General features: G+C 46.1%; 41 protein-coding genes and 1 riboswitch (1 of these 42 running past the window's edge). Of the genes, 30 read left to right on the plus strand and 11 right to left on the minus strand.

Annotated elements, in window-relative coordinates; translation table 11 throughout:
* The first annotated feature begins 273 nt into the window (after positions 1-273).
* The 3 genes from CA598_RS13700 (at position 274) to dnaI (ending at position 3,376) form a co-directional block, all read left to right on the plus strand.
* On the plus strand, positions 274-570 hold the full coding sequence (locus CA598_RS13700; RefSeq protein ID WP_042130887.1) for a YuiB family protein: 297 nt from the start codon (positions 274-276) through the stop codon (positions 568-570).
* A 292-nt stretch (positions 571-862) separates the two neighbouring features.
* Positions 863-2,401, plus strand: a complete 1,539-nt coding sequence (locus CA598_RS13705; protein WP_094871645.1) for a replication initiation and membrane attachment family protein — start codon at positions 863-865, stop codon at positions 2,399-2,401.
* 18 nt (positions 2,402-2,419) lie between these two features.
* Entirely contained in the window at positions 2,420-3,376 is a 957-nt protein-coding gene (dnaI, locus tag CA598_RS13710; protein WP_094871647.1) for a primosomal protein DnaI, read from the plus strand.
* Positions 3,377-3,755: 379 nt separating this feature from the next.
* Here dnaI and CA598_RS13715 read toward each other — a convergent pair whose 3' ends face one another.
* Positions 3,756-3,911 (minus strand): YqzM family protein, encoded by a 156-nt coding sequence (locus tag CA598_RS13715; protein ID WP_094871648.1) that lies wholly within the window; start codon positions 3,909-3,911, stop codon positions 3,756-3,758.
* 356 nt (positions 3,912-4,267) lie between these two features.
* Here CA598_RS13715 and trxA point away from each other — a divergent pair, with 356 nt between their 5' ends.
* The gene (gene trxA, locus CA598_RS13720; RefSeq protein WP_042130884.1) at positions 4,268-4,585 is read left to right on the plus strand and encodes a thioredoxin; all 318 of its coding nucleotides are present in this window, start codon (positions 4,268-4,270) and stop codon (positions 4,583-4,585) included.
* 178 nt (positions 4,586-4,763) lie between these two features.
* Entirely contained in the window at positions 4,764-6,659 is a 1,896-nt protein-coding gene (gene uvrC, locus CA598_RS13725) for an excinuclease ABC subunit UvrC (protein WP_218832599.1), read from the plus strand.
* Positions 6,660-6,765: 106 nt separating this feature from the next.
* Here the strand turns inward: uvrC and CA598_RS13730 are convergent, their stop codons facing one another.
* Positions 6,766-8,451, minus strand: a complete 1,686-nt coding sequence (locus CA598_RS13730; RefSeq protein WP_094876871.1) for a CPBP family intramembrane glutamic endopeptidase — start codon at positions 8,449-8,451, stop codon at positions 6,766-6,768.
* 314 nt (positions 8,452-8,765) lie between these two features.
* A riboswitch (cyclic di-AMP (ydaO/yuaA leader) is annotated at positions 8,766-8,947 on the plus strand.
* 133 nt (positions 8,948-9,080) lie between these two features.
* Between CA598_RS13730 and CA598_RS13735 the strand changes: the two genes are divergently transcribed.
* Entirely contained in the window at positions 9,081-10,376 is a 1,296-nt protein-coding gene (locus CA598_RS13735; RefSeq protein ID WP_094871711.1) for a TrkH family potassium uptake protein, read from the plus strand.
* Positions 10,377-10,389: 13 nt separating this feature from the next.
* Positions 10,390-11,058 (plus strand): potassium channel family protein, encoded by a 669-nt coding sequence (locus CA598_RS13740; RefSeq protein ID WP_094871653.1) that lies wholly within the window; start codon positions 10,390-10,392, stop codon positions 11,056-11,058.
* A gap of 71 nt (positions 11,059-11,129) precedes the next feature.
* Here CA598_RS13740 and CA598_RS13745 read toward each other — a convergent pair whose 3' ends face one another.
* On the minus strand, positions 11,130-12,032 hold the full coding sequence (locus CA598_RS13745) for a LysR family transcriptional regulator (protein ID WP_094871655.1): 903 nt from the start codon (positions 12,030-12,032) through the stop codon (positions 11,130-11,132).
* A 402-nt stretch (positions 12,033-12,434) separates the two neighbouring features.
* Between CA598_RS13745 and CA598_RS13750 the strand changes: the two genes are divergently transcribed.
* The 7 genes from CA598_RS13750 to CA598_RS13780 all read left to right on the plus strand — a co-directional run bounded on the left by CA598_RS13750 (position 12,435) and on the right by CA598_RS13780 (position 19,174).
* Entirely contained in the window at positions 12,435-13,100 is a 666-nt protein-coding gene (locus tag CA598_RS13750) for a succinate dehydrogenase cytochrome b558 subunit (protein ID WP_094871656.1), read from the plus strand.
* Positions 13,101-13,168: 68 nt separating this feature from the next.
* Positions 13,169-14,911 carry a succinate dehydrogenase flavoprotein subunit gene (gene sdhA, locus CA598_RS13755; protein ID WP_094871658.1) on the plus strand — a complete coding sequence of 581 codons (1,743 nt, stop codon included), beginning with the start codon at positions 13,169-13,171 and terminating at the stop codon, positions 14,909-14,911.
* Positions 14,912-14,986: 75 nt separating this feature from the next.
* Entirely contained in the window at positions 14,987-15,751 is a 765-nt protein-coding gene (gene sdhB / locus CA598_RS13760) for a succinate dehydrogenase iron-sulfur subunit (RefSeq protein WP_042130877.1), read from the plus strand.
* A 187-nt stretch (positions 15,752-15,938) separates the two neighbouring features.
* Entirely contained in the window at positions 15,939-16,730 is a 792-nt protein-coding gene (locus CA598_RS13765) for a DUF3891 family protein (protein ID WP_094876872.1), read from the plus strand.
* A gap of 19 nt (positions 16,731-16,749) precedes the next feature.
* On the plus strand, positions 16,750-17,682 hold the full coding sequence (locus CA598_RS13770; RefSeq protein ID WP_094876873.1) for a metallophosphoesterase: 933 nt from the start codon (positions 16,750-16,752) through the stop codon (positions 17,680-17,682).
* Between the two features lie 34 nt (positions 17,683-17,716).
* Positions 17,717-18,259, plus strand: coding sequence for a GNAT family N-acetyltransferase (locus CA598_RS13775; RefSeq protein ID WP_094876874.1), 543 nt, complete (start codon positions 17,717-17,719; stop codon positions 18,257-18,259).
* Positions 18,260-18,433: 174 nt separating this feature from the next.
* Positions 18,434-19,174 (plus strand): NADPH-dependent oxidoreductase, encoded by a 741-nt coding sequence (locus CA598_RS13780; RefSeq protein ID WP_094871664.1) that lies wholly within the window; start codon positions 18,434-18,436, stop codon positions 19,172-19,174.
* Between the two features lie 98 nt (positions 19,175-19,272).
* Here the strand turns inward: CA598_RS13780 and CA598_RS13785 are convergent, their stop codons facing one another.
* Positions 19,273-20,082 carry a histidinol-phosphatase gene (locus tag CA598_RS13785; protein WP_094871666.1) on the minus strand — a complete coding sequence of 270 codons (810 nt, stop codon included), beginning with the start codon at positions 20,080-20,082 and terminating at the stop codon, positions 19,273-19,275.
* Between the two features lie 69 nt (positions 20,083-20,151).
* Positions 20,152-21,054 carry a LysR family transcriptional regulator gene (locus CA598_RS13790; protein WP_094871667.1) on the minus strand — a complete coding sequence of 301 codons (903 nt, stop codon included), beginning with the start codon at positions 21,052-21,054 and terminating at the stop codon, positions 20,152-20,154.
* 253 nt (positions 21,055-21,307) lie between these two features.
* Between CA598_RS13790 and CA598_RS13795 the strand changes: the two genes are divergently transcribed.
* The 5 genes from CA598_RS13795 to CA598_RS13815 all read left to right on the plus strand — a co-directional run bounded on the left by CA598_RS13795 (position 21,308) and on the right by CA598_RS13815 (position 26,133).
* Positions 21,308-21,763: a chemotaxis protein CheX gene (locus CA598_RS13795; RefSeq protein ID WP_094876875.1), complete on the plus strand. Its 456-nt coding sequence runs from the start codon at positions 21,308-21,310 to the stop codon at positions 21,761-21,763.
* A gap of 28 nt (positions 21,764-21,791) precedes the next feature.
* Positions 21,792-22,568, plus strand: a complete 777-nt coding sequence (locus CA598_RS13800; RefSeq protein ID WP_076300333.1) for an SDR family NAD(P)-dependent oxidoreductase — start codon at positions 21,792-21,794, stop codon at positions 22,566-22,568.
* A gap of 97 nt (positions 22,569-22,665) precedes the next feature.
* Positions 22,666-24,168: a DEAD/DEAH box helicase gene (locus tag CA598_RS13805; RefSeq protein WP_094876876.1), complete on the plus strand. Its 1,503-nt coding sequence runs from the start codon at positions 22,666-22,668 to the stop codon at positions 24,166-24,168.
* Positions 24,165-24,911 carry an ABC transporter ATP-binding protein gene (locus CA598_RS13810; RefSeq protein ID WP_094871670.1) on the plus strand — a complete coding sequence of 249 codons (747 nt, stop codon included), beginning with the start codon at positions 24,165-24,167 and terminating at the stop codon, positions 24,909-24,911. The genes CA598_RS13805 and CA598_RS13810 overlap by 4 nt, the downstream gene beginning before the upstream one ends.
* Position 24,912: 1 nt before the next feature.
* Entirely contained in the window at positions 24,913-26,133 is a 1,221-nt protein-coding gene (locus tag CA598_RS13815) for an ABC transporter permease (protein ID WP_094876877.1), read from the plus strand.
* 141 nt (positions 26,134-26,274) lie between these two features.
* Here the strand turns inward: CA598_RS13815 and CA598_RS32715 are convergent, their stop codons facing one another.
* The 3 genes from CA598_RS32715 to CA598_RS13825 form a co-directional block, all read right to left on the minus strand.
* Positions 26,275-26,397 carry a YjcZ family sporulation protein gene (locus tag CA598_RS32715; protein ID WP_218641867.1) on the minus strand — a complete coding sequence of 41 codons (123 nt, stop codon included), beginning with the start codon at positions 26,395-26,397 and terminating at the stop codon, positions 26,275-26,277.
* Positions 26,398-26,546: 149 nt separating this feature from the next.
* On the minus strand, positions 26,547-27,848 hold the full coding sequence (locus tag CA598_RS13820) for an aminotransferase class I/II-fold pyridoxal phosphate-dependent enzyme (protein ID WP_094871713.1): 1,302 nt from the start codon (positions 27,846-27,848) through the stop codon (positions 26,547-26,549).
* A gap of 179 nt (positions 27,849-28,027) precedes the next feature.
* Positions 28,028-28,645: a pyridoxamine 5'-phosphate oxidase family protein gene (locus CA598_RS13825; RefSeq protein WP_094871674.1), complete on the minus strand. Its 618-nt coding sequence runs from the start codon at positions 28,643-28,645 to the stop codon at positions 28,028-28,030.
* Between the two features lie 143 nt (positions 28,646-28,788).
* On the opposite strand from CA598_RS13825, the gene pdxR reads away from it, so the two are divergent.
* The 5 genes from pdxR (at position 28,789) to CA598_RS13850 (ending at position 41,241) form a co-directional block, all read left to right on the plus strand.
* Complete coding sequence (gene pdxR, locus CA598_RS13830; RefSeq protein WP_094876878.1) at positions 28,789-30,294, plus strand: MocR-like pyridoxine biosynthesis transcription factor PdxR; 1,506 nt, start codon at positions 28,789-28,791, stop codon at positions 30,292-30,294.
* 214 nt (positions 30,295-30,508) lie between these two features.
* Positions 30,509-31,294 carry a helix-turn-helix domain-containing protein gene (locus CA598_RS13835; RefSeq protein ID WP_094871677.1) on the plus strand — a complete coding sequence of 262 codons (786 nt, stop codon included), beginning with the start codon at positions 30,509-30,511 and terminating at the stop codon, positions 31,292-31,294.
* Positions 31,295-31,844: 550 nt separating this feature from the next.
* On the plus strand, positions 31,845-32,588 hold the full coding sequence (gene gpmA / locus CA598_RS13840) for a 2,3-diphosphoglycerate-dependent phosphoglycerate mutase (RefSeq protein ID WP_094876879.1): 744 nt from the start codon (positions 31,845-31,847) through the stop codon (positions 32,586-32,588).
* 222 nt (positions 32,589-32,810) lie between these two features.
* Entirely contained in the window at positions 32,811-33,803 is a 993-nt protein-coding gene (locus CA598_RS13845) for an ABC transporter substrate-binding protein (protein WP_094876880.1), read from the plus strand.
* Positions 33,804-34,377: 574 nt separating this feature from the next.
* The gene (locus CA598_RS13850) at positions 34,378-41,241 is read left to right on the plus strand and encodes a glycoside hydrolase family 3 N-terminal domain-containing protein (protein ID WP_094876881.1); all 6,864 of its coding nucleotides are present in this window, start codon (positions 34,378-34,380) and stop codon (positions 41,239-41,241) included.
* Between the two features lie 73 nt (positions 41,242-41,314).
* Here the strand turns inward: CA598_RS13850 and asd are convergent, their stop codons facing one another.
* Positions 41,315-42,106: an archaetidylserine decarboxylase gene (gene asd, locus CA598_RS13855; RefSeq protein ID WP_094871683.1), complete on the minus strand. Its 792-nt coding sequence runs from the start codon at positions 42,104-42,106 to the stop codon at positions 41,315-41,317.
* 86 nt (positions 42,107-42,192) lie between these two features.
* Positions 42,193-43,287, minus strand: coding sequence for a YheC/YheD family endospore coat-associated protein (locus tag CA598_RS13860; protein WP_094876882.1), 1,095 nt, complete (start codon positions 43,285-43,287; stop codon positions 42,193-42,195).
* 238 nt (positions 43,288-43,525) lie between these two features.
* On the opposite strand from CA598_RS13860, the gene CA598_RS13865 reads away from it, so the two are divergent.
* The 5 genes from CA598_RS13865 (at position 43,526) to CA598_RS13885 (ending at position 52,035) form a co-directional block, all read left to right on the plus strand.
* Positions 43,526-48,391: a WIAG-tail domain gene (locus tag CA598_RS13865; RefSeq protein ID WP_094876883.1), complete on the plus strand. Its 4,866-nt coding sequence runs from the start codon at positions 43,526-43,528 to the stop codon at positions 48,389-48,391.
* Between the two features lie 308 nt (positions 48,392-48,699).
* Positions 48,700-49,542, plus strand: coding sequence for a glycosyltransferase family 2 protein (locus CA598_RS13870; RefSeq protein ID WP_306440404.1), 843 nt, complete (start codon positions 48,700-48,702; stop codon positions 49,540-49,542).
* Positions 49,539-50,522 (plus strand): glycosyltransferase family 2 protein, encoded by a 984-nt coding sequence (locus tag CA598_RS13875; protein WP_094871690.1) that lies wholly within the window; start codon positions 49,539-49,541, stop codon positions 50,520-50,522. The genes CA598_RS13870 and CA598_RS13875 overlap by 4 nt, the downstream gene beginning before the upstream one ends.
* Positions 50,519-51,256: a glycosyltransferase family 2 protein gene (locus CA598_RS13880; RefSeq protein WP_094871692.1), complete on the plus strand. Its 738-nt coding sequence runs from the start codon at positions 50,519-50,521 to the stop codon at positions 51,254-51,256. The genes CA598_RS13875 and CA598_RS13880 overlap by 4 nt, the downstream gene beginning before the upstream one ends.
* Before the next feature lie 47 nt (positions 51,257-51,303).
* The gene (locus tag CA598_RS13885) at positions 51,304-52,035 is read left to right on the plus strand and encodes a sugar phosphate nucleotidyltransferase (protein ID WP_094876884.1); all 732 of its coding nucleotides are present in this window, start codon (positions 51,304-51,306) and stop codon (positions 52,033-52,035) included.
* Between the two features lie 97 nt (positions 52,036-52,132).
* Here the strand turns inward: CA598_RS13885 and CA598_RS13890 are convergent, their stop codons facing one another.
* Positions 52,133-53,011 carry an AraC family transcriptional regulator gene (locus CA598_RS13890; protein ID WP_094876892.1) on the minus strand — a complete coding sequence of 293 codons (879 nt, stop codon included), beginning with the start codon at positions 53,009-53,011 and terminating at the stop codon, positions 52,133-52,135.
* Between the two features lie 276 nt (positions 53,012-53,287).
* On the opposite strand from CA598_RS13890, the gene CA598_RS13895 reads away from it, so the two are divergent.
* Positions 53,288-57,671, plus strand: the 5' portion of a protein-coding gene (locus CA598_RS13895; RefSeq protein ID WP_094876885.1) for a glycosyl hydrolase family 8. 776 nt of this gene lie beyond the right edge of the window; only the first 4,384 of its 5,160 coding nucleotides appear in the window; it begins with the start codon at positions 53,288-53,290; its stop codon lies off the right edge, out of view.

Raw genomic sequence — 57,671 nt, forward strand, 5'->3', positions numbered from 1 at the left:
TACGCTTTGTTTTACGAAGCATAAGCTTCGCTTGATACAACGTCGCGTAAAACTAGCTACGAAGCTCCTGCATCATAGACTATGTATGATTTATTAATCTATATGCATTGTATCGCAATCAAGTTGCTTAGAGCAAATGATGACATTCCGTTGTAAGAGTATTAGACCTAATTTTGAATAAAGTTCATTGCTTCGTGACATTTTTTCTAGTAAACTTACTACTAGCTCGTATAAGATGTGCGCTTCTTTATAGAAAGGGGTAGTGACGGTAAGATGGGGTTTATTCCAGTGTTTATCCTAACCGTTTTATTCTTTGTGATGATGTTTGGTATTGGATTTATTCTTAACATGTTAATGAAGACAACCTGGTTTCCCGCTTATCTATTCGTACTTATTATTCTACCCGTCGTAGTCTATTCCATTTGGGATAGAAGCGCGATGTCGCTCTGGGAGCATCTCTCCAGTTTCCACTTTGTTGATTACTTAACTGGTGTCGCTGGTCTTGCAGGTGCTATATTGAGTGGATGGACCATTCAAAAACTGCGCTTTGGCGGTTACAAGATGTTTTAAAGATTTAATCGGAAGACCTGCGGCTCTGATGTGAGAGTCGTTTTTTTGAACATATAAGCTTTTAGTTCTACGCTAAGAATCAATTTTGAAATTCAGCGAGAAACGGAACCTTCCTCTTCCAGAGGACAGCGAAGCCGTTTCTTCTTGTTTAATAGAGGCAGATAATCGTATGAAAAAGCTGATTATATAGCGAAAAGAGTCGGAATTGGTAGTTTATTTACATTTCCGGCGACGTTTTTTATGATAGAATAGAATCCTGTATGAATTCGTGAAAACAAGGGGGTATCCGTAGATGCGCATGAGTAACTTACATCATTTCACCGAACATCATCGGTACTGCGTTTCCCGCGAATTTGGTCTTAGTGTTATAGATGGACGTATGCTTAGCTCTGTGTATCAGCCTATGGTAGGAGCTTTTGCAATCAGTTTCTATCGCTTGCTGGTTGAACATGTGCCAGCAGATAGCATTGGCTATTCTGGAGTGGAGCAGCAGCGCAGATTATTTATGACGCTAGGCGTTGAACCGAATGAGAAAGGCCGCAAATATTTAATAGATCAGGCTTCCCGGTTAGAAGCGGTAGGTCTGCTACAGACCTGTCGAATCTATGTACCGGAAACTGATGATTACTTATATGAATATGAGCTTATGCCGCCGCTATCGCCAGCTGACTTTTTTGCCACTCAGCATTTGACGTTGCTGTTACGCGATAAAATCGGCAAATTTGCTGTGCTGTCATTACGGGAACAATTCTGGAACCGAGAGCCAGAAGAGTGGAGTCGCAGATCCATAGGCAAAGAGAATATCTCCGTGCCTTTTTATGATATTTTTCAACTTAATACACATGTCATTGATTATGAGCTGGAGCAGGCACTTGCAGAAGTAGCCACTGTGCGTCAGCCTGGCATGCGTGAATCTGGAGAACAAGCGATTGGATATAGTGATATTATTTTGCGTTTTCCGCGGGAGTCTGTAAACCGGGCTCATGTAGAAAAATTGCGTTTTGACCATACTCAAATGGGTGTTATTAACTATGTAGCTCATAAGTATGAACTCAGTCCGCAGGATTTATGTCGTCTGCTGGATGAAGATGGCGTGTTCTCACCGGAAGGTGAGGTTATACTGGATGCACTGCAATATAAAGCGAGCCAGCATTTCAGGCAGGATATGAAACGACAAGAAAAGCGTGAAATTGCTGCTGCTAAGGTTGTTTCCATCCGTTCCAGTGCCTCCGAAGAGAATGATGATTCTATAGCGCCTCCGGAGCAGTCTGTAGAGATGGAGTATTATGTAGAAGTACCACCACAATTTTTGTCCAAATGTGACATTCACCAATATAATATGATGCTGCGGAACGAACCATATACGCGGCTGCTTCAAACTTTTTTCCCAGGTGCAGTGCCCAGTCATTTGATGGATATGTTCGAGAAAATAGATTTGAATTATAAGCTAAGCGGTGAAGTAATTAATGTACTTATTCATTATTTAATGACTATGGTAGCCTCAGGTGGAGAACAGCGAATGAATCGCAATTTTGTGGAGGCTATCGCTTCCAATATGCTGGTTAAACAGGTGAACACCTACGAAAAGGCTGTAAAATATATCAGGGATCAGTCCAAAGTGAAAGGCAAGGGAGCTACAACTAACACGGCGGGAGGATCTCGATCACGTTCATATGCCAAAAATACAGGCCGATCTGCTAAACCGGAAATTCCGATTGTGCTGGACGATGGAAGTGCCGGAACGGTATCGGAAGAAGAATTCGCGGCGATGATGAAGAAAGCGGCAGAAATTAAAGCCAGTAAGAAAAAAGGCGTTTCCCAAGCGCCGTAATGAAAGAGAGGTGGAACTATGGAGTCTATGGGCGATGTGCTTCGTTCGATCAACAATCCAACTCTACGGCAGCGTCAACGCGATCTTGAACAGGAGTTATTCAATCATCCACTTGTGAAGGCATTACAGTCTGAACATCCTGAGTTAGACGATTCACGACTGCGGCTTCATATGAGCCGCCTGTATCAATATGTAGAGGAGAGCCGCCACTGTGCGAACTGTCCGGGTCTAGAGAAATGTCCGAATGATTTCCCTGGCCACTTTAGCAAACTTACGGTAGAGAGTGTGAATGGTTCGGCGGACTTATATGAACGCAAGACGGCATGCCGGCTTAAAGTCGCACAGGATAATCAGGATAGCATCCGCAAACGTATCCGTAGCTTTTATGTGGATGAACGTGTGCTTAATGGCGGTTATGACGAGATAGATATTATGGGCAAGGATCCACGCCGTGTCTCGGCGGTTAATAAAATATTTGATTATATTACGAGCGTGAAAGAGGAAGGTCTGACTTCACGCGGGATTTATGTACATGGAACCTTCGGAACGGGTAAAACGTTTCTGATGTGTTACTTGCTTCATGAGCTTGCTGTTGCCGGCTATACTGGAGTTATCGTATATATGCCGGATTTTATCGAGGATTTAAAATCGATTATGATGGACGGCCAGAAGATGAAGGAAACCGTTGATACGCTGAAAAACTGCGATTTACTTATTTTTGATGACATCGGTGCGGAGAATTTGAATCCATGGGCGCGCGATCATGTGCTTGGTGCGATTCTGAATTATCGGATGAACCGTAAACCAACGTTCTATACCTCGAATTATCCACTCGACGGTTTGGAGAAACATCTTAGCTTCACAAGTAAGGATGGCGAGGAAATTTATAAAGGTCAACGTCTGATGGATCGTATTGCTCCTTTTGTGGATGTTATTCCACTGCATGGAGAGAATCAGCGGGGGACGATTAGATAAACTTTAAATATTCATAACCGTAACATTCAAAAGAAAAGCGATTCTCCTTTTATTGGAGGATCGCTTTTCTGCTTGCAGCCTCTGGCTGCCATGGCATACTGACTCTGATGAATAATAAGGGAAATCTTCCCTAAAATGCAGAGATTTTTGCTCATCAGAATACTAATAAGGGAATATCTCCCTAAAATTCAACTGATTCATCAACGAAAACGGATATTCTCCCGATTATTAGGGACAAATTCCCTGATTCCATTCAATTATAGTAATTATCGGCTATTATCAGGGGGATTTTCCCTAATCACCCTTAAAAACAGAAGCCGCCCGATAAGTAGCATTTACTACTTTTGAGACGGCCTCTGTTTATATTGTGATGATTCCCTTACTCCGAAATGAACTTAATGATAACCATGCCGAAAAAGACAACGGTCATAAATGCAGTCATTCCGAAAAATCCGTTCATTAAATCGCCTAGATCATTGCGGGGTTCTTCGTTGATATGTTCTCGTGGGTCCCGTACTTGCGCGTTGACATCCATAGCTTCTGCCTCCTTACAGGGACAATGCCTGTATTGTTAAGATGCAAATTGAGTTGACCATTATGAAATAAGTCATTGACATTTAATGCGCTTTCTTAGAGTATACCGAAAGGCTGGGGAGATTGTAAAGAAAAGAGTAACGTAAATAAAATTAGTTTGAGGGCAATATAATTGTATGTGATATATAACATATCCCTTAAAGATATGTTATACTGGAATTGTGTCGGTAAGTGGTAATTTGGTTATCATATTACATGAACAACTTATTAACTTATATTTTCGGAGTAACTTCCATAAACTAAGCTTTGGTTTAGAATGGAGTAAAGCTTCGTAAAACTTAGAGGAGGAACAATATCATGGCTATCGTGAATGTGTCTGACCAAACCTTCAGTAACGAAGTGGAAGGTCAAGGTACTGTAGTAGTAGACTTCTGGGCTCCTTGGTGTGGTCCTTGTAAGATGATTGCTCCAATCTTGGACGAATTGTCCGCAGAACTGGGAGACAGCGTGAAGATTGCTAAATTGAATGTGGATGAGAATCCGGAAACGGCTTCCCGTTTTGGCGTGATGAGTATCCCAACCCTGATCTTCTTCAAAGACGGTCAACCGGTAGATAAAGTTGTGGGATTGAACTCCAAAGAATCCCTGAAAAATATCGTAGCTAAACATCAATAATTGTTAAATGCTACTGTTCGGGCCTCGGCCCTGCCGCTCAGCGCCTTCGGTTCATTCCGGAGGCGTTTTGTGTGCTGAATGCCAACTAATCATGGGTCCAATTTAGCTGGAGGGGATCATTTTGGACAACATCCGCAATAAACTGGCTCTATTACCCGATCTGCCCGGGTGCTATCTGATGAAGAATGAAGAAGGCACCATTATTTATGTGGGGAAGGCGAAGGTACTTAAGAACCGGGTTCGTTCTTATTTTACAGGCAGTCATAATGGTAAAACGCAGCGGCTTGTCGCTAACATTGCTGATTTCGAATATATTGTTACGTCCAGCAACATGGAAGCGCTCATTCTCGAGTGCAATCTGATTAAGAAGCATATGCCGCGTTATAACGTGCTTCTGAAGGACGATAAGACATTTCCTTATATTAAAATAACGAATGAAACTCACCCTCGGCTTGAAGTCACACGCCGGGTGATTAAAGATAAAGCAAAATATTTCGGCCCTTATCCTAACGGTTATGCTGCACAGCAAACGAAAAAGCTCCTTGATCGTATGTATCCGCTCCGTAAATGTGGCGTAATGCCAAAGGAAGTCTGTCTTTACTATCACATGGGCCAATGCTTGGCGCCGTGCGAGAAGGAAGTGCAGAAATCCGAGTATGAGCAGATTACGCAAGATATCGCTGCTTTTCTGAGCGGAGGTCATGATGCGGTTAAGAAGGATCTACAGCAGAAGATGCAGGAAGCTGCTGAGGAATTATATTTTGAACGGGCAAAGGAACTGCGGGATCAAATTATCCATATTGATGCATTGATGGAGAAACAGAAGATTAACACCACAGATACTAAGGATCGGGACGTATTTGGTTATGCGGTAGACAAGGGATGGATGTGTGTACAGATTCTGTACATGAGACAAGGGAAGATGATTCAGCGCCACTCCTCTGTCTTTCCATTTTATGGGGAAGCCTATAGTGACTTTATGTCTTATGTGACGCAGTATTACAGTGATAATCCTGCTCTGCCGCAGGAGATTCTTCTGCCGGATGTGCTTGATGAGGAAGCAGTGGCTGATAAAGAAGCTAAACCGGCGATTGTCATTGCCGCTCCAGCCGAAGAAGATCTGCTAAAGGGGGAAGATACCCCTGAATCGCCTGAAGAAGTTGAGGCCCGTGAAATGGCCGCTGCTGAAGCATCAGCAGCAGGTGTTGTTGATGCTGCAGGTGGCGCCTCTATTCTCCAGGAGTGGCTCGGCACCAAAGTACTAGTGCCGCAGCGTGGCCTCAAGAAGCAGATGGTCGGTATGGCCTGCCAAAATGCAACAGTCGCAATCGACGAGAAGTTCCGGCTTATTGAACGAGATGAAGTACGTACCTCTGGTGCTGCAATGAGCTTGGGCGAGAGCTTGGGGCTCGAACGCTTAAGCCGGATCGAGGCGTTCGATAACTCGAATATTCAAGGGACTAATCCGGTCTCTGCGATGGTTGTCTTCATTGATGGCAAGCCCGCACGAAAAGAGTATCGTAAATATAAGGTTCGTACGGTTGTGGGTGCGGATGATTATGGAACGATGCGCGAGGTCATCAGGCGTCGGTACGAACGGGTGCTGAAAGAGAACCTGCCGATACCGGATCTTATTGTAGTCGATGGTGGTAAAGGGCAGATATCTTCAGCGATTGATATTCTGGAGAATGAGCTGGGGTTATTCATTCCGGTCTGTGGTCTCGTTAAGGATGATAAGCATAAGACGGCTCAGCTTTTGGTTGGAGATCCGCCGGAACCCGTCGCTTTGGCTCGTGATAGTCAGGAATTTTATCTGTTGCAACGGATTCAGGATGAGGTCCATAGATTCGCCATCACCTTCCACCGTGAACAACGTGGGAAGTCCATGGTTACTTCTAAACTGGATTCCATACCAGGTATAGGCGAGAAGCGGCGCAAGGCGCTGCTTAAGCATTTCGGATCGCTAAAGAAAATTAAAGAAGCCTCCATAGAGGATTTCAAATCACTTTCTATTGGCGAAAAGCTGGCTAGTCAAATTCTTGAGGCACTCAAGGATGAAGAGCCATCATCATAGGCATCAGAAACGCAGGAAAGATGTATACGTAAATATAAAAAGATGTCATAGCAGATTTTCTGCTATGACATCTTTTTTCATGATCGGGTGTCTCACCGTTACTTCTTTAACCTACAGATGTAGGTTCAACCGGCTTAGGTTCTGATTTTTGCGGCGGGTTAAACCGATAGACGATGTAGGCCACTATGAACGGCATGATAATCGCGAAGATACCAGCCCCTACATTCACGCTTTCCTTCATAAAGATCAGCGTAGCGCCCATCAGAATGCTGTCAAACACGACGTGACTGAACATGACGGCAATAAAGCCGTAACGAAGGAAAATATAGCTAAAGAGCAAACCGATCACGGTCAGCTCAATGGGACGGGAACTGATGGGATAGATCGGATACAAAGTATGGCCAAACGCCCAAACCAGCGTGGTGATCAGGCTAGCAATGAACGTGCTACGGAATACTTTTTTCAACATAGGGATTCCAAAAAAACGATAAATAGCTTCCTCGGATAAACCTGCGAGCCATGCAACGATGGGCAGCAGCCAAGCATATCTCATGTTGTAAGGAGATTGAGTGGCGTCAGTAGTGGACCAGTTCTGCAAGGTAAATGATAATACGATGAACATAAGGGTCTGCACCCCTAGCAGCACGAATGCCCAGACGTATCCAGCCCGGATACTATCCAGCACATATTTTCCATAGCCAGGCTCTTTAGCGCGAGGCCATGGGTTCATCCCCTCTTCTTTTTTCCATAGGCCGTCCCCTCCAACTAAAGAAAAATATAGCAAGGAGGACATTAGGAGGCTATATAAGGCATAAATGATGAACATAATGACGGAAGTTATCTGAGCCTCGAGTCCTTCGCCGGAGGATTCAGGAAGCATATTATAGGTGCTGATCATCATGATTACAAAATAAGCTGAGCTTAGGAATATTCCGCGCTTAAAGGAAGTATGTTCTCTTCTAAGTATGCTGTAGATGAGTGCCAGAATTCCTAAAGCTAAAGTAGGCAGACCGTAGCCGAATAAAGTAAGCTTTTCTGCGAGAGAGGTCTGATCCTTTACATATGAGGTATGCCAGGCTGGAGCGGTGAATCCTGCTTTAAAGCTGGATACCTGTTCGCCAGTGAAATCGAAATAATAGTGTAGTAAGGATTCGCCAACCTGAACGGAACGATCTGTATACACAAGCCCATAGTTTCCCGTATTTGATTCAATTTGCAATTTGGCGGGATTCACCCCCCATTCCTGAAGCCAAGGTCGGGCAAGATTTTCTTTTTGGGCTAGAGACAAGTCAGTTCCCTTGTCCTCTTCTTTTGCACTAGTGGATACATTGCTTGGTGACCCTGCAGATGATCCTTCTACTCCTTGTTTGAAGGCGACAATCACGCCAGTATACATATTGAGGTCAACGGTGATTAGCGGCTCTTGTTCCGCTGAAGGACTAAGTGTTACACGGAAAATGTCAAAAGGATATCGTTGATCCAGCTTCTTCTTTGTATAGTCCTCCAAAAGCTTCTCGCGGGACATATAACCATAAAAGGAAGAATCCGTATCATAGAGTACATTCCACTGATCATTTGGTGCTTTGGTGTAGTTTAGCTTTTGTTCTGCAAATGATATCGCTTTGTCGCGGGCTTCCGCCTTGCTGATGACAGTAGTATCTTCCCCCACGGGGCTATTTAGCACTGAGGGAGCAATCTGAAACATAATAAATAGAATAAGACCGATAATGCCCGAGATGATGAGCCTCTTGGAGAGGGCACGTTGCTGTAAGGGCTGGCCGACGGGATTCATGTAACGCCTCCTTGTAAATTGACAATGTTATGTTCCATTATAGTATTAGTGCCATGATAGTTACAAAAATCATCGTACATTCTTTTTATGGGTAATAGAGATATTATAGAATAGGTATCTGAATATATACCATGAATTTAAAGTGATCATTTCTTCATTTTTCATGAAAATCGATGCAATTGCAGGGAAAACACGGAAAAGTGATGAGAAAAGGTACTCCTACTGGTACATCCTCTCCAAACCGCATTTTTCATATGAATCACCATTAATAGTGTCTTTGTGATTTATCGAAATAACATATATAATTTGTATGCAATTGTATATAGCCGAATTTCAGGTGAAAACGGGGGAACCACAGGAAGTAATGAAAAGATGAGTATACACCATAGGCGGTGTCTTTATTCATCAGGGGTGAATTTCGTTCTAGGAACGAATAGGGCAGCCTGCACAGTCCGAATCCGTCAGCTAACCTCGTAGGCTAATTTACTGCAGGAACCAAGGGTAGCATTGGTTTTCCAGTGCTTTTTTTGTTGGAATTCTTTAAATTTAGATAAGAGGGTGACGTAGTGGCTTCACAGTTTCGCAGGGTTTCTGAATCAAAGTTTCTGAAGCTTTCTCCGCCTCAGATTATGGTGCTTGGTTTTGCATCGATCATTCTGATTGGAGCCTTGCTGCTTATGCTTCCCATTTCGAGTACCAGCGGGAATGCTGTGAGTTTTATTGATGCGTTGTTTACTGCAACATCGGCCACCTGTGTGACAGGACTTGTGGTGCTGGACACCGGGACGACATTCACCATTTTTGGGAAAACCGTAATTATGGTGCTTATCCAGGTTGGTGGCTTAGGGTTTATGACAATGGCGACCTTATTTGCCATGATGATGAAACGCAAAATTTCCTTGCGGGACAGACTGATCCTTCAGGAAGCCATGAACCAAGGCTCTATGGAGGGGATTGTTCGACTGATCCGTAGAGTACTTATTTATTCTTTGGTCATCGAAGGCTGTGCAGCGGTGCTTCTGTCCTTACGCTGGGCGTTTGATATGCCACTGGGAAAGGCCATTTATTTTGGAATATTTCATGCGGTGTCTATGTTTAATAATGCTGGATTTGATATTTTCGGGGATTTCCGGAGTTTAACCGATTATGTATATGACCCGCTTGTGAACATCGTGGTGATGTTTCTGATTGTCTCTGGCGGGATTGGTTTTATTGTCATGTCGGATCTGGTGGAGTTTCGTGTCAAACGTAAATTATCTTTGCATAGCAAAGTTGTACTCTCCACCACGGCAGGGCTTATTCTTATCGGCGCTTTGGTTATTTTTATATTCGAATTTACAAATCAGCGCACTCTGGGTAATCTGAATTTTGGCGGCAAAATATTATCGGCATTCTTTCAGTCTGTATCGCCCCGAACCGCTGGCGCCAACACGGTGGATATTGCCGGACTGCGGCAAGCCTCACAGTTCTTTATGGTTATCCTTATGTTTATTGGTGCATCACCGGGCTCAACGGGTGGCGGGGTCAAGACTACGACCTTTACCATTATGATTGGTGCAGTAATCGCGATGCTGCGCGGGCGTGAAGATGTTGTGCTGTTCCGTTACCGATTGGCGCAGGAGCGTATCTATAAAGCGTTGACGTTAACTTTACTGGCTTTACTATTGGTCCTTTCTGTATCAATGTTACTGTCCACAACAGAGGATAGTAATTTCTTAGCAATATTATTTGAGACGACCTCAGCCTTTGCTACGGTGGGACTAAGTATGGGGCTTACACCTGAACTGTCTGTTATCGGCAAGATTCTGATTTGTCTGACGATGTTTGCGGGTCGCCTAGGTCCATTAACATTAGTGTATGCGCTAGGACCAAAACAGGGTAAACCATTGTATAAGCACCCAGAAGGTAAAATAATTATTGGATAGGAGTTAATCCGAAATGAAAGCACAGCAATTTGTAGTAATCGGCTTAGGCCGCTTCGGTTCAAGTCTTGCGCTTGAACTGATGGAAATGGGCTACGAGGTGCTCGGCATCGATCACCAAGAGGAGCGCGTGGAGGATATGAGCGATCATCTGACGCATGCGGTAGTGGCTGATGCTACAGATGAAGGAATTATGCGCTCGCTTGGCGTACGGAACTTTGACTGTGGGATTGTTGCGATTGGTGACAATATGGAACGAAGCATTCTGGCGGCGATATTGTTAAAAGAGATCGGAGTCAAGCAAGTAGTAGCCAAGGCGATCTCGATCCTTCATGGTCGTGCGTTGTCTAGGCTGGGTGTGGACAGGGTTATTTTTCCAGAGCGGGATATGGGCATTCGTGTAGCGCATCAGCTCGTGACACCCAATTTGCTGGATTATATTGAACTTTCCAAGGATTATAAAATCGTCGAGCTAACCGTTCCGTCTTGCATGAACGGGAAAAGCTTATCAGATTTAAATACAAGAGCAAAATATGGCTGCAGTATTGTTGCCCTGAACCGGGAAAGTGGAATAATAGTGGCTCCAACGGCACATGATCATCTGAGTGAGGGAGACGTTATGGTACTCATTGGTTCTAATGAAAGTATTGATCGATTTGAGGATGAAGTTGTAAACCAGGATTAAATAGATAATTCCTCCGTCCTTTACATAGGACGGAGGGATTTTTTTAATTAAGATTGCACGCAGAGTATGTACTATACCTCTCGTTCCGTCAGAAACATCTCTTCTGTGACCTGCACGAGGCTGCGGGCCGCTGTGCTCAGGCTTCCATCGTCACGGTAAATCAGACAGGTAGTTCGCTGAGTCTGCTCCAGCTCCTTAATATGCAGAGATACCAGCCCACCGCCGTTTAACAGCTGCGGACGCAGATAAGACTTGGGCAGTAAGGCTGCCACATTGACTGTCGGCAGCAGCCGCACGATGGCTTCGAAGGAGTCAATCTCCATACGTACGTCCGGATCAATCCCGCAGCGCTGGAACAGATCGTCTGTTAGACGGCGGTACCAGGTGCCTTTGGAGAAGAGGATCATCGGCAGTCGGGACAGATCATTCATGGTTAGCTTAGAAGCATAATTCAGAGGATGATGCTCAGAGACAACCAGTCGAAGCTGATCCTCAAACAAAGAAATACAGCGCAGTCCAGGCTCTTGAATAGAGGATGCGATCAGACCTATATCTGACTTTCCTTCACTGACAGAGGAGACAATCTCATGCGTTCGGCCGGTGATTAGCTTTAACTCCGAAGTCGGGTATTTCTCCATATATGCGTTAACTAGTGGAGGCAGAGTGGTCTGCAGTGAGGTAAGTGAAGCCCCTAAGGTGACCAGCTTAGGCTCGCCTTCTTTGTATTTAGACAAAGCCTCCAGAAATTTAGAGCGCTGCTGCCGTTGTTCAAGTGCGTAGGAATAAGTAAGACGCCCAACCTCGGTTAACTCCAGGCGCTTGCCGTAACGATTAAATAGCGCGACACCCAGCCGTTCTTCCAGCTTGGAGATTTTACGAGATAAGGCAGGTTGGGACAGATTGAGCTGGCGGGAGGCCCGATTCAAGCTGGAGTGCTCCACAACCGCTGCAAAAACATCTAAATCGTCAAACATATTTAGGTTCCTCTCGTAGTGCAATCTATAAACAGTAGTGACGAAATTCATAGCCATGAAGATAATACTTCTTGCTCCATAAGGAAATAAAAGATTTGTCGGAAAATGTTGTCTTTCTAAATGAGAATTATTATCATATAAAATCTATTCTTATGCGTTTATTGTATAACGTTTAATAATTAGATTGCAATTCCCTTATAAGGGAAAAAGGAGTAACATGAAAAGTGACACAAGATATTCACATTTTGTGAAAAAGAAAACAAAGTCCGGGAACCCAAGGATAGCGGTAAAATATAGACGTTCTGTCATTACATAGTCTACGTTATCCTGTGTCAAATGTAGTTCCGGCGGTGAATACACAATAATGAAAACGCTGTTTTAATCGGAAAGGGGTTACTTTGTATGAAAGGATTTTATTCCAGAAAGATTCATTCCTTGCTAGGCGTTATCCCGCTTGGAGCTTTCTTCATTGAGCACATGATGACGAATTTTGCGGCTGTAGAGGGTGGCGCTTCCGGTTTCACTGACAGCGTGATATGGCTGAATAGCCTGCCGCTTGTCTTCTTCCTGGAATTGTTCGGTATATGGCTTCCTCTGCTGTACCATGGCGTATACGGACTGTATATTGCGTATCAATCCAAGCCGAACTTGAACCGTTTCAACATTGAAAGAAACTGGCGTTATACGCTGCAACGCATTACAGGAATTATTACCTTTATCTTTATAGTCTGGCATTTGTTCCAAACCCGGGTTCAGGTGGCAGTCGGTAGTGTGGAGCATGAAGAATTAGGGGGTCTGATGCATGATATCGTGACTCAACCACTGATGTTGACACTGTACATTATCGGTATCGTTGCAGCATGCTTTCACTTCTCCAATGGTATATGGTCTTTCTTGATCAGCTGGGGAATCACGGTAGGACCTCGTTCACAGCGGGTATCCTCTTACCTTTGTCTCGGTATATTTGTTCTTGTAACGTTTATGTTCCTCATTTCGCTAGTCACTTTCCGTGATGCTGAATTTCAAAGTGCAGCTTCCATAGCTCAGTCCATAAAGACTTTCATCTAAGTAATTGCCCTCTCAGGACTACATTCCAGAATCCTTTCTGATATTTTCGATAAAGGGAGTGAACTATCATGGCAACAGCAAATATCATTATTGTGGGCGGCGGTCTGGCCGGCCTGATGGCTACCATCAAGGCAGCGGAGTCCGGTGCACATGTTCATTTATTCTCATTAGTTCCTGTAAAAAGATCACACTCCGTTTGTGCGCAAGGCGGCATCAACGGTGCAGTAAATACGAAAGGGGAGGGCGACTCCCCTTGGGAGCATTTCGACGATACCGTTTATGGCGGTGACTTCCTGGCGAATCAGCCACCAGTCAAGGCGATGTGTGAAGCAGCACCGGGTATCATTCACCTTATGGACCGGATGGGTGTAATGTTTAACCGTACACCTGAAGGGTTACTCGACTTCCGTCGTTTCGGCGGAACGAAACGTCACCGCACTGCATTTGCTGGCGCAACGACAGGCCAACAGCTTTTGTATGCACTGGATGAGCAAGTGCGCCGCTGGGAGTCTGAAGGTCTTGTAACGAAACGTGAGAACTGGGAATTTCTCTCGGCCATCATCGACGACGAAGGTGTATGCCGCGGCATAAGTGCCCAGAATCTCAAGACGATGGAGATTGAGACTTTTCCCGCAGACGCAGTTATTTTAGCTAGCGGAGGTCCGGGTATTATTTTTGGTAAAACAACGAACTCCGTAATTAATACGGGCACAGCCGCAAGTGCGGTGTACCAACAGGGCGTACATTATGCCAACGGAGAATTTATACAGATTCACCCAACGGCTATTCCAGGAGATGACAAGCTCCGCTTAATGTCGGAATCAGCACGTGGTGAAGGCGGCCGTATCTGGACTTATAAAGATGGAAAGCCGTGGTATTTCCTTGAAGAGAAATATCCGGCCTATGGTAACTTGGTGCCGCGCGATATTGCTACACGTGAGATTTTTAATGTGTGTGTGGATCAAGGGCTGGGTATTAATGGTGAGAATATGGTGTATTTGGACCTCTCTCACAAGGACCCGAAAGAACTGGACGTAAAGCTTGGCGGGATTATTGAAATTTACGAAAAATTCATGGGAGATGATCCCCGTAAAATACCGATGAAAATCTTCCCGGCTGTGCACTATTCTATGGGCGGTATGTGGGTTGATTACAACCAAATGACAAACATTCCTGGTCTGTTTGCGGCAGGCGAATGTGAATATCAATATCATGGAGCGAATCGCTTAGGCGCTAACTCTCTGGTATCTGCTATTTACGGTGGTATGGTTGCTGGACCAAAGGCTGTTGAATACATTAAAGGTTTGAAGAAATCATCACAAGATATCTCTTCTTCCGTATATGACAGCTTCCACAAAAAGCAGACAGACAAATATGAGTCTCTGTTAGCGATGTCAGGTACAGAGAACGCTTATGTGATTCATAAGGAACTGGGCGAATGGATGACCGCCAATATGACGGTTGTACGGCACAATCCGAAGCTGGAAGCGACCATTGGCAAAATCAAAGAGCTTAAAGCACGCTATCGCAATATCAATATGAACGATACGTCACGCTGGAATAACCAAGGAGTGGCATTCACCCGTCAGCTGTGGAACATGCTGGAGCTGTCCGAAGCGATGACACTGGGAGCGCTTATGCGCAATGAGAGCCGCGGCGCTCATTACAAGCCGGAATTCCCGGATCGTAATGATGAGGAATTCTTGAAGACCACGAAAGCTGCCTGGACTGCAGACGGTCCGCAAATCTCTTACGACGAAGTCGATGTCTCACTGATCCCTCCGCGGGTCCGTGATTATTCGAAGGATTAATCTTTCCCAGCAGTGAAACAGCTTGCGAGGCAAGCTTAATGAAATAAAATTAGGCAATTTGAGGAGGGAACCATTATGGCGGAAACTGCTACAGCTCCCAAAAACGTAAAGTTTATCATCACCCGCCAGGACGATCCACAAAGCTCATCTTATGTTGAGGAATTTGAGCTTCCTTATCGTCCGGGTATGAATGTAATCAGTGCTTTGATGGAAATTCAGCGTAATCCTGTGAATGCCAAAGGTGACAGCACCGTTCCGGTATGCTGGGATTCCAACTGTCTAGAAGAGGTATGCGGAGCTTGCTCGATGGTGATCAACGGCAAACCCCGCCAAGCCTGCGCAGCGCTTATAGACAATCTGGAGCAACCTGTACGCATTGAGCCAATGAAGACATTTCCGGTGGTGCGTGACTTAGTGATTGACCGGACTCGGATGTTCAATGCACTGAAACGAGTAAAGGCCTGGATTCCGATCGATGGTACGTATGACCTTGGGCCGGGACCACGGATGCCGGAGAAGAAACGGCAGTGGGCTTATGAATTATCTAAGTGTATGACTTGCGGCGTATGCTTGGAGGCTTGTCCGAATGTCAACGAGAAGACGGATTTCATCGGACCCGCAGCCATCTCTCAAGTACGCCTGTTCAATGCTCATCCTACGGGCGAAATGAATGCTGATGAAAGATTGGACGCATTGATGGAAGATGGCGGTATTGACGGCTGTGGTAACTCACAGAACTGTGTACGCGCTTGTCCAAAAGGGATTCCTCTGACTACCTCCATTGCAGAAATTAATAAGCAGACGACAAAACATATGTTCAAACGCTGGTTAGGTGTGTAATAAGTAGTACCGCCAGATCTTTAATATCGAGCTATCCTCAATGGTGGATTTTTATTCGCTGAGGATAGCTTTTTTGTTTATAATTGGTAGGGAATAGGAAATTGTCTAGATCAGAAGAATGAATAGCATATGCTATAATATCCATTGTTAACGTACGTTAGGTGTGGAACAACAGGGAGGAATAATCGTGATTTGTCGGGAGCATGATGGAGCAATTGTAATGGTTAAACAGCATGATCACGGGAAGTTAGCTGGAGAGCTTGCCATTTGGTTCAAGGAAGAGCATGTGCCAGAAGAAGGACTCCGGGATGAGGTGCTTTGGGCGGTAGCTGAACATGACCGGGGCTGGATTGATCTGGATGAGACGCCCTTTTGGAACGATGCGGAGAGCGCGCCTTACACCTTTATTGATTTTCCTGTGGTACCGAAGCTGACCTTTTATAAGCGAGGACTTGATGAGATCGAAGAGCGAACACCCTATGGAGCGCTTCTGTGCAGCTTGCATTTTGAACGACTCATTAAGATTTCGGGACTGGATAATCCAGAACTGAAATTGTATCAAGCGCATGAAGCGGAACGTAGATCCCGTATTCACCGAGCGCTGGAAGTATCCAAACCGATTGGTGAGGATGAACTGTATTATGATGCTCGTCTTTTAGAATTCTGCGATGATTTATCTTTATATTTGGCTTTAAATGAGCCGGGTAGCCCGAAATCTGAGGAGCATCCATGGTGGCGTGAAGGGTTTTCTGGCAGTGAAGATTTCAGTTTTACGTCAGGTCGTACGATAACCGTGGAGTGGAAAGATAAGTCAACGTTAATTCTGGATCCTTTTCCCTTTAAGAAGACGGTGGAAGTAGCCTTTATGATGAAACGAGTCCCAAAAACAGAAATTGCTAAGAGAGGCATCGCATCCGCATACAGTGATACGCCAGAGGAAGAATGTAGAATTGTACTAACGGCTCTAAACGAAAGCTGAAGGGAAGGAGAAACTCCGTATGAAGATACAATCGTCTGGGGCTTCTCCCAATAAGAAAAATAAAGACACTCACTCTAGCACCTCTGAACGTCGATCTAAGGGCAAGACAACGATGACCCGCCGGCAATTCCTTGTTCGAGGTGCGGCTACTGTAATCGGCGCAGGCTTGCTCACAAGTGGTTACGCTTGGCAAGGGGAGCCCAACTGGATTCAGGTTACTAAGCTGAAATTGTCCTTCAAAGATATTCCCTCTGCTTTTTCAGGCATGAAGGTTGTCCATTTCAGTGATACTCACCTTGGGTTTAATAAGGATGCCCGTGATCTGGCTCGACTTGCAGAGCGTATAGCTAAGGAGGAACCCGATCTTATATGTTTTACAGGTGACATCGTGGACAGCAACCCTGAGGATCTTGTAGATGCCATACCTGTATTGGCAGAGCTGAGTGCTTCTCTAGGAAAATATGCGGTGCTAGGCAACCATGATTTCAAGAATACGAAGCGGATTATCGAGTTGTTTACATCAGCTGGATTCCGGGTGCTAAGGAATGATTCTTATCTTCTAAAAAGAGGCGGAGCAGTTATGGCTGTGACCGGGCTGGATGATCTGCTGCATGGTGAGCCTGACCCTGTGAAGGCACTCAGGGGTGTGCCTGCAGGAACCTTTACCGTTCTGATGATGCATGAACCGGATTATGCTGATATAGCACAGGCTCATTCATTTCACCTGCAGCTATCCGGGCACAGCCATGGGGGACAGATTCGCCTGCCGTTTGTAGGTGCTCCATTCACCCCTTATGGGTCTCAAAAGTACATAAATGGATTGTATTATACAGATACCAAGCGCATGCCAGTGTATGTGAATAGAGGTTTCGGCGAAACAGTCATGCCTTTTCGGTTTCTATGTAGGCCTGAATTAACGGTGCTGACATTGCATCATTCAACGGATGAATAGGCTGATATTTTAGCTGCATGGAGGAGGAGAGAGTATGAGTACTTATGAGGCAGTATCTTTCCAGACGCAACAAGGTATGGCGGTTGATCTTAGGAGGATTCCGCCCGAGGATGCTTGTCATTTACAGCAACTGCTCTCCCGTCCAGAAGTGCAGGCTCATATTCAAATACGCACCGGAGCTGGATCAGAACTTGCTCAGGTGGAGAAGCTGGTGAATCGGATGTTATTCGCATTCGATCCTTGCGCGTTACATGCGGGTATCTATTTGAAGGAGCAGCAGAAGTTGATCGGTATTGTTGCTTTGCAGCATTGGAACCGCCGTGAGGGAAAGGCCACTTTAGGATATATGCTAGACCCGGTGTACTGGGGAGGGGGATTGGCAACAGAGGCGGTTGGCTTATTTTTAAATTACAGTGTTCATACGCTTGGGATAACACGGATCGAAGGGCGCTGCCGAGGAGATAATATTAGATCCGAACGTGTGATGCTTAAGAACGGCATGATGCTGGAACGGGTGATGCCCAGAGTAGGCTCCTTGGACGATGTAATGAAAGTATTCACATTGTTACACAAATGAAATAATGCCGTTATGAAACTCTAACAGTGTCCGGTTAAACTAAGTACATGACCCCCTTTTAAAAATATACTGCTTTGGGACCCGATGATTCGGGTCCATTTTTTTTGTCAGGACCTAATCCGATCGTTTATGATTAACAAACAGTCGAATGAATTTAGAAGGAGGCGTAACATCTTGAATGATGTAATACAGACGTTAATGAGTCACCGTTCTTTCCGGCAGTATTCTGATCTACAAGTGGAGCCGGATAAGCTAAAGATAATGATCGAATCCGCCCAAGCAGCGCCCTCATGGGTTCATGGACAGCAGGTCTCCATTATAGCTATCAAAGATCCTGCGCGTAAACAGCAGCTTTCGGTCTTGTGCGGCAATCAGAAGCATGTAGCAGCAGCCCCTGTCTTTCTGGTGTTCTGCATGGACTTCTATAGAGCGAAATTAGCAAGTAAAGTGGAAGGCAAGTCTTTTGAAGCCGTAAAAGATGTAGATGCTCTGCTCGTTGGAGCTACAGATGTCGGTATCTCAGTGGCTAACGCGATTGCAGCGGCAGAATCCATGGGACTCGGGATCATCCCTATTGGGGGTGTCCGGCGCAATACAGCAGGTGTTATTGATCTGTTGAAGCTGCCGGAGTACGTATTCCCTATCGTCGGGCTCTGTGTCGGATATCCGGCCGAAGAGGTCGCACAGAAGCCGCGGCTGCCGCTGGATGCGGTGTTTCATGAGGAACAATACAATCCGGATGTGGAAGGTCTCCTGGAGGCGTATAATCAAACCCACCGTGAATATATGCAGCAGCAGGGATTAACGGTGAGGGATTGGACGAGCACAATTGCTCATTTTTACGATATCAACCCGGAATATGGGGATGCGAAGCGTACTCTGAAGCAGCAAGGGTTTACCTGCGATAACCTATAAATAAACGACAATGCACCAAGCGGAGATTGGTTTAACGGAGGGTAACCCCACCCCTAAACCAATAACGCTTGGTGCATTTGTTCAAATACAAGAAATCTTTACAGTGAAACTTTAATTTTCTCGCGCTGCTTGTAATAAACCCAATGCGTAAAACCTATCGCTTTAAGCTGCTCGGCTACCGCATCTCGGTCTTCTGCGACTCGGGATGGCTTATGCGCATCCGATCCGAAAGTAACCTCAACGCCAAAATGATGTGCGCGCTCCAGTATATCTTCTGATGGATACCAACCGCCAACCAGCTTGGTTCCGCCTGAGGTATTAATTTCGATCGCCACGCCACATTCACTAATGACTTGCAGACAGTCATCAATTGGCTTTGGAGCAGGAATTTCTGAAAAAGCAGGATAATTTCCCTTCATCGCATCAATGTGTCCGAGAATTTGGAACATGCCACTGCGGGCGGAATCAGCAATCAATCGGTAATAATCAGACTTCACACGTATCTGTTCATTCTTGCTAAGCCCTTTCCAGCGACCCTTGTTAAAGATACTGACGCCACCAACACTATGTACCGATCCAATCACATAATCAAAAGGGTAGGCGGATAATGTTTTGCGGTAAAGCTCGGCATGCTCAGGGAAGTAGTCCGATTCAATACCCAGCAGAACGTCGATTACACCTTCGTATTCTTTTTTGAGGGAGAGCACTTCCTGAACATAATTTGAGAATTCGGACTTACCCATAGCAATTAGAGGAAAAGCTTGCTCGGAAGGGCTTCCAAAATAAGGGGTGTGGTCAGAAATGCCTATTACCCCTAACCCTGCTGAAATTCCGGCTTCGATATAATCTCTAATCGTTCCATCGGCATGGCCACAGCGAAAATGATGTGTATGCAGGTCAAATTTCATCAAGATCAACTCCTTTAAACAAGGTTATACAATTAGCTCAGAAGTATCGATTCCACTTTTGGGTGTTTTTTATTCAGACCCAATAAATTGTGTCTCCGGCATACCTTTGAGATCACTAAGAAACTGTCTCATAGCTGAGTTCACGTATTTTCCAGACTTCGTTATGACACCTACAGGATGCGTGACCTCCAATTCAATAATAGGCACAATTTTGAGGGAACCGGCTCGCACCTCAGCGGTTACTGACTGCTTGGAAATAATGGCTGCACCTAAATCGAGCTCTACCATCCGTTTCACTTCCTCGCTGCTGGTCAGTTCCATTATTACCTGTGGCTCTATGCCATGCTTGGAGAATACTTCATCGGCAAATTTACGGCCCACTGTATCCGGTGAGAGCAGAATTAGCGGGGTTTTGCTTAGGGCTTCAATACCTGCAGTCTTAACTTGAGCCAGGGGGTGTCTGGGTGAGACCACCAACTCGAATGTATCATAATAAAGAATGGAAGTAGTCATACTCGGACTACGTCCGATCAAATAGCCAATGCCGACATCGACAATGCCATTCTCGACATGTTGATAAATTTGAGACGAGGACATAGAGGAAATAGATGTTTTGATATGAGGGAACTGGTCTTTAAAATAGGATAAAATACGCGGTAAAATTTGAATGGCGATAGAGGTAGTAGTGCCGAGAATAATATGTCCTTGGGGATTATCTTCAAGATCCGCAAGTCTCTGTTTAAGCTCCTCGACAATCGACACAATTTGTTCCGCATGCTCCAGAAATACAGTCCCTCGATCGGTTAACGTAACAGGCTGGTTCCGGTCAACCAGCTGTGTTTTGAACTCTTCTTCAAGGCTCTTGATTTGTGCTGAAACCGCCGGTTGGGTCAAGTTAAGCAGTTCTCCGGCCTTGCGAAAGCTCATCGTTTTGGAGATCGTTATTAATGTCTCCAGCTGGCTGATGTTCATGGAATACCTCCTTTGGACAAGCTAATATGAAAGTGATAGGGTGAAATATTACGTTCCATGTTGGCATTTGATTTAAATTATAGGAGATAATACCCGACAGAGCAATGTTGCAACATAAACAAACTTGGGTTCGAATTCGACATGTACATTAATTTTTGCTGAATTGTGCCGATATATAAAGTATAATAAATCCATATTACTTGGGACTTTTGGTATATGACTAAAGCACGATAGAGGAGGAGACTGGACTTTCATGAAAGCAGAAGTAATTAATCCTTTTTTAGAATCTGCACGGACTGTTATAGAACAAGTGATTCAGGTCTCGCCTTCCACTGGGAATTTAGGCATCAAAGAAATTGAACTGATCGATAATCATATATGGATTCAAGTGGGAATGACAGGCCAGCTGAGCGGAAATATTATATTTGGTATCGCAGAGCAGGTAGCCTTGCGAATGGTATCGATTATGATGGGCGGCTATGTGATTACGGAGATGGATGAGATGGGTCAGAGTGCAATTTCAGAGCTAGGCAATATGATCAGTGGAAATGCCAGTACGATTTTATATAATCAGGGGGTTTCAGTGGATATAAGTCCTCCCCAAATTATGAAGCTTGAGAGTATGTCTTTTTTGCCTCGCAAAGCACTTAGTATTCCATTGTTGATGGATGGGGTTGGAGAGATGGATATTCAGGTGATGATCTCTTAGGCAAGAGTTAGGAGCTGAAATACCTTTTATGGTACTTAAAGATAAGGTTGTTGTGATTACAGGAGCATCCAGCGGTATTGGTGCATTAACCGCACAAATGCTTAGTAAGCAAGGTGCGATTCCGATCCTTTTGGCACGTTCTGAAGCGAAGTTGAAAGAAACGGCGGCCGGTATTCCGGGCGTTTTTGGACTGTATACATGCGATGTAACAGATGCCGATGGTGTACAAGAGACCTTTGCTCAAATTTTGGCGACTTACGGCAGAATTGATATTTTGCTAAATAATGCAGGGTACGGTAAATTCGCCGCTTTTACAGAGATGGAGCCTCATGAGTTTGATGATATGATGGATGTTAACTATATGGGGATTGTTCGTTGTACAAAGGCTGTTGTTCCACATATGTTAGAGCGGGGAAGTGGCCAGATCGTAAATGTGGCTTCTATGGCAGGGAAGATCGGTACAGCCAAATCGGTAGCCTATACAGCCACCAAGCATGCTGTTCTCGGATTCACGAATGCACTCCGTCAGGAGCTGCGGAAGAGCGGCATTATCGTTTCGGCTGTCAACCCGGGCCCCATTGCCACTGATTTCTTCAAAACGGCTGACCCTTCCGGCAATTATGAAAAGAGTGTAGCTCGGATGATGATGACACCAGAACATGTCTCTTCCAAGATCGTAAAGGTCATGGAAACTGGCAAAGAAGAGATTGATCTACCGGGTTTAGCAGGGTTTGGTATTCGGCTTTACGGTCTGTTTCCTCGTCTGGCGGACAAGCTTACTTATAATGCGATGAACAGAAAATAGAGCCTGCCGTCAGTATTATGGGCCTTCCATTTGGTGGAGAGGCCTTTTTGGCATATAATGAAGATATTATCTCAAGCGAAAAGGATGAATTACACTTATGAATAAAGCTTCTTTTGCGGCTATCGGCATTCAGGAAGACCTAGTTGCCCGATTGTCGGAATTCGGTATTAACGCCCCATCCCCGGTACAAGAGCAGACGATTCCACTTCTGCTGGAGGGAAGAGATGTTATTGCTGCTTCCCAGACTGGAACGGGTAAGACCTTGGCCTATCTGTTGCCTCTGCTTCAAACGATCAACCCGGAGCAGAAGGTGGTCCAAAAGCTGGTGCTCGCCCCTACACAGGAGCTGGCGATGCAAATCTTACGTGAGGCGGAACGTTATGGCGAACACCGTGGGATTCGAGTAATGGGTCTTATTGGCGGAGCAGCCATCAAACGGCAGATTGACAAACTGCGTGAGCATCCACAGCTTGTTGTGGGAACCCCTGGCCGGATTCGCGAATTGATTGGTCTTCGCAAGTTAAAGATGCATGAAGTCAGCACGATTGTTCTAGATGAAGCGGACCAAATGTTCCAGCTAAGCGGGGCCAGAGAGGTAACGAAAATTGTTAGCAGCGCACTGCGTTCACGCCAGCTCGTTATGCTGTCTGCAACCATTGGGCCGGAGACGAAAGCCTTGGCAAATCGTGAAATGAAGAACCCGGCAGAGGTTGGAATTGCTCCAGGTGTAATGACGGCAGAGAGTTTAGAGCATCATTATGTTGTCACTGAAGAACGCAATAAAATAGACATGCTACGCCGGGTCATCCGTCATTACAATCCAGATAAAGCGATTGTGTTCGTGAATGCTACAGATGATATTGCAGAGGTAGAGGCTAAGCTGAACCATCTTGGACTAACTGCGGCGGCACTTTACGGTGATGCTGATAAAGTAACGCGCAGTAATGTATTGTCACGTTTCCGTGAGGGAAAATTCCGTGTGCTTGTTGCCAGTGATGTAGCTGCCAGAGGACTGGATATTGAGAATTTGTCACTGGTAGTTAGCTTCGATCCTGCCTTTGATTCCGAGCATTATGTACACCGTGCGGGTCGTACGGGCCGGATGGGAAAACGCGGATTATCCGTAACGATTGTGACAGAGCAGCAGACCTTTATTATGCGTAAATTTGCGCGTGAACTGGATATTTCCCTTGAAGAGCGGGAAATGGTCGGTGGCAAGGTGCTAGCAGCAGATGAAGCGCGCAATGCTTTGAATAGTGGACGGGGACGAAATGAGAACAGCGGACAACGCCGCGATGCTTCTTCTCCGCATATCAGTAAGCCACAGGCGCGAACATCTGGGAATGCAGGAACCCAGCCGTCTACAACCAGCACAGAGCGGCAACCTGTTAAAAGACTGGCTACGATCCAGACAAGTGAGGCAAGCGTAGAACCACAGCGCGATTCTCAGCGCAGTGTGAATCCTTCTACAGGCGCGCGTGGAGGTGCGTCTCCTGCACGAAGCAAACGCAGCAGCAATGCGGAACGTGAGAAGAACCGTAAGAATAAAGGAGCACCAAAGTGGTTGAAAGACAAAACTCCGAGAGGTGACGGTCAATGAATAATTCTCCCGTATTGCAAATTACGGGCCTCAGTGGTGGTTACAGCCTGAATAAGCCGGTGCTGCATGATATTGCACTTCAGGTGCAGCCTGGCGAGATGGTTGGTTTAATTGGTTTAAATGGAGCAGGAAAAAGTACGACCATGAAGCATATTCTAGGATTGATGTCGCCCCATAAGGGCGATATCACAGTAAAGGGTAAGACCCGTGCAGAAGATCCCATCGGATATCACAATGCTTTAACATTTGTGCCTGAATCGCCTCTTTTATATGATGAATTGACGGTACGTGAGCATGTTGAATTTACAGCAAGAGCGTACGGGATTGAACAAAGTGATTACGAAACCCGCACCTCACATCTAGCCAAGCTGTTCCATATGGAAGATAAGATGGACACGTTGTCGACCCATCTATCTAAAGGCATGAAGCAGAAGGTCATGATCATGTGTGCTTTCGTTGCGCGGCCGGCGTTATATGTAATCGATGAGCCTTTTTTAGGGCTAGATCCTTTAGGTATTCGCTCGTTGCTTGATTTCATGATGGACCTGAAAAAATCAGGATCCTCTATTCTGCTCAGCTCTCATATTCTTTCTACCATTGAGAATTATTGCGACCGCTTTATTGTGCTGCATAAAGGTAAGGTGATTGCTCAGGGAACGCTGGAAGAAATTGCGGCAACCACTGGACTACAGGGGCTGACTTTGGAGCAGCTGTTCTATGAGCTGGTTCAGGGAGGGAAATAATATGGATTTGAAAGAGCTGCGGCGCACGCGGCGAGGTCGATTCATGGGAAGCATGCTTCCTTATGTAGGATATATCATTCAAAGCGGCGTAGCTATGGTCTTCCTCTTTGTGTTAATTGTCTTCTCGGCTTGGTATACATCGCTGTTACAGAATGTGCCGGAAGGCATTCCCATTCGTTGGATTATGCTTGCAATACTGCTGCCTGCGGCAGTGCATAGCAGCTTCCGTACTTATTTGCAGACCCCAGATACGATCTTTCTACTGCCTCAAGGTCATCGGATGAAGGAATATTTTGCACCTTCGTGGGTTAGTGGGAACGTATGGAAGATTGTTCGATTGTTATTTGTGCTCATTACTCTTTGGCCGTTGTACATACGTACAGATGACAATCCTAAGCGACTTTTATTTACCATATTGATTTTGATAGCTGTGAAGTTAATTGCGAGTTACGGTTTATGGAAAGAGATAGCTATGCTGTCGCGTCCGATGGCAGGTCTATTTACTTTCTTACGCTGGGCAGTCGGCGGATTAATTATTGCCGCTTGGTTGTGGCAGCCAGTCGGCTCAAGTCTAATCTTTATCGTGTTATTAGCAGCAGCCTATCTTGTCGCACTGTCTGTCCCTGCACGTCACGCTGTACCATGGGAAAGACTAATCGCCATGGAAAAGAATCAAGGTGGACGCGCGCTGATGGTTCTGGGCTGGTTCGTGGATGTACCGGGTCGTGAGCAACGGGTATATGCTCGTCGTTATCTTTCCAAATGGGGCGCAAAGCTCCCTTGGCGTAAGGATACGGCTTACCGCTATCTGCTGACCAAGAGCTTCGCCCGGGGAGATATCTTCGGAATCATTATGCGGATTTCGGTACTGGCTTTGCTGCTGAATGGGTTGAACCATGACAGTTACTTCGGCACCGCCATCTATTTGTTCTTCCTGTTCATTATTGGTGTACAGTTGTCGGCACTCCGCAAATTGCATAGTGAGTCTTTTTGGCTGACAGTGTATCCCTTTCCTGAAGGCAGTAAGGCGGATAACACAACACAATTTGTATTCCGCGCACATCTGGTAGTGGCACTGATTCTTGGTTTACCTTTCTTAGCCTCTATAGGCGACCGTCTACTACCAGTGATTGGTACATTTGTAGCAGGGATTCTGGTATCCTTTCTGTTTAAGGGATACTTGTCCCGCAAAGCGGCACGGATGGTTGACGAGGATTTGTAAGAGATGATTTCAAAATAAAAAAGGCTTTCTCAAAAGTAGAGGATTCTACGGATGAGGAAGCCTTTTTTTGTGTGGGGAATGAGGTGTAGCATTGGAAAAGGGAAAGAGCTCAAGGCTCTCTCCCGTAACTGTCATCTCTAGTTAGACAAAGAGTGAACGGCTGATGATAACCAGCAGGATAAAGAGAACCAGAATGGCGCCAGTGCTTGTGAATCCGCCGCCTCCACAACAACCGTTAAATCCGCCTCTTACTTCTTCGCTCATGTTCATTCCCCTTTCGGTGTGTGTTGTACTTGAGTACATCGTATTGTATGTGCGGAGAGAGAAGCATGTATAGGCCAATGCCGGAGGAGTCCAGAAAAAAAATCAGCCCCGTAGAAACGGAGCTGATTGTAAGGAGTATGAAAGATTTGTTACGCTTTTTCCAGATCACGAACGCCTGCGTATACAAGATCAAACAGATCTTCGAGCTGAGCCTCTTCGATACAAGAGAAAGCAATCCGCAGGTCTGTTTCACCGAGAGCGATAGTGCCCAGTCCATAATTATGAATCAGGTGAAGCCGAAGAGCTTCAGCCGAAACAGTATGCAGCTTCAGACACATGAAGTAGCCGGAGTTAAAAGGATAATACGTCCATACATCATCGCCGTATTTGCCGCTATCGAGCAGCGCTTTTACTTTATTCGCACGGCCCTTCATGATTTGGAACTTCTCTTCCTTCTGTTCTTCGAATTGTGGAGATTTCAGTGCATCCAGTACGAAGGTCTGTGATGGGTGTGCACCACTGGAAATAGTGGCGCGAATGATGCCTAATGTTTTTTGCTCCAATGCGGCCAGCAAATCCTTGTCTTCCGAGGCATAAGTGATGAAGCCAACACGGAAGCCCCAGACGAATTCTTCTTTAGTAGCACCGTCAATTTTGATTGGAAGCACACGTGGGTGCAGATGAGCAAGCTTACCGAATAATGATTCCTTTAGTGAGTCTTCAAAGAACAGTCCGAAGTAGGCATCATCACTTACGACAACCACGTTAATGCCTTCCTCAGCCGCACGAAGGATAGCTGCGACGATTTCATCGCCTTCCTTAATCCCCGGAGTATAACCTGTAGGATTGTTTGGGAAGTTCAAAAGCACAATGGCTTTGCCGCGTTCTTTTTGAGCCAGCAAGGCTTCTTCCAGACCCGCACTATTGAAAGTCATTTCTTCTGTGAACAGCGGATAGTTAACGGTTTCCCCATGGCGGCGGATTCCGAAGGTTAATTCATAGTTCTCCCAGTTCTTGTCTGGGTAGATAATAGCGTCACCTGGCTCAGCGAAGAGGTCAGCGACAATGCTAAGCCCATGAGTCAGGGCGTTGGTTACAACAGGATTGCTGATGGTTTTACCTTCTAGCGATGGATTTTCGCGCAGCATCTTTTCACGCCATACAGTACGCAACTCTGGTTTACCTGCTGGAGGAGCGTAACTATACAGATCCTTAGGGCTGTAAGCGGATAGTTTATCCTGGATGACGCCGAGGTGCATAGGCACGCCACCTTCAGTAGCAATACCGATGGTTGCGTTATATTTCTTGGCGTGAGCTCCTGCTTCAGCGGATTGGCTCAGGATACCCTCTTTAGGGAAATAAATTTCTTTGCCAAGCGTAGAGAGCATATCGTACACATGTTCATTTCCTGCTTTGATACTTTCGTTTAATTGTCCAGCTAGTGGATTCATCAGTTTCATCCTTCCAGGGTTCTTTGGGGATAACATACTGTTAACATTGCCTAACATTATATCACCGCCACTTGCAACCGTCACTTGGAAAGATACGTTTTTTTAAAATTTAAGGAAGTTTAAGTTTTACACTATACGTAGTGCTTATTTTGTACGAGGAACTGGTTTATCCGTAACTATTATTCGGAGTGGTAGGGGCAGTATTTTTTCATCATTTCTATGGTTTCTTCATCCCGTGGATGATTTCTTTCAGATAGGCCGGAAATGACCCCGGAACGTCCTTCTTCTTTTAGATTCTGCCCAAACTTAAACTTCGCCGTGATCTCATCCGGGGTAATGCGCACTACCGCGACTCCCTTTAGACGGGGACGGTACCTAGGGTCTTCAGCATCAATAGGCTCATAACCACCCTCGGGCTGGAGTTTTTTCATAAACAAGGAGAGTACGATGGCTTTTTCGCTAATGTCATCTACAGGTTCGGCTATGCCGTAGGCGGTGACACTTTTAAAATATGCGGTGGCTGGGCAGGCCATCTCAGGATCACTAAAATAAGACGGAATCAGCGCATACTCATCTGCTACGGTAAAGCAGACCTTCTGCTGATTGCGGATCGCCTCCATTTTGCCGCCAGCATGACTGCCGTGGAAATAGAAACACCCATCTGTATATACAAAATTCAGCGGCGTCACCCGCGGTAGCCCTTGTTCATCGCTTGTCCCGAGAAAACCATAGCTCATTCCGTCTAGAAAAGAGGCCAATTCTTCCTCCTGATCTACTTGAAATTCTTTTCTGCGCATAGGGATCACTTCCTTTTTCTTATTAGTGTAGAGCGTTTGCTCCAATGTAGATGTTCTTTCAAGAATAGAAGAGTCATTGACAATTAAAAAGGACCAATTAAGATAGTTTTTAATGGACCACTTGCTGGCCAAGGAGGGAAACAATGAATATCACGCTGGCATACGATCAATATCTGGCAATACACCGCTACAAATATCTAGCGCTATATCATGCGCTCCGCGCTGCAATATTGGAGGGGATTCTCCAAGGTGGCACGCAGCTGCCGTCTACACGAAGTTTGGCTATGCACTATGACATGTCGCGCGGTTCAGTCTCGCAGGTGTACGAAATGCTGCTTGCTGATGGTTATGTAAGGACGGTGACAGGGCGGGGGACATTCGTATCAGAAGATAGCTTCTCTTCAGCTTCTGGAGATATTAAGCGTGAAAATGCAGCTTGGGGTGAAGTGGCAGATGTTGCTGGGGGAGGCCTTGCATCAGAGAGAATGATCCCACTCTCGGCATGGGGAAGGCGACTACTTGCGCGTCCGACACCTTTGTATGAGCAGTGTAGCAACAATGTTATAAGCTTTCTTAGCAGTGGTATGAGGATGGAGCATTTTCCTTACTCCGAATGGCGTAGTGCGCTGTCCTATGCCGGAGGGAAGGAAGGCGGATTGCTTCAAAGTACTTGTCCACCTCAAGGAGATGAAGGACTTCGGAAAGCTATTGCTGCACATCTGCGGATTACCCGCGGAATTCGTGCGGATGCAGAGCATATCGTATTGTTTAGCGGTTCGATGCAAGGCATCGTTATTTTGACACAGTTACTGCTGGATGCAGGAGGCGCAGCGGTTGTCGAGGACCCAGGCTTTCATGGGATTCGCCGAGCGGTAGAGATTAACGGGGGACGATTGCTGTCAGGAAAGCTGGATGACAGCGGTCTTATCCCGGAGGATTGGGATGCGCGTCTGTTGTTTGTTACAACGAGTCGTCAATTTCCTACAGGTGTGGTGCTGCCTTTGGAACGGAGGCGAATCTTGCTGGAATGGGCGCAGCGGCATGATGCGGTGATCATTGAAGATGATTATGACAGTGAGTTTCGGTGGTCAGGACGTCCAATTGAGCCTTTAAAAGCGCTAGATCGCGGAGAACAGGTCGTGTATATTGGCTCCTTCTCAAACACGATGTTCTCTGGCCTTCGGCTTGGCTTCGCAGTGCTCCCACCCTCGCTGGTGAAGCCGACGATCGCCGCCAAGGCGTTATATGAGCCCTTGCCAGTAGCACTGCTGGAACAGCGTGCGTTGACGCGGTTCATGAATACCGGCGGCTATAGTCGTCATCTGCGCCGGATGACCCGCATTTACGGCGAACGTGGCCGTATTCTTAGGACTCTGCTGTCGGAACAGTTGAATGAGCTGTTTGAACTGTTGCCTGGCGATGCGGGGCTACAAGTATATGCGCGGTGGCTGCGCAGTAGAGAAGAGTTCGTGGCATTCCGGGCGGCGGCGCACAGGCGCGGCACAGATTTCAGAGATGCGGCGTTATATCAAGTTTCGGCTGGGGAGCCAGCCGCATGTTTTGCTTTTGCCCATCTGAATGCTGTGGAGCTGGAGGAAGGAATAAAGCGCCTCCTTTTGTCGTGGCAAGATGTACAAAATGCAACATGACAAGGTATGATGGTGGGGATGGACAGCAAAACGAAGTGAATGCTTATGATGCAAGTTTTGCGAAGTAACTCAGAGTAGATTATGCTAACGATGTAAGTTTTGGCAAGTAACTCAAGCAGTTTATGCTAACAAAACGAAACGAATGCTTACGAAGCAAGTTTTGCGAAGAAACTCAAAGTAGTTTATGCTAACAAAACTTTTGGGAGGGAACGTTATGCTGCACGCATCGCCGTCCTCTTTTGTTATATTACCTGCCTTGGCGAAGATTGTGTGCGAACCAAGCTGGAAATGGCAAAAAAGAGAGAAGTCGCTGCAAAATTATGATTTATTCTATGTATGGAGCGGGGAAGGGACGGTTATACGTAACGGGGAACCCTTCCAAGTGGGCAAGGGAAGCTGCTTCCTGTTCCGTCCGGGTGACCATACTAGCGCTACTCATAATCCGCAAAGACCGCTTGTCCTTACATATATTCATTTTGATGTCACCGGAGAGGTGACGGAAATTCCTCTGCCCTATCGCGTACTCGCAGAAACCGTTGAATTTGAGCATCTGCTTGCTCGTTACGTCAGGCTGTTCCTAGTGGATACGTACGCAGCTGAGGAAGAAGGGCAGCTTGTTCTAAAGCAACTAATGATTCATCTGCTTAGGGAGGACCGAGTGAAGCCTGTAGAACGTTATGCTAGCAACCATTTAACAGAGATTATTCATGAAATAGCGAACTATGTGAGCCAACATCCCGGGATTTCGCATCGCGTAGAGGATCTTGCTGCACGTGCAGGGCTGTCGCCGCGGTATTTCTCAATTAAGTTCAAGGAGCTTACTGGCTCTTCCGTTCAATCTTATGTCATTCGAGCCCGGATTGAGCGTGCTCAGCATTTGTTGCTTTACGCAGGAATGAATGTTACTGAAGTAGCAGATGCGCTTGGATACCGTGACATATTCTTTTTCAGCCGCCAGTTCAAGCAGTATACCGGAAAAAGTCCATCTGAGATCCGCTGATTTGCATTCGTTGTTTCAGTTATTTCATCCAAGGGTAAATACTTTGCAGTTTAGTTTACAGAGAATTTACATACTTCTTGGAAGGGGAGACGCATGGGATGATGATCAGACGCCGAATCTGCAACACCGATTGTAAAAGTGGAGGCGCAGGGCTTTTTAGAAACCGTTTAAGAAGATTAAAACAATCGAGTGCTTTTGCCATAGACAGCTGGTTCTAAACTGAGTAAATAGGTATATAATCGCTGGACATGACCAAAGACTTTAAATAACCGGGGCCAACAGGCTTCCGGTTTTTTTGAAATATAAGAGATCAACGCTTACCGTCCTTATAAGGATGCCGCTAGGCATTTATGCTTGGCAAACTGAAGGATTTATCGTTCCTCTTGTTGTATTTGATACAATAGAATAAATCTCCTGTGAGGGTAATTTTGCATTCTGTTGCATATCTTACATTCAATTGGCGAAAAAACGCCCATACTAGAGATTATCAGGCTGATCTATTGCATGAAGTAACAGAGTTCCAGAGCATACAGGTGGGAGGAGAGATAAAATGTACGAAATCGTACTAATACGTCATGGTGAAAGCCAGTACAATGTGCAAAATTTGTTTACGGGTTGGAGTGATCCGGATTTAACCGAAAAGGGTATTCTAGAGGCTAAGGCTGCTGGCAAGCTTTTGAAGGATGAAGGGTATACGTTTGATCTAGCTTTTGCATCGGTACTTAAACGATCGATCAAAACACTCAACTATGTTCTCGATGAAATGGATCTGCTGTGGATTCCTGTGCAAAAGTCCTGGAAGCTGAATGAACGGCATTATGGTGCACTTCAGGGACTTAGTAAAAGTGAAACGGCGATAAAATACGGTGAAGAACAATTGCATCTCTGGCGACGGAGTTTATCGGTTCGGCCTCCACTGCTGGAGCTTAATGATCCTCGGTATGCCAGAAACGACATTCGTTATAGCAGTATTCGTCCGGAGGATATTCCGCGAGGCGAGAGTCTGGAAGATACTGTTCATCGTGTGGGTGATTTCTGGAGAAATCGCATCGTCCCCCTTGTGCGTAAAAAGGAACGGGTGCTCATTTCAGCCCATGGCAATACACTGAGAGCGTTGATCAAATTTATGGAGGATATTGATGAGGCAGCACTGCTGGAGCTCAATATTCCTACAGGGGTACCACTCGTGTACAAACTGGATGAGGACATTAATCCAATCAGCCGCTTTTATTTAGGAGATCCAGAACAGGTTGCCGCCAAGGCGCTTGATGTTGCTAAGCAAGGACATGTGTAATAGCGTAACAGGTGTAAAGAGCAGATAATGGCTTGAAAAGAGGAAGGACAGCCGTGGGGCTGTCCTTTTGTTTGTAGTGTGTAGTAGGCATCCAAAAGGTAAATGCAGTAGATGTTAACGTATTCTCCATTGCCAAGGATAGAATAATACTATATAGTTGTATTGATAATGATTATCAGTATCATTATCATTATATAATATGTCGATTGGAGTGAATTTATTTTGTTTAAATCTCCAAAAACTTACCTATTGCTTGTGTTTACTTTGGTTATAACGTTACTGCTATCAGCTTGCGGACAAGCAGTTGAGCACACCACCTCAGTAGAAGGGACAGAAAGTGCTGCATCTTCATCAAACAGCAATGACTCATCCAGCGAAGTGGACATGGTTACATATCAGGCAAGTAACGGAGATATTCAAGTACCCAGGAATCCGAAACGGATTGTCGATTTAACCTCCTTCGACACTGGATACTTCTTGGCGTTAGGTATCAAGCCTGTTGGTGTTATGAATGGTGTCTTAAACAGTCCCTACTTTGAAGGAATGCTGGAAGGCGTTCAAGGCCTTGGGGATGAACCGTCTCTTGAACACATTTTAGAGCTGAATCCTGATCTTATTGTTGTATTCTCCGGAATGGAAGGAATTGAGAAACTGGCCGAAATAGCGCCAGTAGTAGCCATTCAATACGGAGCAAAAACTATCAGAGATCAAATGCTTGATTTCGGTACATTAACGGGGAAAGAAGTCGAAGCTAAAGCTTGGGTGGAACAATGGAACAAAAAAATCAGTGAATTGAAGCCTAAGGTGGTGGCAGCTGTAGGTGATAGAACCGTTTCTATCCTAAATCCGTATTCCGGTGGACTATTCGTATTCGGTCACAGCTACGGGCGCGGTGGAGAAATTATTTATAATGAATTTGGCCTGAAAGCACCTCCTGAAGCGCAGAAAGAAGCTATAGACAGCGGCACTGGTTGGGCAACAATCTCCCTTGAGAAGCTGCCTCAATTTGCTGGAGATATTGTATTCACATGCCCATGGGCTGGCGATACGAGCGATCCGAAAATCGTCTATGACAACTCCTTATGGAAGCATCTCCCTGCCGTAAAAGCAGGCAACGTATTCCAACTGGACCCAACCGCTGATACATATAATGATCCCGTTACGCTTGAAGCGCAGTTAAATTACATTACTGAGAGTCTTTTATCTGCAAAATAATTCTAATTCAACGAAAGTCCACGAACTTGCTTTTGGTTTTTATAGCAGGAAGAATCGGCATTGAGCGATGCTGATTCTCCCTGCTATTTTTAATTTGGTTCTGTGATATATGAGTATATTCAATAAATCTATGAGGATTTTCTATGTTAGGATGATATTTCTGATGATAGTATTCAATGTAAGTTTAAAAAGTAAAGGAGGAATTAATGAACATTTTCGCACGTTTTAATTTGTAAGTATGAGTTAGGAGAATTATGCAAAAAATCTAAACCGGTTTAGATTTAATCAGTAACACACTTGATGCTTGAATAAGCCTTACTCCACAGCGGCTAGCGCTCTAGAGAATAACTCCTTCCTGAAAGTAAATTCATCCTATCGGTTTATGAAGTGAACGTTTATGTATTAGAAATTTAATTGAAATCTCGCTCTTTACGATGACCCATAATCCTAAGCTATACCTTAATCGAAAGGAATGGTGATAAGTATGAGGAAAAATTGTAATCGCTTACTTAAAATATTATTCTGCTGCATTCTGATAACCTCAATCATAACGCCTAGTACCAGTTCTCCCGTTATGGCCAAGGTTCTCCCGGGTTTAGCGGATGTGTCCAGAGAAGTGGCCGCTGAAGGAATTGTGCTGCTGCAAAATCCGGCGTATAAACTAGCAGGATCACAAGTAAATGAGAATGAACAAGTGCTCCCTATCAAGAAGAGTGAAACTGTATCGGTATTTGGCCGCATACAAGCGCATTATTACAAGTCTGGCACAGGATCTGGCGGTGCGGTAAGGGTAGATTATGTGAATGGGATTCTGGAAGGTCTCCGGAACAATCCCAGTCTCAAGTTAAATGAAGATCTGGCGAAGGTATATGCTGACTGGATCAAAAAGAATCCTTTCAACAATGGCGGTGGTGGCTGGGCAGCAGAGCCGTGGTCCCAGGCGGAAATGCCCTTGACCGACGAAATAGTGGATGCAGCAAAAGCAAAAACGGATACAGCTGTGGTCATCATCGGTAGAACAGCCGGTGAAGATAAGGATAATACGGACGTCAAGGGTGCCTATAAACTGACAGACCTTGAAGTAGACATGCTTAACCGGGTCTATGCCAAATTCGACCGAGTGGCCATCGTATTGAACGTAGCTAACGTTATCGATATGTCATGGGCTAAAAACTATCCCAAAGCTGCTATTTTGTACACATGGCAAGGGGGGATGGAAGGCGGTAGCGCAGTAGCCGACGTGCTGACCGGAGACGTTACGCCAAGCGGTAAATTGAGCGATACGATTGCAGCTACACTTGCTGACTACCCTTCTACTGCACATTTTGGCAGCAAAACTGAGAATTCTTATAGTGAGGATATTTATGTAGGCTACCGCTATTTTGAGACCTTTGCTCCGGATAAGGTGCTCTATCCATTTGGGTACGGACTGTCCTATACCAATTTCAAGATCACGACTGATAATGTCAACGCTGGTGAGAATGAGGTTGCAGTGACTGTAACTGTTCAGAATACAGGTAAGGTGGAAGGCAAAGAAGTTGTACAGATTTATTACGGTGCACCACAGGGTAAACTTGGCAAGCCGGCCAAGGAGCTTGCTGCTTTTGCTAAGACCCGGCTGTTACAGCCAGGGGAATCACAGTCGATCACCATCACGTATGACACCAAAGATATGGCCTCCTATGATGATAGTGGAATTACAGGTCATGATTCATCTTATGTTCTAGAAGCTGGTGACTATAATATTTACGTAGGTAACAGTGTAAGTGACAGCGAAAAGCAAGGAGTATACAGCCTTAATGCTTTGAAGGTTGTAGAAACCTTGCAGGAAGCGCTCGCGCCAACTAAGGAATTTGACCGTATCAAACCAGGTCAACCGAATGAAAATGGTACTTTTACCACTGTCACTGAAAAGGTACCGACACGGACTACCGACTTGGATGAGAGAATCAAGCAAAATCTCCCTGCGTCCATTCCACAAACGGGAGACAAGGGTTATACCTTATTGGATGTATACAATCAGAAAGTGACTATGGATCAGTTCATTGCACAATTGTCCAACAACGATCTGGGGGCCATTATTTTAGGGGAAGGGATGTCCAGCCCCAAAGTTACTGCCGGTACCGCTGCGGCTTTTGGTGGTGTTACTAAAAATCTGCTGAAATTAGGGCTCCCTATCGATAGTGCTGCGGACGGCCCTTCAGGAATCCGGATGGAAACCAATGCAGAGAAGGCAACCAGTATCCCGAACGGGACGATGCTTGCCTGTACGTGGAACACCGAGCTGAATGAAAGATTATTTGATCTTCTTGGCAAAGAAATGCTGATTAACAATATCGATACGCTGCTAGGACCGGGAATCAATATCCACAGAAGTCCCCTGAACGGGAGAAACTTCGAGTATTTTTCGGAGGATCCGTTACTGACAGGCATCATGGCTGCTGCACAGACAAGAGGTCTTCAGAAGAACGGTACGGCGCCTACTATTAAGCATTTCGCTGCGAACAATCAGGAAACGGATAGACATCTTGTGAATGCACTTGTCTCTGAAAGAGCGCTTCGCGAGATTTATTTGAAAGGTTATGAAATGGCAGTGAAGAGTGGAAAGGCGCGTTCAGTGATGACGTCCTATGGTCCGGTAAACGGAACATGGGCTTCCAGTAACTATGATCTGAATACCACGATCCTCCGCGGAGAGTGGGGCTTTGACGGAATTGTCATGACAGACTGGTGGGCGAAGATGAGTGAGGATCAGGGCTTCTATGCCACTACCAATCGTTATGATGAAACCAACGGCAAAGCCATGGTCCGTGCCCAAAATGACCTTTACATGGTCATTCCGAACGATTATGCAGAAACGCATAAGAATCGGAATAACAGTACCTTTAATACAATGACATCGCTTGCTAACGGCAGTCTGACCCTGGGAGAATTGCAGCGTTCTGCCAAGAATATCACGAGCTTTTTGATGCAATCTCCAGCCTTTGCAAGAACGGCAAAGATTGATTACGTGGTCAATTATACGCCGGGAAGAGATTGGTTCCGGGTGAATACGGACAAATCAGGAGATCCACAGCTCTCTGATATTACGGTTGGCGGCAAAAAGATCAAAATATTTAATCCATTGAAACTCGACTATAAAGCCTTTGGTGAGCCGACTGAAACTAGCAGCTACCCCGAAGTCAAAGCTACGGCGATAGCTGGTGTAGACGTAAGTATACGACAAGCCGATAAAGATAGACCGGCTGCTGTAATTACTGCTTCGGCCGGAGGAGAGAAACGGATCTACAAGGTTATCTTCACGTCGGAGGAAGGCCTGGAACCGATTTTTGAGAATCCGACCTATGCTTATTTAAAGAATATCTCTATTGATGGTAAGCCGCTTGAGGGCTTTTCACAGACTAGGTTCAGTTATGATGTAGGTCTCAGTAATGGGGCTACTTTACCTGAAGTTACATTCGAAATGAATGATGGTGTAAAAGCAACGGCCAACGTAGACCTCATCAATAAAAGAGTGACGATCAAATGTATCAGCTCCGATCAGGCCAACTCCTATGTGATACAGTTTGGTACGACCCCACAAAGCGATGAGTTCGACACTGAGAATTTAAGCAACTTCTGGATGATTAATAAAGAGACGGCTACCAATACAGAAAATAACAAAAATTGGTCTTTGAGCACTGTTCCCGGATATTTGAGAATCATCGCTGAAAGAGGCGACTTCTGGAGTGATCATGCAGATTTGAAGAACTATTTCCAGCAGGAGGCCTTTGGAAACTGGGAAGCAACAGTGAAAATTAATATGAGCAAAGCGCCAAATCAAAATTATAACGGTGTCGGCATCACGGCTTCACAGGATAACAATAACTATATCTGGGTGAAGTATGAATACAGTAGCGGCAAGATCATCGGTATGACCAAAGAGACCGGAGGTACGGAGCCAGTTACGATTGGGCAACTGTCTGCCGCTCAGCTCACGAGTATTTTTGGTGAAAAGAAAGAGTTGTATTTACGCCTGAAAAAAATAGGCAACAGCTATTCCGGTTATGTCAGTGCTGATGGCAAAGAGTATATTTCACTTGGCAGTACAACTGCCAACTATGCCAATCCGAAGTTCGGGTTACTTGCGTCCAACGGAAGTCAGAATCTCACAGATCCATTTATTGCCGATTTTGATTATGTCAGAATCAACAGTGATGTAGCTTTGGCAGTCAAGAAGATTGGGAAAAATACTAAATTGAAGGTAGCTGAGACGGAATTTGCCTCCATTACTCCGATAATCACGCCAGTAAGCAGTAATGATGTAGACGGCGGATTATGCTACACCAATACAAGCAAGGGTGAAGCCATCTCCTATAAGGTAAATGTGGAGAAAGAAGGCATGTACAAAGTCACATCACGAATTCGCTCTAGCCAATCGGATGTCGCCCAAATGTCCTTTGGTATCTATGATGGCGACAAGCTACTGGGGACCTTCGACCTTACCACAACTAAAGGGGTATGGAAAACCTTCAGAATTCCTGATGTTCAGCTGTCGGCAGGCGAGCATACCCTTAGAATTGTATTTGAGAGTGCTGGCATTGACCTGAACTGGTTAACCTTCCAGTTGAAGCAGGACAATGTTGACACTTCAGCGTTAGGTGCGGAAATTGAGGCTGCTCAAAACATCGATATGAATGCATATACTGCTTATAAAAAGCTCAAATTTAACGCTGTATTGGAAGAGGTTAAGGCAGTACTTGCCGAGCCGGTCAATGACGAGGTTGTAGCAGAAGCCATAGCTTCCTTGAAAGCGGCTATAACAGATTTGAGCATATCATCTATGCCAATCCATATTGCTCCGATAGAAACGCTGAAAGTAGAGAACGGTATTAGAATCTATCCTTATAATGCACCATGGATTTATGCAACGAATATCCAGTTCAGATTCGAAAGTGGTACGGACGCCATGAGTTATGTCAATTCTAATGACCTTGTTTATTTCGGTCAGGTTGACTTGACTAATCTTGTGGAAGTAAGAGTGCAGTATGCCCGTGAAGGCGGATCGTCTCCATCTTTTAAATTCTATACAGAGGCTGACAATACGGGTAAACCAGTTAAAAGAGCTACTACACAAGGAAGAGCATACGCTGATGCCTACAGCGGCGGAGGTTCTTTTGAACTTGGTAATGAATTTGCAAGCATTAGTTTTGCTCAGAAAGCAGGCGCTGCTTGGGGAAATTATGGAATAGCAAGCACCAAACAAACGCCTGGAAATTCTTACATTGATCATTATTTGACAGCGGAGACCTTCCTAGACAGAACTAAAGTGACTGGAAAACAAAATGTGTATATGATTTTTAACGGACTAAATGCGAATTTACAATATGTTGAACTCATTTATGCTGATCCGATTGAAGTCACCTTCGATCAGAATTATCTGGACTCACCGGCTCCTGCCAAAGTAACCGCATTTAAAGGTGAAGCATTAAGCACCTTACCTCGGGTACCGGAACGTGAAGGCTACATTTTTACTGGCTGGTTTGATAATAAAGAAGGGACCGGTAATGCATTAACCGTAGAAACGGTAATGAACATAAGCGCGGTGTATTATGCCAAATGGACAGAAGATACCCATGCTAAAGAAATTATATCGATTGCTCAGCCGCAACTGCTGAGTGTGCTGTTCGGAACTGCTGCAGGAGAATTAAATCTACCAGCTACAGTGGAAGCTACATTGGGCAACAAAAGGGTAATTCACTTGCCTGTACAATGGGATAGTAAAGATTTCAACGGTGGAAAAGCGGGGAGTTATACGCTGGCAGGTAGCTTTGAGCTTCCTGAGGGTGTGTTGAATAGTACCCATCAAACTGTTTCTATTACAGTGGTTGTACTGCCAGAAGGCACTAAACCTATCCAGATTACTAAAGTTGAGAAGCTGGAGGGCAAAAATGTTGAATTTGGCACCGCTTTTGATAAGTTGGAATTGCCGTCTTCAGTTACAGTAACGCTTGATACGTATGAGCAGGAGGAACTTGTTGTTAAATGGAGCCCTGCTGGTTATAACGGCAATGTGGAAGGATCATACGTACTGAACGGTACTATGATATTAGAAGAAGGAATGATCAACCCTAATGATCTGAAAGCTTCCATCACCATTCAGGTAATGCCGGAAGTGATTCGTGTCGCTGAGATTGTCACAGTGCAGGATTTGGAAAGTAAGAGCGTTCCATTCGGCACTCCATTTAATGGATTGAAGCTGCCATCATCGGTCATAGCTACCTTGAACAACGGTGAGACAAAGGCGATATCCATCGATTGGAATAGTGAAGGTTATAATGGCGATAAGCAAGGAGCTTATATCCTGAAAGGAGCGCTAGTACCTGTGGAAGGTATCAGCAATCCAAAGGACCTGAAGGTATCGATTACGATCGAAGTACTGCCGGAGGTCATTACGATACCGGAAATCACGGCAGTGCAAGCACTAGCAAGTAAAAGTGTTGCTTATGGTACCAGCTTTGACGTGCTGGAGCTTCCAGCTTCAGTATCAGTAACCCTGAATACCGGGATGACTAAGGTCGTTTCTGTTCAGTGGAACAAGGAAGGCTATAACGGTAATACGGAAGGAATGTACACCATCAAGGGGGATCTGATCTTGCCGGAGGGTATAACTAATCCACTTGGCCTGAAGGCACAGTTCTCTGTGATCGTTAAGCCTTACAGCGGTGGAGGTGATGGTCAACCAAGTACACCAACACCGGCTACCTCAGCGGTACCTTCAGTACCATCGATTCCTGGAGAAGTCGTAAAACCTGGAGAACAGCCTCAGCCTCCAACAACAGATGGAAAAACGAAGACACCGGAGCTAATCAGACAAGAGCTTAAGAATAAGTTTAAAGATGCTACTCTAATTCCTATCTGGGCAGAATCTGCGATTGCAGCGCTGGTGGAGAGAAATATTATCAGCGGACGAACAGACGGAAGCTTTGATCCAAGTGGGAAGGTAAACCGTGCAGAGTTTGTTGCCATGGTAGTAAAAAGCTTCAACTTCAGCATGGGCGAGAATCAAAAGCAGTTTACTGACGTTCTGAAAGATGCTTGGTATAAAAACTATGTTGAGATTGGGACTTCTAATCAACTGATCAATGGTATCGGTAATGGCATGTTTGCTCCTAACAGCAGCATTAGCCGTCAGGACCTGTGTGTAATTCTATTCAATGCACTGAAGAAACTGAATGTTGAATTGCCGCAAGTGACTAACCATGACTTCCCAGATGATGCTTCTATTGCGGGTTATGCTAAAGAAGCGGTGTATGCCTTCAAAGATCTTGCTATTGTAAATGGAGGCAGCAGTGGAGAAATGGATCCGACAGCTTCGGCCACAAGAGCTGAAGCAGCTGTGATCATTAACAATGTACTGGATTACTATGCTAGCGTAACAAGCTCTAAAGTGAAATAAACAAAACAAGGGTATCCCGGCGCCGATTTTCAATCGGTTAGGGATACCCTTATTTTGTTATATCGCAGCTTTACTAAAGCGGCCGATGCAGCGTCCCCAGCAATTCCCCCATCTTTACCTTCGTGTTGACCTCAAGCTTGGGTCTTGGGGTAAAAGTACCGCTCTCCATAAGCAGTACTACAGTGGAGCCGAACTCGAAATAGGCTAGATCATCGCCGATTTGCCACTCGGTAGCGTTAGCATCCGTATACCCGATGCTGCTGACGTTCATCGCGCCTACCTTTACTACTGCGGTTTCTCCGTAGTCTCCGGCGATATACGTAATAAGACGTTCATTGCGATTCAGTACGCCCTTCATATGTCGCATGCCGAAATCGTTGACAGGATAGGCTCGTCCACGAATATGATCACTCTCAACCTTATGTCCAGTAAGGGGAGAGTGAATCCGGTGATAATCCGTAGGACTTAGATAAAGGACGAAGAAAAAACCTCTCTTGTATAGCTCCAGATGCGGAGAATGATTAAGTAGATCCTCGATCTTATAATCCTGCCCTTTTACATTCATAATCGTACCAGAGGAAATGTCACCCATAGCAGTAATCATTGCATCTACGGGACTCACTAAAGCGTCAGCATCGGTTGCAATAGGCCGCATGCCAGGCTTCAGCCGGCGGCTGAAAAACTCATTAAGAGTGTGATATTCTCCAGGATTCTTCTCCGCTTGAGCGGAGGGGATTTGATAAGTCTTAATAAATACCGGGATTAGAAAACGGCTGAGTCTACTATGAGAAAAAGACCCCATTAACCGTGAAAGCCATCGGTGCGAGGATAGCTCGGTCATTAGCCGCAGCAATTGTTTTACCATGCCCATCTCCCTTCCATAATACAGCAGTACGGTCGTATGTGGCCGCCATCTGCTCTGCATTATATTGACATAGAATAGGAGACAAATCAATAACTGTTATATATGAGGCTGTTCTTTTCTAGTAAAAAACGTGCGTATCCCATAGGTCTTCGGTAACTCTCCTTCCAAATCTCCGTAAGGCCGGCTTTATGAAATCCATAGCGTTGATCGCGGCCATTGCACTCTATGAAGAAGATGCGACCATCCTTAGTAATGCCAATATCCAGTCCGATATCGGCCAGACCTGGAAGGTCTTGTTCGAGACAACGAGCTATAACAAGGCTAAGTGTTTCGACAGCCATACGGATATGGGCCGCTATTGCTCTAGAGAAGGCTTTTTCCAGCGCAAAGGAAGAGCTTAGCGCTTCTCCTCCACGGGCTATATTAGAGACAAACCCCCCAGGGGGTGCAAGTTTAGCAAAGAGACCCGTGACCTGCCAATCGCCTCCCCAGCCACGTTGAACGGTGACACGTAAATCAAAGGGACGTCCTCCAATCTCAGCAAGGGGAATACGCTCCTGCACGAGATAAGGGACAGAGGCAAGGCGTGCTCGGAGCATTTTTGGCAGTGCCCCCTGATATACGGGAGTGCTTATCCAGCGACGCATTGAGGGTGATAGATAATTTAAGCTCCAGCGCTGAGACCCTTTACGAACCAGTCGCATGACACCATTCCCAATGCTTCCACGGCAAGGTTTAAGAATAAGATCGGGGTAACGATTCATCATTTGTTTGAGTCCAGATCCTCCAGTTGTTGCTGGTAAAACCTCGCGCAGCTCTTCATGCTGCTCAAGCAGTTCATGGATCTCATCCTTGCCGTATCGATTGCAAGTATTGTACACCAAAGGATGGTGCCGCAGCAGACGTTGCATTCCTGGGCTATTCTGACTGTATATGGCCCGGTTATGGATGACAGTGGGCGTAGGGACTACTACGCTTTTATATCCATGAGATCCCTTTATATAGGCGGCACTGAAGCCTGAGTCTGTATCGATGTCCGCGAGCTTCAGGAAGCAGGGGACCAAGCCGTATGCAGCGGCCGCCTCTTCATAGTTGGATAGAGACTCCTGTCCTGTTTTTAGCCGGGGAACGCCCCGGTGCATATCGGCATTTAGTAGTATTCCAACGAGCTTATGCCCCATGTTTGTTCCTCCTGTTTCTTCGGTCACGTGATTCCCGCTTTTACTACTCTTGTCATTGTATGTTTGTACCCGCGTGTCAGGGTGGACGAATGCGCGGCGGCAGAAGCCTTTTTTTAATATAAGAAAATATAATTTTCATCAGAATCTTATTATGGGCTTATCGCAAAAGGGTGTCATCAGCCCATACCGCTGCATATGATGCCTAGGAGAAACAACAGATGGAAGGAGGAGACTGCTTGTGAGGGGTTCCAAAAAAAAGCAGCCGCGCAGTCCACAAAAACGACTCTACTATGTAGATAATCCCAATATAAAGGAACTGAACATGCTGGAAGGCAAAAGCAGTTCTAAGGATTCGGGGAGCAGCAATGACGGAGTCAGTAAAGCAGAGCTCGCTGATGTTCAGGTAAGTGGAGGGGCAATAGCTGAATTCATTCAAGAGGAATCAATTTCCGTACCAGTTCTGCAACCAGAGCCTGAGCCTATAGTGGAAGAGCAGCTTCAGAAACAGGCGGATAATCTTCCTGAGACGATTTGGTTCGCTCCTGAAAAAGAGCGGTTCCAGCCCGTTTATACAGATGATCTATCGGATGCAGCAGTGACTGGGGCGAAAATCGCTCCACGCACTATTGATGGTTCAAAGCTGAAGTTTGGCATTATCGGTACACCATGGCTGCAAGATTACGCTGTGCAAAGTATCAATATCGCGGACAAGGCAGTTACTTCTTCGAAAATTGCGCCTGAATCCATTGTGGGTGAGCATTTAGCTGAAGGAAGCGTAAGTGGCGGTAAACTGCTGGATCATTCCATCAGTGGAGAGAAGCTGAAGAACGGTAGTATTAGTCCAGAGAAGCTGGCTGATCGGATTATCGGCGGCGGTCAAATTGCAGATAAATCCATTGAGAGCCGTCATTTAAGCGATCTGATTATTACGGCGGATCTACTGGAAGATGGCGCGGTTACTGGTGAAAAAATAGGAAGTAGCAGTATCACAGGCCGCCATGTGGCAAACGGGAGTGTTGACCGTTCTAAGCTGGCTGATGCAGCGGTATCTGGCGATAAAATAGCTGATGGCGAAATCAGCAGCTCCAAACTGGCTGATGCTGTTATTGAGGGCCGCCATCTTAGCGATGCATTGATAACCGCCAGACATTTAGCTCCCGGAGCGATCGGACCAGAGCAGCTTGCCAACAAGCTTATTGGCAAGGAACAGCTCCAGTCGGGTGTTATCGAAGGTGCGCATGTAGCGGATGGTGCAATTGGTTCCAAGCAGCTAGGTACAGAAGTGGTGAGAAGCATCCACTTAAGTGCAGAAAGTGTACACGGCTCCCATATCGGGGATGGAGAAATATCGAGTCGCCATTTGGCTGACCGAAGCATTTCTTTCTTGAAACTGTCGGAGGGTGCGGTAGGTACTGCACAGCTGATTGAGCAAGCGGTCACCGCATCGAAGATTGCTGATCAAAGCATACTCGCACATAAGCTAGCAGATGAAGCTGTAACCACCAGACATATTGCCAAATCCGCTATACGCGGACCGCAAATTGCTATGCAAGCTGTTTCCTCTAATCATCTGGAACGTGAGGCTGTGAATCACTCCCATATAGCTTCGGAGGCGATAGGCTCGGAGCAGCTTATGGATGAAGCTATTCATACGGATCATTTATCCTCCGGTGCTGTTACTGGAGAGAAGCTAGCTTCAGAGTCTGTGGGTGCGGAGCATCTTCGTCCACAGAGCGTTACTTCTGCCAAGTTAGCGGATGGAGGAGTGAGCTCGGCTAAACTGGCAGCAGGATCGGTCATCGGCAGCACGATTGCTCGTGAAGTGGTGAGTGGGGAGCATATTGCTTTTTGTGCAGTGGAGGAGAAACATCTAGCAGATGCCAGCGTGAGCGGTCGTGCCTTGCAGGATGCTGTGGTGGATAAAGATCATCTTGCCACTGGAGCTGTGGAACGCAGACATCTCGGCGAAAATAGTGTGACTGCTGCTGCGATTCAGTCCGGTTCGGTTTCAGGAGATAAGCTGGCTTCTGCTGCGGTAAGAGAGGTTCATTTGGCAGCTGGAGCAGTGCAGCCACATCATCTGGCAGATCATGTGGTAACGTCGTTAAAGCTGTCTCCCGAAAGTGTATCGACGGATAAGATTAGTGATTTATCGGTCACATCGGCTAAGCTTGCCGATGGAAGTGTGGATTCCAGTAAATTAGCAGTCGCGGCAGTGCAGGCAGAGCATTTATCTGTGAATGCAGTTCATTCAAAATCCATCAGTGATAGTGCGGTTCAGAGCAGACATATGAATCCGGGAAGCATCGGCGGAGCACATATCCGGCCGTTGTCCATCGGAAATGGTCATATCATTCCTAATTCCATCTCTTCGATTCAAATGCAGGAGGGCAGCATTAGTGGCTCCAAGCTGGCCAAAGGGGCTGTGGATTCCCAGCATCTTTCACCGGGGAGTGTAGACGGCAGCCATCTATGCATGGATACGATTGAAGGACGTCATATCGGGCATGGTGAGATCAGGCTGGCTCATCTAGCCGAAGATGCACGCAGCTCTGACTTGTTGCCAGAGGGCAGTATTACCGGGGAGAAGCTGGCAGAAGAATCCGTAGATTCTATTCATCTTGTACGAGGAAGTGTAGACGGAAGTCATCTGAGTCAGGGTGCAGTAGAAGGTCGTCACATCCAGCATGGTGAGATCACACTGGCTCATTTGGCAGAAGAAACTTTTAGCTCTGAGCTACTGCCTGACGGTAGTATTACCGGCAAGAAGCTCGCTGAGGAATCCGTAGGTTCTATTCATCTCGTGGCTGGAAGCGTAAAGGGCAGTCATCTGAGCTCGGATATAGTGAAAGGACGTCATATTGGGCACAGTGAAATCACCTTAGCTCATCTAGCCAAAGATGCACGTAGTGCAGACTTGCTCCCAGATGGCAGTATTACTAGAGAAAAGCTGGCGGACGAATCTGTGAATTCAAGTCATTTAATACCTGGAAGTGTGAATGGCAGTCATCTGGGTCCAGATACAATAGAAGGACGTCATATCGGGTACAGTGAGATTACGCTGGCTCATCTAGCCAAAGATGCGCGTAGCGCAGACTTGCTTCCAGACGGTAGCATTACCAGAGAAAAGCTGGCGGACGAATCTGTGAATTCAAATCACCTAATACCTGGAAGTGTGGATGGCAGTCATCTGAGTCCGGACGCAGTGGAAGGCCGTCATATCCGAAATGGTGAAATCACCTTAGCTCATTTGGCAAAAGAAACACGCAGCTCTGAATTATTACCAGACGGCAGTATCACCAGTGAGAAGCTGGCCGTAGAATCCGTAGATTCAAATCATCTAGTACCAAGAAGTGTAGATGGCAGTCATTTGAGTCCGGGTGCAGTAGAAGGCCGCCATATCCGAATTGGTGAGATTACGCTGGCTCATTTGGCAGAAGAAACGCGCAGCTCTGAATTTCTGCAGGACGGTAGCATTACCGGTGAGAAGCTGGCAGAAGGATCGGTAAGTTCTATTCATCTAGCACCAGAAAGTGTAGGGAGTAGTCATCTGAGTCCAGATTCAGTGGAAGGCCGCCATATCGGTTACGCTGAAATCACCTTAGCTCATTTGGCAGCAGAAACTCGAAGCGCGGACTTGTTACCTGCAGGTAGTATTACTGGCGAGAAGCTGGCAGAAGGATCGGTAAGTTCTATTCACCTAGTACCTGGAAGTGTAGGAAGTAGTCATCTAAGTCCGGGAGCAGTAGAAGGTCATCATATTGGAAATGGTGAAATCACACTAGCTCATCTGTCGGATGAGATTCGTGTTTCAGATCTGTTGCCAGATGGTAGCCTTACTGGTGAGAAGCTGGCAATTCATTCTGTAGATTCTATTCATCTGGTGCCTGGAAGTGTAGGAAGTGGCCAACTGAGTCCGGGAGCAGTAGAAGGTCATCATATTGGAAACGGTGAAATCACTCTAGCTCATCTAGCGTTAGAGACACGTAGCTCCGAGCTGCTGCCAGACGGCAGCATTACCGGTAAGAAGCTGGAGGGCGGAACGATCAATGCCTTTCATTTGGCTCCAGGCAGTGTGTATGGCGGGCATTTGGCGGGCGATACGATTGATAGCCGCCATATCCGCTCAGGAAGCATTACCCTGAATCATCTGGCAGAAGAAGTGTGTAGTGCGGATCTGTTACCGGATGGCAGTATTACAGGAGAGAAACTGGAAGGTGGATCTATCCATTCTTTCCATCTTGCCCCAGGTAGTGTCTATGGTGGTCATTTGGTTGGGGATTCGGTGGATAGTCGTCACATTCGATCTGACAGCATCACCCTGAAACATCTGACAGAAGAGGTGCGTAGCGCCGATCTGTTGCCGGAAGGTAGTATTACTGAAGAGAAACTGGCCGAAGGTTCTGTGAATTCTTTACATTTACAACCGTGGAGTGTGTACGGAGAGCATCTTGCTGACCAGATTGTGGCAGATCGACATTTGCAGCCGGGTATCATCAAATTAGAGCATCTTGCGGATGAAACACGCAGTGCAGCGCTGCTTCCTGATGCGAGCATCAACGGAGCTAAGCTGATGGCAGGCAGCATTGATTCCACTCATCTGGCTGATGGTGCGGTAGGGTCGGCAGAGCTTCAGGATGAAGCGGTTGTGGCTTCCAAAATCTCTTCTTTTGCCATTCAAGCTCGTCATCTGGAGGAAGAAAGCGTTCAAGATTATCATATTGCTCCCGGTGCAGTAAATGGTGCCCATTTGGCAGTGAATTCTGTAAATGCTGAACATCTATCCTTCAGCCCGATTCAGACTGCAGGGAAGCGGGAGGCGCTTCAGCAGTTTGGGATGACAGCCTTTATGTTCAATGGGGATGCGGAGACAGTGGAGGTGACCGTATCGTTCGATGAGAACTTTGGTCATACGGGTTATGTGCTTGTCGCTATGACCAATCAACCTTACTTCTATGCTTCTTTAAAGAGCAGAGCCAATGGAGATGCAGTTATTCAAGTGGTGCGCTTGCGCGAAACTCCGCATTTCTACGGGGTCATCTCTTGGATTGCTATCGGCGCTCCGTTAGCCAAACCGGCAGTGGATGATCGTGTGTTTGATTGAAATTCAAATACCTCTCTTAAAAAACAGAGCAGCAATTCTCCTTATTGGAGATCGCTGCTCTGTTTTTAGGTCGTTAGCTACATGTACGGCCAAGTCCTAGTATCCGCTACGCGGCGTTTAGAGTTAATTGTGTCCGATAGCATATTTTGTATAAGCAAATGTGTCTCAGCTGAAGTTTGGCGGTGAGTACATTTGTCCTGTTTTCCACACGACAGGAGACAAAGGCCGTTACTCTGTTCGGCAAAGTACATAAACTGTGATGTAACCCTCAGCCTGACGAATAGGCTCTGTAAGGAAGGTGGATGAGCATGAAGCCCAAACGTACTTCTGCCCGCCGCACGGGACGGCGGGTCTCTCGGATCAAGCGGCGGACTTCTCGCCCAGTGCGGCAAGTCGCTGCAGTCCCTACTGTTAACCATCCAAATCCCTATGTTTCGGTTATTATTCCGGCCATGAATGAAGCGAAGACCATCGCGGGAGCGATAGCCGGAGCTAGAGGAGTCCATCCGCGCTGCGAGGTTATTGTAGTCGTCAACGGATCAGCCGATCAAACGGCAGAAATTGCCCTTTCGCTTGGTGCGCATGTTATTTCCTATGAGTTACCGCTTGGACACGACGCTGGCCGCAGTGTCGGAGCAGAGGCAGCTAAGGGAGAGGTTCTCTTGTTTACAGATGGGGATTTAGTGATTCCTGCCTCGGGGCTACGTCCTTTCGTCACGGCTGTTAGCGGTGGCGCAGACATAGCGCTTAATGATTATTCCGGACCGGTACGGAGCCTTTCGCCCCATCCGGTGGTGCTATCCAAACATGCACTTAATATTTTGCTTGGCCGTCCGGATCTAAAAGGATGTTCGATGACGGCGGTTCCGCATGCAATCAGCCGAAGAGCGCTTGAAATCTTAGGGAGTCAGTTATTATCTCGTCCCCCTCTGGCACATGCTCAGGCAGTTCTGAGTGGTTTACGTGTGGTGGCTGCTCACAAAGTACATGTAGGCAAACTGAATGCGGTCAGACGTAAGGAGGATGGCACAGATCCTTTGCAGCAGTTGATTACAGCAGATCATATGGAGGCTGTATCCCTCTTGCTTGAACACCGGGGAAACAGGGCGGGGTTTAGCGACGGAACCCGGCGCAGAGAGATGGTGAGATGATGGTTGCTCTGTTACAAGTATCTGGTAGCTCTGCCGTTCGACGAGGAACAGCAACTCGTACGGTAAAGAAACGTTCAGCATCTAGTCAGGCCAAAACAAAACTGGCACCCCGCCAAAGGGGAGCGAATCGTTCGGTAAAAAGAGGCACCCCTACCGCTCGGCCACCGATTCTGTCCCGGCAATCAAAGGTAGGTCGCGAGGTATTGAATTTACCGTGCTTACGTGGGACCTTGTCAGTTATTATCTCCGCGCGTAACGAGGAGCAGACCTTGGGACATCTGCTGCAACAGGTAACGCGGCTGGGACCTACTGAAATTATCGTCGTGCTTAACGGTTGCAGCGATAGCAGCTTTCCCATTTCCAGACAACATCGTCAAGCTATAGTTGTGCATTGCCCGGAGTCCGTTGGACATGATGTAGGGCGGGCTATTGGTGCGAAGCTGAGTCGAGGAGATATTCTACTCTTCCTGGACGGAGATATGGTTATCCCTGCAGCTCAGCTCGGATTATTCACAGCTGCTGTAGATGGTGGAATTGACGTGGCTCTTAATGATTTGGATCCACTGATGCCTTCTTTTGGATTATGCGATGATGTTACTCGCAGCAAGCTGTTTCTGAATTATGCTCTTGGACGGTACGATCTCGGAGTTAGCTCTATGACGGCTGTCCCGCACGCGCTTTCCCGGAGAGCATTTGAGACCATAGGCTACCGTGAATTAATAGTTCCTCCTAAAGCCCAAGCTCGTTCTGTATTAGAGAAGCTAAGGGTGGAGAAAGTTGGAACGGTGAATGTGATTAAGCATAACCGGCTGCGTCAAGCGAATATAGGTGCTGGAAATGCTGTGGAGAAACTGATCATAGGGGATCACGCAGAGGCTCTCCTTGAGGTGCTTTCCCGTCAAGATGATGGGGGCCTACTTAATAGCGAAACGCAGCGCGAATACCGCAGACAAGTAGCTGCTTGGAGGAACCGGATATGACGATGACTAGTATTATTATTCCGACCTACAACGCGTTGCCTCTGCTGCGGTCCTGTGTGGAATCGATACGTGCTTATACTCCACTGCCTTACGAGATCATCGTTGTAGATAATGCTTCATCAGATGGAACGGATGCCTATTGCCGTGCGAATCGTATAACGTTTATTTCATTGCCTGAGAATCGAGGTTTTCCATCCGCCTGCAATTTAGGTCTACTTCTAGCATCAGGGGATGAATTGTTACTGCTGAATAATGATGTGGTAGTTTCTCATGGATGGTTAACTAATCTGAAGAGATCGCTATATAGTGCTCCTGAAGTTGGTATTGTTGGGCCAGTGACAAACTATGCGAGTGGACGTCAACAGGTGAAGACTGATTATGAAAGTCTGTTAGATTTTCATAAGGCTGCAGAGATAACTAACCGTTCCAATCCTCAAAAATGGTTGGAGACTAAACGTTTGGTAGGATTATGTTTTTTATTCAAAAGAGAGCTACTTACTTCCGTAGGTCTGCTGGATGAGAGATATTCACCTGGACATTACGAGGATGATGACTTTTGCTATCGCGCCAGGCTAAAGGGGTACCGACTGCTTATCGCAGGAGATTGTCTGGTACACCATGAAGGAAGTGCGAGCTTCAAGCAGGTATACCACACCGGGCTACAGGAGCTGGTGGAACGAAATCGTAAGCTCTTTATGAACAAATGGAATGTGGATCCAACGAGTTTCATATAAAGTGCAGATCCGAAAGCAAAGGACTTAGATAAAGAGGAGGAAAGTAAGTGAAGGGAGTCATACTGGCGGGCGGAACAGGATCCAGACTGTGGCCGCTGACCCGGCTTATGAACAAACATTTGCTTCCGGTCGGCAAATATCCTATGGTCTGTTACGGCATAGATCGGCTTCGCCGGGGAGGGATTACCGACATTCTTCTGGTCATCAGCAAGCAATCTGCGGGTCTGTATACGGATTTTTTAGGCAGCGGTGCAGCATTTGGTGTATCTCTGACTTATAAGATTCAGGAAGCTGCTGGAGGCATTGCAGAGGCTCTCGATTTAGCAGAAGGATTCATTTTCCCTGGGGAACGGTTTGTCGTATTGCTTGGTGATAATCTATTTATGGATGATCTGACGCCTTACGTGGAGAGCTATCTCCGGCAGCCTGAAGGTACAGCCAAGGTACTGCTGAAGCCGGTGGACGACGCACGTAGATACGGTGTTCCCGTGTTCGATAGTCAAGATGCTGCATGGATCGCTTATATCGAAGAAAAACCCGAGCATCCCAAGACCAAATTTTGCGTAACAGGTATTTATATGTACGATGAAGCTGTGTTTGACATCATCCGTCAAGTATCCCCTTCCAAGAGAGGGGAGCTGGAGATTACCGATGTAAATAATATATATGCTGCTAACCGCAGGCTCAGCTATGATGTTCTCAAGGATTGGTGGAGCGATGCGGGGACGTTCCAGTCTCTGCGGGAGGCGGGAGAGAAGCTGAAGGATGCACTGCCATAAGTGGCAGCGGTAACGTGGAGTGGCCGGCCTTGGGTCGGGCACTCTTTTTTTATAAAATATAAGAAAGTGTATCTTTCACCATACGAAGCACCCGATCTCATGCTTGCGTAGAGATATTATCTTCATCAACCCGGTTCTGTTTGCGGTATTTGAGCGGTGAGGTTCCGGTCATGGTTTTAAATACTCTTCCAAAATGGGTCAGGTTACCAAATCCTGTACGCTCAGCGATTTCCGAAACGGTTAATTTGGAGTCCTGCAGCAGAGAGCGGGCTTCTTTCAGGCGGGTATTATTTACATATTCGCTGAAAGTAAAACCGGTTGTATCCTTGAACGTTCGGCTTAAATGGGAGGTGCTTATGGAGAACCTGTCCGATATGTATTCCAGAGACAGAGGCTCAGCGAAGTTACCGTTGATGAAATGGATGATTTGGGAAATTTTCTTATGGGTCCGGTTCGTTACTACAACATGCTCGTTTTGATCCGGAAGCTTTTTTCGTTGGATGAAGATCAGCAGCTCCATCAACAGGATTTTCCGATAGTAGTCGAAGCCTGGAGGTCTCTTGGTGTCTTCATGAATCAATTTGCTGAAAAGATTCTCGACAAAGTTCTGGTCGTAGCCGCTTAACTTGATCGCATTTGATCTGGAGTGAAAGCAGGAGAAGAGGTCGAATGGAAGAGGGCTGTCCGCAAAAAAGTCGCGAAGGAACTCTCTTTTAAACAATAAAGTAACTCTTTCGTACATCATACCGTTTACATTAATCAGTCTGTGCAGGTCATTAGCGTTAATGAACAATAGAACCCCGCTGACGATTTGAAAGGTTCGGTCTTCTATAAAATAGTAAAGTTCCCCAGACACTAAGTAGAGAATTTCATAAGCATCGTGATAATGATTTGAAGGCATACTTGAAACATTTTTTTTCTCTCGGCTAATGTGAAAGGGATCAGACTTGTAGAAGTTGATTTCCAGGGGTGTCATCTCCAATCCGGCGGGAATGATCCTCGCACTCGTAGAAACATGATCCAAATCTGAATCAATCGTATCACGTTCATTGACCTGTTGAACAGGCTAGAAATTAAATAGCGGTAAAAGTAGAAAATCATTAACAATAACAAAATATGCAGAGATTGAATAGAAATGAATGCGCTATATTTACATATAAATTGTATTTAAGGAGGGGAAAAGAAAATCAGGGTCCGCTGCAAGTGAAAGTTAAAGCGCTTAAACTATTATTTGCGAAAAGAGGGAACGAGAGTGCAAAAGAAGGGTCATTTGAAAAGAAGGCTGCACCAATCCATTTCTTTGTTGCTCGTGCTTTTACTGCTGCCATACCAGATTGCAAATGCTGCACCTGCACCAGATGCTGTCGGTTCAGATTCAATACCCGGTGTAAAGACGATTGCCGAATGGGTGTTTGATGAGGCCGCTAAAAATGTGGGGGTAATCTCGGCTACATACGGCATCTATGAGACAGCGTCTACTTTTCGCAATGTAGGCGGTGTGTTCGAGGATGTGGATGTAAGCAAGAAAGCGATCAGCTATCAGGGCTGGGATAATGGAAACGGGAAAAAGTATTGGCTTGCTACCGTGTCTACAACCGGGTTTGAGAAGATCACCTTATCCTCTGAGCAAAATTCATCCGGGTCAGGTCCGCGTGATTTTAAAGTGCAGACGAGTGTAGACCGACAAACGTGGGAGGATGTGCCGAATACGAATCTTAAAATGGCCGTCTCCAGTTTTGATTGCCCGGGAGATACCTGCAGATTGGTGAATACTCCCCTTCCAAACAGCAATGATCGGGAAATATTATATATTCGCTGGATCGTCAGCTCCGATAGCAACACTAGAGGGAATGATGAGGGCATAGGGGGTTCAGGTTCCAGTAGAATCCGAAATATCAAGGTGTCCGGCGAGCCGATCCCGGGGAAAGAACCTGTCATTCCTACTGTAGATCTTGTCCAGCAACCTGCAGACGGTTCTGGAAATGTGTCTCCCGAAGCTCCCGTTGAAATCAAATTCAACAAGGCCATTGCCCTTGATCCGGGCTATGCTGTCCGATTTGCCGATGAGAACGATCAACCGGTTGATGGGGTTACACTTGAAGTCTTAAACAGAGATACTTTGCGGATAAACCATCCTCCGTTGACTTATGGGAAGTCTTACACGGTAACTGTACCCAAGGAGCTTATCAAGGGGGCAGATCTTGTGCCGCTGGTTCGGGAAGTTTCCTGGAATTTTGGCGTTCAGGATTCGCCTCTTGCCCCAAAATCCATCAATATGACGTTTAACGGAGATCCAAAGACGAGCATTGCCTTGGCCTGGTACACGGATGCAATGACGGATACCGTGGTACAGGTTATAGAAGCCTCAAAGGTTATGGGGAACATTTTCCCGGAGAACGGGGCTTTGACCTATCAGGGAGAGGCCGATGAAATTGAGACCTTTATGAGTAAAAGCGATAGAAGCACGAACCATAAAACGAAATTTATTAGTCATAAAGTCATTGCAGACCAGCTTCAACCGGGAACAGCTTACAAGTTTCGGGCAGGTAACGGAAAATCAGGTGATTGGAGCTCTATCGGTTCGTTCACTACGGATGCTGCCGGCCACCAGCCTTTCCGTTTTATCGCCGGTTCCGATTCACAGGCTTCCAGCAAGTCTGACTTTGAGCCTTGGGGTGATACCTTCCGGAAAGCAGTTGATTATATAGGCGACCCTAAATTCCTGATCAGCGCCGGAGATCTGGTGGATAACGGTGATTTGGAGGAACAGTGGCAATGGATGCTAGGAGCAGCCCAGAATCAATTGCTGCAAGTGCCATATGTGCCTGTACTTGGCGGTCATGAGGTCATGGATTATGACGGAGATGAGACGACACCGAATAACAACTTCTACAACCATTTCAACTTGCCGAAACAGGCTGTTGCGGACACCCATGAAGGCTCAGTGTATTCTTTTGAATACGGTGATGCACTCTATCTTGTCTTCAATTCGCAGTACTCGGGGGCACTTGCAGAGAATGGGAAAGATGTGGAATGGGCGGATGACCAATTCTGGGACCAAGTAGCCTGGATGAAGAGTACTGTCGCCCGCAGCGATAAGAAGTGGAAGTTTGTTACTTTTCACAAAAGCCCCTATGCAGCAGGCGACAACTCTGCACAATGGGAAGACGATCGCGTCCAGTTTTACAAGAAATACCTGATTCCCGCCTTTGACGAGATGGGCATTGATATGGTGTTCGAGGCTCATGATCATATGTATATGAGATCCTTCCAAATGTACAATGATGAAGTTATTCCCAAGGAGAAGCTGACATTTGATAGAGAGGGCAATGCGCTCAACCCCAAAGGTACGGTCTATCTCATGTCCAATGCATTCGGAAATAAATTCTATTATAAGAACAATCAATATGAACTGGATGAGAATGGAGAACCCCGCGAGATTCGGGACGAAAACGGGAATCCGGTTCCTTATGATGATTACTTTGCAGCTATCGACGAACAGCCGGAGAAGAAGATGTTTACGGATGTTTCCATCACAGACCGGGTGCTTTCCTTTACAGCATATACCGCAGCCGTAGCAGATGAGAATCAGCCGGACACCGTTGGCGACGGCCTAAAAGCATATGACAAGTATGGGATCAAGCGAACGGACACCAAGCCGGACCCGGCGGAAGCAGTAAAGGTGAAATTGAACGGCCGCAAGGCGGTTCTGACCTGGAGTGCACCTTCCGCAAGTAGAGAACCAGTAAGAGGATTCCGGATTTATGAGAAGAATGACAAGGTGAAGACACACTGGAGTATATATGTGCCGGTAGCGGAAGGTCAAACGGAATACACCTACACGGTAGATGATATCAATCCTGCAAAAAAATATGAATTTATCGTCAAAACGGTCGGCACAAGAATTAATTCAGATCCGGTTGAAGTCAGAACAATCGAAGGTCCAAGCGAGTCGGAGCCGCCTTCAGCACCTTCTGATTTAAAAGGAGCTGCGGTTTCTCCTTACCAAATCAACCTGAAATGGACGGCTTCGGCCGGTAACATTCAGGCAGCAGGCTACAACGTATACCGCAACGGCAGCAAAGTCGGCACGACGAAGGAAATCTCCTACGGCGATACCGGGTTAACTCCGGATACGGCCTATAGTTATACTGTGAAGGCCTATAATGCAGAAGAGATGGAATCGCTGGCGAGTAATACCGTTCAAGTAACGACCAAACCTTCATCCACTGGAGCGGGTGTCCATAAGGCATTTCCGCAGCATACGTCTTATGTGGCCGGCTCCATTAAGCCGAATCACTTGACTCAGGCCCAACTGGACGCTACGGTGGGCAGATTATATACCGAGTGGAAAACGAAATATCTGAAACAAAATCCATATCAGTCAGACCAATATTACGTATGGTATAGCGATGGTGACTGGTTTGAGAATAACGAGATTACAGTTTCGGAAGCACATGGCTACGGAATGCTGATTACCGCTTTGCTCGCGGGTCATGATCCGGAGGCTAAGAAGTATTTTGACGGGATGTATCGCTATTTCAGAGCACATCCAAGTGAAATCAATCCCGATTTAATGGCATGGCAGCAAGCGGATACCGGCACCGAAATTATTGATATCAATGGTGTGGATTCGGCAACCGACGGCGATATGGATATTGCTTACGCTCTTCTGCTTGCCGACAGCCAATGGGGCAGCAGCGGGGAAATTAACTACTTGTCCCAGGCCAAAAAGGTAATCAACGCCATTATGAAAAGCGATGTCAACCATTCCGAGTGGACATTGAAATTGGCGGATTGGGTCAGTGACAATGATTCCACGTTCGGCAATGCTACACGTCCTTCCGATTTTATGCTGCAGCATCTGAAAGATTTTAAAAATGTATCCGGAGACCCCAATTGGGATCGTGTTACCGATAAGACGTACAACATCATTAATAGTCTGTATGAAAATTACAGTCCCAAAGCCGGTTTGTTGCCGGATTTTGTATTCAAGGATGATACGGATGGGCAATACAAACCAGTAAGCCAGAAGATATGGGATACCCCGGATGGATACTTCCTGGAATCGGAAAATGACGGGGATTACAACTACAACTCTTCCCGTATTCCCTGGCGGATCAGTACGGATTATCTCCTGACAGGTGATAACCGGGCTAAAGAGCAGCTCAGCACGCTGAACCGCTGGATTCGGGCCAAGGCGGATAATGATCCGGCCATGATCCTTGCGGGATATAAGCTGGACGGCACAGAGGCAATCAATGATTATGCAGACACATCCTTCTCCGCACCGATGATGGTCAGCGCCATGATTGATTCATCCAATCAGGAGTGGCTGAATAGATTATGGGATTATAATGCGGCTGTTTCCACCGAAGACGATTTATATTTTGGCAATAATTTGCGTCTGCTCAGCATGATTGTGGCATCCGGCAACTGGTGGACACCAACCATCGTTGATACTGAGGCTCCCATGGAACCAACAATAGAGAGAGCGGAAGCGGTATCCAGCTCTGCTATTGATCTAAAATGGACACCTTCCACGGATAATTTGGGAGTAACGGGATACAGGATTTACCGCAATGACGTTGAAATCAAGACACTGGAGGCAACAGAATACAGAGATAGCGGTTTAT

Origin of the sequence: Paenibacillus sp. VTT E-133291, assembly GCF_002264395.1 — a bacterium.
Lineage (GTDB): Bacteria > Bacillota > Bacilli > Paenibacillales > Paenibacillaceae > Paenibacillus_AQ > Paenibacillus_AQ nitricinens.

Excerpts from the sequence above, each read along its gene's own strand:
- CA598_RS13700 (WP_042130887.1), top strand. The coding sequence starts at position 274 with ATGGGGTTTATTCCAGTGTTTATCCTAACCGTTTTATTCTTTGTGATG.
- CA598_RS13705 (WP_094871645.1), top strand. The coding sequence starts at position 863 with ATGCGCATGAGTAACTTACATCATTTCACCGAACATCATCGGTACTGC.
- dnaI (WP_094871647.1), top strand. The coding sequence starts at position 2,420 with ATGGAGTCTATGGGCGATGTGCTTCGTTCGATCAACAATCCAACTCTA.
- CA598_RS13715 (WP_094871648.1), bottom strand. The coding sequence starts at position 3,911 with ATGGATGTCAACGCGCAAGTACGGGACCCACGAGAACATATCAACGAA.
- trxA (WP_042130884.1), top strand. The coding sequence starts at position 4,268 with ATGGCTATCGTGAATGTGTCTGACCAAACCTTCAGTAACGAAGTGGAA.
- uvrC (WP_218832599.1), top strand. The coding sequence starts at position 4,764 with ATGAAGAATGAAGAAGGCACCATTATTTATGTGGGGAAGGCGAAGGTA.
- CA598_RS13730 (WP_094876871.1), bottom strand. The coding sequence starts at position 8,451 with ATGAATCCCGTCGGCCAGCCCTTACAGCAACGTGCCCTCTCCAAGAGG.
- CA598_RS13735 (WP_094871711.1), top strand. The coding sequence starts at position 9,081 with ATGGTGCTTGGTTTTGCATCGATCATTCTGATTGGAGCCTTGCTGCTT.
- CA598_RS13740 (WP_094871653.1), top strand. The coding sequence starts at position 10,390 with ATGAAAGCACAGCAATTTGTAGTAATCGGCTTAGGCCGCTTCGGTTCA.
- CA598_RS13745 (WP_094871655.1), bottom strand. The coding sequence starts at position 12,032 with ATGTTTGACGATTTAGATGTTTTTGCAGCGGTTGTGGAGCACTCCAGC.
- CA598_RS13750 (WP_094871656.1), top strand. The coding sequence starts at position 12,435 with ATGAAAGGATTTTATTCCAGAAAGATTCATTCCTTGCTAGGCGTTATC.
- sdhA (WP_094871658.1), top strand. The coding sequence starts at position 13,169 with ATGGCAACAGCAAATATCATTATTGTGGGCGGCGGTCTGGCCGGCCTG.
- sdhB (WP_042130877.1), top strand. The coding sequence starts at position 14,987 with ATGGCGGAAACTGCTACAGCTCCCAAAAACGTAAAGTTTATCATCACC.
- CA598_RS13770 (WP_094876873.1), top strand. The coding sequence starts at position 16,750 with ATGAAGATACAATCGTCTGGGGCTTCTCCCAATAAGAAAAATAAAGAC.
- CA598_RS13775 (WP_094876874.1), top strand. The coding sequence starts at position 17,717 with ATGAGTACTTATGAGGCAGTATCTTTCCAGACGCAACAAGGTATGGCG.
- CA598_RS13785 (WP_094871666.1), bottom strand. The coding sequence starts at position 20,082 with ATGAAATTTGACCTGCATACACATCATTTTCGCTGTGGCCATGCCGAT.
- CA598_RS13790 (WP_094871667.1), bottom strand. The coding sequence starts at position 21,054 with ATGAACATCAGCCAGCTGGAGACATTAATAACGATCTCCAAAACGATG.
- CA598_RS13795 (WP_094876875.1), top strand. The coding sequence starts at position 21,308 with ATGAAAGCAGAAGTAATTAATCCTTTTTTAGAATCTGCACGGACTGTT.
- CA598_RS13800 (WP_076300333.1), top strand. The coding sequence starts at position 21,792 with ATGGTACTTAAAGATAAGGTTGTTGTGATTACAGGAGCATCCAGCGGT.
- CA598_RS13805 (WP_094876876.1), top strand. The coding sequence starts at position 22,666 with ATGAATAAAGCTTCTTTTGCGGCTATCGGCATTCAGGAAGACCTAGTT.
- CA598_RS13810 (WP_094871670.1), top strand. The coding sequence starts at position 24,165 with ATGAATAATTCTCCCGTATTGCAAATTACGGGCCTCAGTGGTGGTTAC.
- CA598_RS13815 (WP_094876877.1), top strand. The coding sequence starts at position 24,913 with ATGGATTTGAAAGAGCTGCGGCGCACGCGGCGAGGTCGATTCATGGGA.
- CA598_RS32715 (WP_218641867.1), bottom strand. The coding sequence starts at position 26,397 with ATGAGCGAAGAAGTAAGAGGCGGATTTAACGGTTGTTGTGGAGGCGGC.
- CA598_RS13820 (WP_094871713.1), bottom strand. The coding sequence starts at position 27,848 with ATGAATCCACTAGCTGGACAATTAAACGAAAGTATCAAAGCAGGAAAT.
- CA598_RS13825 (WP_094871674.1), bottom strand. The coding sequence starts at position 28,645 with ATGCGCAGAAAAGAATTTCAAGTAGATCAGGAGGAAGAATTGGCCTCT.
- pdxR (WP_094876878.1), top strand. The coding sequence starts at position 28,789 with ATGAATATCACGCTGGCATACGATCAATATCTGGCAATACACCGCTAC.
- CA598_RS13835 (WP_094871677.1), top strand. The coding sequence starts at position 30,509 with ATGCTGCACGCATCGCCGTCCTCTTTTGTTATATTACCTGCCTTGGCG.
- gpmA (WP_094876879.1), top strand. The coding sequence starts at position 31,845 with ATGTACGAAATCGTACTAATACGTCATGGTGAAAGCCAGTACAATGTG.
- CA598_RS13850 (WP_094876881.1), top strand. The coding sequence starts at position 34,378 with ATGGCCAAGGTTCTCCCGGGTTTAGCGGATGTGTCCAGAGAAGTGGCC.
- asd (WP_094871683.1), bottom strand. The coding sequence starts at position 42,106 with ATGGTAAAACAATTGCTGCGGCTAATGACCGAGCTATCCTCGCACCGA.
- CA598_RS13860 (WP_094876882.1), bottom strand. The coding sequence starts at position 43,287 with ATGGGGCATAAGCTCGTTGGAATACTACTAAATGCCGATATGCACCGG.
- CA598_RS13870 (WP_306440404.1), top strand. The coding sequence starts at position 48,700 with ATGAAGCCCAAACGTACTTCTGCCCGCCGCACGGGACGGCGGGTCTCT.
- CA598_RS13875 (WP_094871690.1), top strand. The coding sequence starts at position 49,539 with ATGATGGTTGCTCTGTTACAAGTATCTGGTAGCTCTGCCGTTCGACGA.
- CA598_RS13880 (WP_094871692.1), top strand. The coding sequence starts at position 50,519 with ATGACGATGACTAGTATTATTATTCCGACCTACAACGCGTTGCCTCTG.
- CA598_RS13890 (WP_094876892.1), bottom strand. The coding sequence starts at position 53,011 with ATGACACCCCTGGAAATCAACTTCTACAAGTCTGATCCCTTTCACATT.